56 protein-coding genes, 1 tRNA gene and 1 pseudogene are annotated in these 55077 nt (G+C 70.1%); 40 read left to right on the top strand and 18 right to left on the bottom strand.

Annotated features, from left to right (window positions below):
• Positions 1-116 precede the first annotated feature (116 nt).
• Positions 117-899, bottom strand: coding sequence for an SDR family oxidoreductase (locus ACFYV5_RS28280; RefSeq protein WP_389173006.1), 783 nt, complete (start codon positions 897-899; stop codon positions 117-119).
• 82 nt (positions 900-981) lie between these two features.
• Here ACFYV5_RS28280 and ACFYV5_RS28275 point away from each other — a divergent pair, with 82 nt between their 5' ends.
• Positions 982-1809, top strand: a complete 828-nt coding sequence (locus tag ACFYV5_RS28275) for a hypothetical protein (RefSeq protein WP_389173004.1) — start codon at positions 982-984, stop codon at positions 1807-1809.
• Positions 1810-1890: 81 nt separating this feature from the next.
• On the opposite strand, the gene ACFYV5_RS28270 is transcribed toward ACFYV5_RS28275, so the two are convergent.
• From ACFYV5_RS28270 to ACFYV5_RS28260, 3 genes are all read right to left on the bottom strand, one after another.
• Positions 1891-2091 carry a DUF397 domain-containing protein gene (locus ACFYV5_RS28270; RefSeq protein ID WP_137988782.1) on the bottom strand — a complete coding sequence of 67 codons (201 nt, stop codon included), beginning with the start codon at positions 2089-2091 and terminating at the stop codon, positions 1891-1893.
• Positions 2092-2334: 243 nt separating this feature from the next.
• Positions 2335-3195, bottom strand: coding sequence for a helix-turn-helix domain-containing protein (locus tag ACFYV5_RS28265; protein ID WP_389173002.1), 861 nt, complete (start codon positions 3193-3195; stop codon positions 2335-2337).
• Positions 3196-3392: 197 nt separating this feature from the next.
• Complete coding sequence (locus ACFYV5_RS28260) at positions 3393-4097, bottom strand: GPP34 family phosphoprotein (protein WP_355113632.1); 705 nt, start codon at positions 4095-4097, stop codon at positions 3393-3395.
• A 162-nt stretch (positions 4098-4259) separates the two neighbouring features.
• On the opposite strand from ACFYV5_RS28260, the gene ACFYV5_RS28255 reads away from it, so the two are divergent.
• The 3 genes from ACFYV5_RS28255 (at position 4260) to ACFYV5_RS28245 (ending at position 9395) form a co-directional block, all read left to right on the top strand.
• Positions 4260-6542: a D-alanyl-D-alanine carboxypeptidase family protein gene (locus ACFYV5_RS28255; protein WP_389172999.1), complete on the top strand. Its 2283-nt coding sequence runs from the start codon at positions 4260-4262 to the stop codon at positions 6540-6542.
• A gap of 338 nt (positions 6543-6880) precedes the next feature.
• Positions 6881-8569 carry an MFS transporter gene (locus tag ACFYV5_RS28250; RefSeq protein WP_389172997.1) on the top strand — a complete coding sequence of 563 codons (1689 nt, stop codon included), beginning with the start codon at positions 6881-6883 and terminating at the stop codon, positions 8567-8569.
• A 472-nt stretch (positions 8570-9041) separates the two neighbouring features.
• Entirely contained in the window at positions 9042-9395 is a 354-nt protein-coding gene (locus ACFYV5_RS28245; protein ID WP_389172995.1) for a hypothetical protein, read from the top strand.
• Positions 9396-9411: 16 nt separating this feature from the next.
• On the opposite strand, the gene ACFYV5_RS28240 is transcribed toward ACFYV5_RS28245, so the two are convergent.
• Entirely contained in the window at positions 9412-9891 is a 480-nt protein-coding gene (locus ACFYV5_RS28240; protein WP_389172993.1) for an HIT family protein, read from the bottom strand.
• Positions 9892-10199: 308 nt separating this feature from the next.
• On the opposite strand from ACFYV5_RS28240, the gene ACFYV5_RS28235 reads away from it, so the two are divergent.
• The 3 genes from ACFYV5_RS28235 to ACFYV5_RS28225 are packed head-to-tail and all read left to right on the top strand — an operon-like array spanning position 10200 to position 12635.
• Entirely contained in the window at positions 10200-10451 is a 252-nt protein-coding gene (locus ACFYV5_RS28235; protein WP_355113624.1) for a hypothetical protein, read from the top strand.
• Complete coding sequence (locus tag ACFYV5_RS28230) at positions 10451-11803, top strand: hypothetical protein (protein ID WP_389172991.1); 1353 nt, start codon at positions 10451-10453, stop codon at positions 11801-11803. The genes ACFYV5_RS28235 and ACFYV5_RS28230 overlap by 1 nt, the downstream gene beginning before the upstream one ends.
• Positions 11804-11807: 4 nt before the next feature.
• A complete protein-coding gene (locus ACFYV5_RS28225; protein ID WP_355113620.1) occupies positions 11808-12635 on the top strand; it encodes a hypothetical protein in 828 nt (275 codons plus the stop codon).
• Positions 12636-13220: 585 nt separating this feature from the next.
• On the opposite strand, the gene ACFYV5_RS28220 is transcribed toward ACFYV5_RS28225, so the two are convergent.
• Positions 13221-13469 (bottom strand): hypothetical protein, encoded by a 249-nt coding sequence (locus ACFYV5_RS28220; protein ID WP_389172989.1) that lies wholly within the window; start codon positions 13467-13469, stop codon positions 13221-13223.
• A gap of 96 nt (positions 13470-13565) precedes the next feature.
• Between ACFYV5_RS28220 and ACFYV5_RS28215 the strand changes: the two genes are divergently transcribed.
• On the top strand, positions 13566-13853 hold the full coding sequence (locus ACFYV5_RS28215; protein ID WP_389172987.1) for a hypothetical protein: 288 nt from the start codon (positions 13566-13568) through the stop codon (positions 13851-13853).
• 77 nt (positions 13854-13930) lie between these two features.
• On the opposite strand, the gene ACFYV5_RS28210 is transcribed toward ACFYV5_RS28215, so the two are convergent.
• A complete protein-coding gene (locus ACFYV5_RS28210) occupies positions 13931-14338 on the bottom strand; it encodes a hypothetical protein (RefSeq protein WP_389172985.1) in 408 nt (135 codons plus the stop codon).
• 35 nt (positions 14339-14373) lie between these two features.
• The gene (locus ACFYV5_RS28205) at positions 14374-15129 is read right to left on the bottom strand and encodes a GntR family transcriptional regulator (RefSeq protein WP_389172983.1); all 756 of its coding nucleotides are present in this window, start codon (positions 15127-15129) and stop codon (positions 14374-14376) included.
• Positions 15130-15207: 78 nt separating this feature from the next.
• Here ACFYV5_RS28205 and ACFYV5_RS28200 point away from each other — a divergent pair, with 78 nt between their 5' ends.
• The 5 genes from ACFYV5_RS28200 (at position 15208) to ACFYV5_RS28180 (ending at position 17192) form a co-directional block, all read left to right on the top strand.
• Positions 15208-15486: a hypothetical protein gene (locus ACFYV5_RS28200; protein ID WP_389173182.1), complete on the top strand. Its 279-nt coding sequence runs from the start codon at positions 15208-15210 to the stop codon at positions 15484-15486.
• A 12-nt stretch (positions 15487-15498) separates the two neighbouring features.
• A complete protein-coding gene (locus tag ACFYV5_RS28195; protein WP_389172981.1) occupies positions 15499-15744 on the top strand; it encodes a hypothetical protein in 246 nt (81 codons plus the stop codon).
• Between the two features lie 118 nt (positions 15745-15862).
• Complete coding sequence (locus tag ACFYV5_RS28190) at positions 15863-16144, top strand: hypothetical protein (RefSeq protein ID WP_389172979.1); 282 nt, start codon at positions 15863-15865, stop codon at positions 16142-16144.
• An 8-nt stretch (positions 16145-16152) separates the two neighbouring features.
• Positions 16153-16848, top strand: coding sequence for a GntR family transcriptional regulator (locus ACFYV5_RS28185; protein ID WP_389172977.1), 696 nt, complete (start codon positions 16153-16155; stop codon positions 16846-16848).
• Positions 16845-17192 (top strand): hypothetical protein, encoded by a 348-nt coding sequence (locus tag ACFYV5_RS28180; RefSeq protein ID WP_389172975.1) that lies wholly within the window; start codon positions 16845-16847, stop codon positions 17190-17192. The genes ACFYV5_RS28185 and ACFYV5_RS28180 overlap by 4 nt, the downstream gene beginning before the upstream one ends.
• Positions 17193-17281: 89 nt before the next feature.
• Here the strand turns inward: ACFYV5_RS28180 and ACFYV5_RS28175 are convergent, their stop codons facing one another.
• Positions 17282-17530, bottom strand: a complete 249-nt coding sequence (locus tag ACFYV5_RS28175) for a hypothetical protein (RefSeq protein WP_389172973.1) — start codon at positions 17528-17530, stop codon at positions 17282-17284.
• A 79-nt stretch (positions 17531-17609) separates the two neighbouring features.
• Positions 17610-17897 (bottom strand): hypothetical protein, encoded by a 288-nt coding sequence (locus ACFYV5_RS28170; RefSeq protein ID WP_389172971.1) that lies wholly within the window; start codon positions 17895-17897, stop codon positions 17610-17612.
• 1197 nt (positions 17898-19094) lie between these two features.
• On the opposite strand from ACFYV5_RS28170, the gene ACFYV5_RS28165 reads away from it, so the two are divergent.
• Positions 19095-19895, top strand: a complete 801-nt coding sequence (locus ACFYV5_RS28165; protein ID WP_389172969.1) for a DUF6551 family protein — start codon at positions 19095-19097, stop codon at positions 19893-19895.
• Between the two features lie 354 nt (positions 19896-20249).
• On the opposite strand, the gene ACFYV5_RS28160 is transcribed toward ACFYV5_RS28165, so the two are convergent.
• The 3 genes from ACFYV5_RS28160 to ACFYV5_RS28150 form a co-directional block, all read right to left on the bottom strand.
• Complete coding sequence (locus tag ACFYV5_RS28160; protein ID WP_389172967.1) at positions 20250-21308, bottom strand: HNH endonuclease; 1059 nt, start codon at positions 21306-21308, stop codon at positions 20250-20252.
• Positions 21309-22234: 926 nt separating this feature from the next.
• Positions 22235-22588: a hypothetical protein gene (locus ACFYV5_RS28155; protein WP_389172965.1), complete on the bottom strand. Its 354-nt coding sequence runs from the start codon at positions 22586-22588 to the stop codon at positions 22235-22237.
• Positions 22585-23055 carry an NUDIX hydrolase gene (locus ACFYV5_RS28150; RefSeq protein ID WP_389172964.1) on the bottom strand — a complete coding sequence of 157 codons (471 nt, stop codon included), beginning with the start codon at positions 23053-23055 and terminating at the stop codon, positions 22585-22587. Before ACFYV5_RS28150 ends, ACFYV5_RS28155 begins: the two co-directional genes overlap by 4 nt.
• Positions 23056-23073: 18 nt before the next feature.
• Here ACFYV5_RS28150 and ACFYV5_RS28145 point away from each other — a divergent pair, with 18 nt between their 5' ends.
• From ACFYV5_RS28145 to ACFYV5_RS28100, 10 genes and pseudogenes are all read left to right on the top strand, one after another.
• Positions 23074-23853: a GntR family transcriptional regulator gene (locus ACFYV5_RS28145; RefSeq protein WP_389173180.1), complete on the top strand. Its 780-nt coding sequence runs from the start codon at positions 23074-23076 to the stop codon at positions 23851-23853.
• A 138-nt stretch (positions 23854-23991) separates the two neighbouring features.
• Positions 23992-24348: a hypothetical protein gene (locus ACFYV5_RS28140; RefSeq protein WP_389172962.1), complete on the top strand. Its 357-nt coding sequence runs from the start codon at positions 23992-23994 to the stop codon at positions 24346-24348.
• A 2-nt stretch (positions 24349-24350) separates the two neighbouring features.
• Positions 24351-25697, top strand: coding sequence for an FtsK/SpoIIIE domain-containing protein (locus tag ACFYV5_RS28135; RefSeq protein ID WP_389172960.1), 1347 nt, complete (start codon positions 24351-24353; stop codon positions 25695-25697).
• A gap of 86 nt (positions 25698-25783) precedes the next feature.
• Complete coding sequence (locus ACFYV5_RS28130) at positions 25784-26410, top strand: DUF2637 domain-containing protein (RefSeq protein WP_389172958.1); 627 nt, start codon at positions 25784-25786, stop codon at positions 26408-26410.
• 17 nt (positions 26411-26427) lie between these two features.
• Positions 26428-26622, top strand: coding sequence for a mobile element transfer protein (locus tag ACFYV5_RS28125; protein WP_389172956.1), 195 nt, complete (start codon positions 26428-26430; stop codon positions 26620-26622).
• A gap of 13 nt (positions 26623-26635) precedes the next feature.
• A complete protein-coding gene (locus ACFYV5_RS28120; RefSeq protein ID WP_389172954.1) occupies positions 26636-26794 on the top strand; it encodes a hypothetical protein in 159 nt (52 codons plus the stop codon).
• A gap of 26 nt (positions 26795-26820) precedes the next feature.
• Entirely contained in the window at positions 26821-27126 is a 306-nt protein-coding gene (locus tag ACFYV5_RS28115; RefSeq protein ID WP_389172952.1) for a SpdD-like protein, read from the top strand.
• Positions 27127-27216: 90 nt separating this feature from the next.
• Positions 27217-28603 (top strand): annotated as a pseudogene (repSA, locus tag ACFYV5_RS28110) (replication initiator protein RepSA).
• On the top strand, positions 28600-28788 hold the full coding sequence (locus tag ACFYV5_RS28105) for a helix-turn-helix domain-containing protein (protein ID WP_389172950.1): 189 nt from the start codon (positions 28600-28602) through the stop codon (positions 28786-28788). The pseudogene repSA and the gene ACFYV5_RS28105 overlap by 4 nt, the downstream one beginning before the upstream one ends.
• Positions 28788-29939 carry a tyrosine-type recombinase/integrase gene (locus ACFYV5_RS28100; protein ID WP_389172948.1) on the top strand — a complete coding sequence of 384 codons (1152 nt, stop codon included), beginning with the start codon at positions 28788-28790 and terminating at the stop codon, positions 29937-29939. The genes ACFYV5_RS28105 and ACFYV5_RS28100 overlap by 1 nt, the downstream gene beginning before the upstream one ends.
• Positions 29940-31143: 1204 nt before the next feature.
• On the opposite strand, the gene ACFYV5_RS28095 is transcribed toward ACFYV5_RS28100, so the two are convergent.
• Positions 31144-31216, bottom strand: a tRNA-Arg gene (locus tag ACFYV5_RS28095).
• A gap of 263 nt (positions 31217-31479) precedes the next feature.
• Positions 31480-32373, bottom strand: a complete 894-nt coding sequence (locus tag ACFYV5_RS28090) for a ScbA/BarX family gamma-butyrolactone biosynthesis protein (protein ID WP_389172946.1) — start codon at positions 32371-32373, stop codon at positions 31480-31482.
• Between the two features lie 330 nt (positions 32374-32703).
• Between ACFYV5_RS28090 and ACFYV5_RS28085 the strand changes: the two genes are divergently transcribed.
• The 4 genes from ACFYV5_RS28085 to ACFYV5_RS28070 all read left to right on the top strand — a co-directional run bounded on the left by ACFYV5_RS28085 (position 32704) and on the right by ACFYV5_RS28070 (position 36575).
• The gene (locus ACFYV5_RS28085; RefSeq protein ID WP_355113614.1) at positions 32704-33333 is read left to right on the top strand and encodes a ScbR family autoregulator-binding transcription factor; all 630 of its coding nucleotides are present in this window, start codon (positions 32704-32706) and stop codon (positions 33331-33333) included.
• A 200-nt stretch (positions 33334-33533) separates the two neighbouring features.
• A complete protein-coding gene (locus ACFYV5_RS28080) occupies positions 33534-34259 on the top strand; it encodes an HAD family hydrolase (protein WP_389172944.1) in 726 nt (241 codons plus the stop codon).
• A gap of 46 nt (positions 34260-34305) precedes the next feature.
• Positions 34306-35076, top strand: a complete 771-nt coding sequence (locus ACFYV5_RS28075) for a glucose 1-dehydrogenase (RefSeq protein ID WP_355113610.1) — start codon at positions 34306-34308, stop codon at positions 35074-35076.
• Between the two features lie 296 nt (positions 35077-35372).
• Positions 35373-36575 carry an MFS transporter gene (locus tag ACFYV5_RS28070; RefSeq protein WP_389172941.1) on the top strand — a complete coding sequence of 401 codons (1203 nt, stop codon included), beginning with the start codon at positions 35373-35375 and terminating at the stop codon, positions 36573-36575.
• Between the two features lie 61 nt (positions 36576-36636).
• Here the strand turns inward: ACFYV5_RS28070 and ACFYV5_RS28065 are convergent, their stop codons facing one another.
• The 3 genes from ACFYV5_RS28065 to ACFYV5_RS28055 all read right to left on the bottom strand — a co-directional run bounded on the left by ACFYV5_RS28065 (position 36637) and on the right by ACFYV5_RS28055 (position 39508).
• Positions 36637-38325 carry an AMP-binding protein gene (locus ACFYV5_RS28065; protein WP_389172939.1) on the bottom strand — a complete coding sequence of 563 codons (1689 nt, stop codon included), beginning with the start codon at positions 38323-38325 and terminating at the stop codon, positions 36637-36639.
• 194 nt (positions 38326-38519) lie between these two features.
• Positions 38520-38972: a nitroreductase/quinone reductase family protein gene (locus tag ACFYV5_RS28060; RefSeq protein WP_389172937.1), complete on the bottom strand. Its 453-nt coding sequence runs from the start codon at positions 38970-38972 to the stop codon at positions 38520-38522.
• Entirely contained in the window at positions 38972-39508 is a 537-nt protein-coding gene (locus ACFYV5_RS28055; RefSeq protein ID WP_355113602.1) for a VOC family protein, read from the bottom strand. The genes ACFYV5_RS28060 and ACFYV5_RS28055 overlap by 1 nt, the downstream gene beginning before the upstream one ends.
• Before the next feature lie 294 nt (positions 39509-39802).
• Between ACFYV5_RS28055 and ACFYV5_RS28050 the strand changes: the two genes are divergently transcribed.
• From ACFYV5_RS28050 to ACFYV5_RS27995, 12 genes are all read left to right on the top strand, one after another.
• Positions 39803-41491, top strand: coding sequence for an FAD-binding protein (locus ACFYV5_RS28050; RefSeq protein ID WP_389172935.1), 1689 nt, complete (start codon positions 39803-39805; stop codon positions 41489-41491).
• A gap of 115 nt (positions 41492-41606) precedes the next feature.
• Positions 41607-42557 (top strand): aldo/keto reductase, encoded by a 951-nt coding sequence (locus ACFYV5_RS28045; protein WP_355113598.1) that lies wholly within the window; start codon positions 41607-41609, stop codon positions 42555-42557.
• A 149-nt stretch (positions 42558-42706) separates the two neighbouring features.
• Positions 42707-43975, top strand: coding sequence for a sedoheptulose 7-phosphate cyclase (locus ACFYV5_RS28040; protein ID WP_355113596.1), 1269 nt, complete (start codon positions 42707-42709; stop codon positions 43973-43975).
• On the top strand, positions 43972-46143 hold the full coding sequence (locus ACFYV5_RS28035) for an ROK family protein (protein WP_389172932.1): 2172 nt from the start codon (positions 43972-43974) through the stop codon (positions 46141-46143). Before ACFYV5_RS28040 ends, ACFYV5_RS28035 begins: the two co-directional genes overlap by 4 nt.
• Complete coding sequence (locus ACFYV5_RS28030) at positions 46140-46997, top strand: sugar phosphate isomerase/epimerase family protein (RefSeq protein ID WP_389172930.1); 858 nt, start codon at positions 46140-46142, stop codon at positions 46995-46997. The genes ACFYV5_RS28035 and ACFYV5_RS28030 overlap by 4 nt, the downstream gene beginning before the upstream one ends.
• On the top strand, positions 46982-47671 hold the full coding sequence (locus ACFYV5_RS28025; protein WP_389172928.1) for an HAD-IA family hydrolase: 690 nt from the start codon (positions 46982-46984) through the stop codon (positions 47669-47671). The genes ACFYV5_RS28030 and ACFYV5_RS28025 overlap by 16 nt, the downstream gene beginning before the upstream one ends.
• Positions 47672-47849: 178 nt before the next feature.
• Complete coding sequence (locus tag ACFYV5_RS28020) at positions 47850-49052, top strand: serine hydrolase domain-containing protein (protein ID WP_355113588.1); 1203 nt, start codon at positions 47850-47852, stop codon at positions 49050-49052.
• The gene (gene pdhA, locus ACFYV5_RS28015) at positions 49049-50128 is read left to right on the top strand and encodes a pyruvate dehydrogenase (acetyl-transferring) E1 component subunit alpha (RefSeq protein ID WP_389172925.1); all 1080 of its coding nucleotides are present in this window, start codon (positions 49049-49051) and stop codon (positions 50126-50128) included. The genes ACFYV5_RS28020 and pdhA overlap by 4 nt, the downstream gene beginning before the upstream one ends.
• Positions 50129-50195: 67 nt before the next feature.
• Positions 50196-51164 carry an alpha-ketoacid dehydrogenase subunit beta gene (locus tag ACFYV5_RS28010; protein ID WP_389173178.1) on the top strand — a complete coding sequence of 323 codons (969 nt, stop codon included), beginning with the start codon at positions 50196-50198 and terminating at the stop codon, positions 51162-51164.
• Positions 51165-51171: 7 nt separating this feature from the next.
• On the top strand, positions 51172-52503 hold the full coding sequence (locus tag ACFYV5_RS28005) for a dihydrolipoamide acetyltransferase family protein (RefSeq protein ID WP_389173176.1): 1332 nt from the start codon (positions 51172-51174) through the stop codon (positions 52501-52503).
• 48 nt (positions 52504-52551) lie between these two features.
• Positions 52552-53586, top strand: a complete 1035-nt coding sequence (locus ACFYV5_RS28000) for a transaldolase family protein (protein WP_389172923.1) — start codon at positions 52552-52554, stop codon at positions 53584-53586.
• Positions 53583-54956: an MFS transporter gene (locus tag ACFYV5_RS27995; RefSeq protein ID WP_389172921.1), complete on the top strand. Its 1374-nt coding sequence runs from the start codon at positions 53583-53585 to the stop codon at positions 54954-54956. Before ACFYV5_RS28000 ends, ACFYV5_RS27995 begins: the two co-directional genes overlap by 4 nt.
• Positions 54957-55077 lie beyond the last annotated feature (121 nt).

Here is a 55077-nt window from a genome sequence, read left to right as displayed (position 1 = left end):
TTCTTCTTGTTGACCTGCATTCACATTTATGAATCCGAATGGGGCGAAAAAGGGCCGTACAGCGCGCCCACGCGCACCGTACGGCCCGTGATCGGGACGCGGCCCTTCCTCCCGGGCTACCGCATCAGCTCGCCCGCGTTGACGAGCAGCGACTGCCCGGTGATCGCCCGCGCCCGGTCCGAGACGAGGAAGGCCGCCGCCTCCGCCACGTCCCCGTCCGTCGCGAGCTCGGGCAGCGCCATCCGCTCCGTGAGCCGCGCGAGCACCTCGTCCTCCGCGACCCCGTCCGTGTGCGCCGTGAACCGTACGTACGCCTGCACCGGCGGGCCCCACATCCAGCCCGGCAGCACGGTGTTGACCCGGATCCGGTGCGGTCCGAACTCCCGCGCCATCGAGTACATCGCCGAGGTCAGCGCGCCCTTCGAGGCCGCGTACGCCGCCTGCCGCACCTGCGAGGGCGCGGCCACGGCCGACTGCGTCCCGATGAGGACCACCGAACCGCCCCGCTCCTTGAGCGCCGGCAGGCAGGCCCGGGTCATCCGCAGCGTGCCGAGCAGGTTGACGTCCAGGACGCCCTGCCAGGTGGCGAAGTCGGCGTCCTCGATCCCGCCGAAGTAGCTGTCCCAGGCGGCGACGTGGACCACCGCGTCGATCGCGCCGAACCGTTCCAGCGCGAGCGCGGCCAGGGCCTCGCACTGCGCCTCGTCGGTGATGTCGGTGGCCCGGTGGGCGGTGCGCCGTCCGTCGGGGTCGATCTCGGCCGCCGACGTGGCCAGGTTGGCCTCGGTGCGCGCGCCGAGGACCGCGTTGCCGCCGTCCCGTACGACCGTCTCGGCGATCCGGTGGCCGAGCCCGGCGCCGACACCCGACACGACCACGGTCTTTCCCTGGAGCAGCATCCGGGTGCCTCCCGACTCTGGCGATCGATCTGACGACCCGTCAGAGTAGGAGCCTCCGGAGGACAAGGGAAGGGGTACGGGCATGAGCGGCGAGACGTACGCGGAACTGGCGTCGACCGGGCCGTACGGGGTGCACCCCGGCCACGCGCTGATCACGATGGTCGAACCGCACCCGGGCCACGAGTACGCCTACAACCGCTGGTACGAGGACGACCACTACTACGCGGGCGCCATGGCGATGCCCTGGATGTTCGCGGGCCGCCGCTGGGTCGCCACCCATGACCTCCAGGAGCTGCGCACCCCGGAGAAGTCCGCCGTCGCCCAGCCCGTCACGGCCGGCTGCTACCTCTCCACCTACTGGGTCACCGACGGCCGCTACGACGAGCACATGAAGTGGACCGTCGCCATCAACAAGCGGCTCAACCGCGACGCCCGCGTCTACCGCGACCGTACGCACGTCTTCACGGCCTTCCAGGACCACGAGGCGACCGTGTACCGGGACGGGGCTGCCGGCCCCCGGGACTTCCACGCCCTCGACCACCCCTACCAGGGGCTGATCCTCCAGGTGATCGACACCGACGGGCCGGAGCGCCGGGCCGAGCTGCTGGAACGGCTGCGCGCGAGCGAACTGCCCAGACGCCTGACCGGGTCGGCGGCCGCGATGGTCACCGTCTTCCGGCCGACGCCGCTGCCGGGGGACCGCATGACGTACGTGAAGCAGGTCGAGGGGGTCGACACCCGGCTGACCCTGCTGTGGTTCCTGGAGCGGGACCCGCGCACCTGCTGGGCGGAGCACTTCGCGGACCTGGACGCGGTCGGCGGCGAGTGGGGGCGGGTCGAACTGGTCGCACCGTTCATTCCGACGGTGCCGGGCACGGACCGGTACGTGGATCAGCTGCGTCGAGGGTAAAGCCGAGCCCCCTCGGCCAGGACGGCGGACCGGTCGAGAGGGCTCTTTCCGTAGGTTCCCTGACGCTCTGCACAATCGGGATCAGAGCGCCCCGTTGCTCACTTCACCGACGAAGGCGTTCCACGACGCCGAGCCGAAAGCGATGGACGGACCCTCGGGGGCCTTGGAGTCCCGGACCGCGATCGCGGCCACGACGGGGGACTTGACTTCGACGCAGGCCCCGTTTCCGCCGGAATACGAGGACTTCGTCCAGGTGTCCGTAGCGCCCTGAATAATCGCCATGTTCTTCACTCCGGTTCTGCCGAGTAGCGTGTCGCGCCAACCTTCATGCTGGCGTGATCGACGCTACTCGCCGGTCCGGCCGCGTGGGGGCGGCGTTCACCCGACCGGATGGCATATTCCAAGTGAGCTTCCGCTGGAGCGAGTCCGGGGTGTACCGTACCGGCCTCTTCCTCGGCGGCTGCGGCCGAACGGTTGCTTTCACGCCCGAATCGGAGAATTCGGAAGGGCCGGATCTTTCCGCTCTCACCCGGCGGCGTAGGACTTCGCGATGTCCGAGATGAACTCCCGGGTCTGCTCCACATTCAGGGCCTGCGCCCGCAGGTGCTCGTACATGACGCTGTACTTGGCGACGTCCTGGGCCTTCTCCAGATAGAGGTCGCTCGTCACGCCCTCGATGTAGACGACACTGGAGTCGGACGTGTCCGGGAATTCCAGGATCGCGTAATGCCCGCTGATACCCGGATGGGCGCCCATCTCGAAGGGCAGCACCTGGACCGTGACATGCGGCAGGTGCGACTGCTCGACGAGATGCTCCAACTGCTGGATCATCAGCTGCTTGTTGCCGACCACCCGGCGCAGCGCGCCCTCGTCGATGACCGCCCACAGCCGCAGCGGCCGTTCCTCGTCCTTGATCCGGTCCTGGCGCCGGGTGCGGACGGAGACCCGCTTGTCGATGTCGGTGGGGCTCGACTCCGGCAGCGCGCCGCTGATCACGGCCTCCGCGTAGCCATGGGTCTGCAGCAGGCCGGGGATGATCTGCGGCTCGTACACCCGCAGGCTCTCCGCGTCCGTCTCCAGGCCGATGTAGACGCTGTACGGGATGTCGCCGAAGGCGTGCCACCAGCCCTGCTGGCGGGAGTCCTTGGCCATCTGCATCAACGATTCGACGACCCGCTCGTCCTCGACCTCGTACACCCCGCAGAGGTCGCGGACATCGCGCTGGCTGATCGAGCGACGGCCGTTCTCGAGACGGCTGATCTTGGACTGCGACACCAGAAGACGCTCGGCCACCTGCTCGGCCGTCATGTTCTTCTGCTCCCGGAGCCGGCGCAACTCCTGGCCCAATCGGCGTCGCCTGACGGTGGGGTTGACGTTGGACGCCACGGAAACTGCACCTCCGGCTGTCGGCTGCGTAGCTGTGAGTATCTACTGCTTGGCAGACTGCCACCAAAGGTGCGGTGTGCGCTGGGAAATGACGACAACGTGTGCGGGGCGGCCGTCAAGGCCGCCCCGCACACGTCGTCTGTGCGGCTCCCGGAATGGATCCGGTGGAACAGCTCGAACTGGTGGAACGGTTTGTCTCAGTGCACGGCGGCGCGCGCCATGCTGCCGCGGCGCGGCTGCTGCGGGACACCGCCCGCGGCACTGCGGCGCGGCTGGGCGGCCACACCGTTCTGGACGTCCATCACGGCGTGCGCCACGAGGCCGCCCATGGGGTCGTGCCGGATCAGGTCGCGCAGCCGGGACCGCGACGACCGTCCTTCGTTCCCCGGGTACAGATGCTTGCCGAGTCCGACCGCGTGGGCCAGCGCGGCAAGCGCCGCGGTCCGCGGGTCCGGCGGTACGCCGGTGCGGATCGCACTGTCCAGCCGGGTCCTGATGTCCCGGCTGATCGCCGTCTCCGTCGCCTGGTAGCGAGTCGTCGGCAGCACCCCGCACATCTGGCCCTCCACGGCATGCACCATGCCGCAGCGCTCCAGGTGAGCGAGGTAGATCTGGCGCAGCCCCAGTCGGGGCCCGCCGATCCAGTGGACCGCCCGTACCGGACTGCCACGCCTGCGCAGCAGCTCCAGTGCGGAGTCCAGAGTCGGATCTCCGGTCGGCCGTGGCATCACCACGGCGATACGATCCCCGTCAGGGGCTATCCGTCCTGCCAGAGCCAGCTCCACTAGCTGTGCTCCGGCCAGGCCGAGGTCGAGCGACTGCGGCTGCGCTGTGGTACCCGTGGCCGGGTCCAGAGCGAGCAGCAGAAGCTCCTCCGGAATTGTTCTGCGGCTCCTGCCCATCCATGCCTCCCCGCGTGGATGAGTCACAGGGTGACCCCTCTCACATTCATCTGTCGAGAGCGCCTGGGTGCTTCGTACGGGAACCAGTAGGTATGTCGTTCTCGTCTAGCACGGGGGCCAAGGGGTTCACACAGGACACTGGTACACGGTTCGGACGTACGCATGACGCATGAAGGAGGCACGGTGGCGGGCGAGTCCCCCGACAAGGCGGAGCAGCAGGAGTCCTCGCAGGAGGCTCCTTCGGGTGGTGGCGGCCGGGATCCGCGGCTTTCCGTGCTCCGCGAGTCCACGTCCTCGGCGACGTCTTCGGCGACCTCCTCGGCGACCTCCTCGGCGACGGCGGGAGCCGCGTCGGCGTCGCCGGTCCAGGTGGACCAGCCGACGGCCGTCTTCAAGACCCTCGCCCCGCGTACTCCCGAGGACGACGCACCGTCCGAGGGGGCCACGTCGGAGGAGGTGGTGTCCGAGGACGCCGTGACCGAGGACGCCGTGTCCCAGGACGACGCACCGGCCGAGGAAGCCGTGACCGAGGAGGCCGGTTCCGAGAAGCCCGCTTCCGAGGCTCCCGCGGAGGGTGACCGCCTGCGGGCGGCGGTGGCGGCGTGGGTCGCCTCCGGCGACGAGGAGCCGACGACGGCGGACGCGGCGGACACCGCCGACCCCGTGGACGAGGACGCTGCCGCCGAGGCCGCCAATGCCGATGCCGAGGCGGGCCCTGAGGCCGAGAAGGCCGGGAACGCCGAGGATTCCTGGTTCGCCGCGCGCAAGCCGGCCGCCGAGCCCAAGGCGGAGGAGCCCGCCGAGCCCGCTGAGGCGGCGGCTGAGGCCGTCGACGAGCCCAAGGCGGCCGAACCCGCCGTCGATCAGCCCACCACCGTGTTCAAGGCCGTACAGCCGCCCGTGGTCGACCAGCCGACGACCGCGCTGAAGATCCCGATGCCCCCGCCGGCGACTCCGGCGACTCCGACGCCCGCGACTCCGGAGCCGCCGAAGGCGCCGAGGCCCGCCGCCGAGCGCCCGAGCACGTTCGTGCCGCTCCGTGCCGCGGCCCCCGAAGCGAAGGCGCCCGCGCCGAAGGCCCCTGAAGCGACCCCCGTAACCCCCGGGAATCCGCCGTCGCTCACCGAGGCCGAGCGGACCAGGCAGCAGCCCATGCCGCCGCTGCCCCCGCTCGATCTGCTCGCGGAGCTGACGAACACCCCGCCCCCGCCTCCGACCCCCCTGCGCACGACCATGCGGCGGGTGCGGATCTGGACCCCGCTGGTCGTCCTGCTTCTGATCATCTTTGCGGTCGTACAGTTTGTTCGACCGCTTCCGGCCCCTGTCCTCACCCTCACCGCCGCCCCCACCTTCACCTTCGAGGGCGGCGAGCTGAAGATGCCGTGGCCCACCGAGGGACAGGGCGCGGTCGAGGTCGAGGGCGTCGGCTCGCTCGGGACGTACGGGGCGCAGAAGCCCGCCCCGCTCGCGAGCGTCGCCAAGACGATGACGGCGTACGTGATCCTCCGCGACCACCCCATCAAGGGGAAGGAGTCCGGCCCCGAGATCACGATCGACAAGAAGGCCGCCGACGAGGCGTCGTCGGAGGACGAGTCGAGGGCCGCCGTCAGGGAGGGCCAGCAGTTCTCGGAGAAGGAGCTGCTCCAGCTCCTCATGATCCCGTCGGCGAACAACGTGGCCCGCCAGCTCGCCCGTTGGGACGCCGGCTCGGAGGCCGCGTTCGTCGAGAAGATGAACGCCGCCGCCAAGGACCTCGGCATGACGGAGTCGAAGTACACCGACCCGTCCGGCCTGCTGTCGACCACCGTCTCCACGCCGCAGGACCAGTTGAAGCTGGCGAAGGCGGTCATGCAGTACGACGTGTTCCGGGAGATCGTGAACATGCCGAACCTGACCGTCGAGGGCATCCCGGGCCGGATCGAGAACAACAACAACATCCTGCTGGAGCCCGGCGTCTCCGGCATCAAGACCGGCTCCTCCACCCCGGCCGGCGGCAACCTCCTCTGGTCCGCGAACACCGTGGTCGACGGCAAGAGCCGCCGGATCCTCGGTGTCGTCATGGGTGCGAAGGACGCCCGCCTGCTGAACGAGAAGCTCCAGCTGTCGATCGACTACAGCCTCGAGCTCATCCAGCAGGCGCAGAAGGACGTGACCTCCGCGTCGGTCGTCCGCAAGGGCCAGGTCGTCGGCTACGTCGACGACGGTCTCGGCGGGCAGACCCCGGTCATCGCCACCAAGGAGCTCAAGGCGGTCGGGTGGCCGGGCCTGAAGGTCGACCTGGCGATCGGCGACGGCGGGAAGGCCGTGCCGCACACCGGCAAGGCGGGCGACATCGTCGGGCAGGTGTCCATCGGCACCGGCGCCGGCAAGGTCAGCGCGCCGCTCGCCCTCCAGAGGGACCTGGTGGAGCCGGGCTTCGACAAGAAGCTGACCCGTCTGGGATGACGCGACAGGGCGTCCCGGTCCTCCGGGGCGCCCTGCTGTTAGCGTTCCGGAGGATCGAGACCGGGACCGCAGGACCGGGACCGCAGGACCGAGACCGGGACCGCAGGATCGAGACCGGGATCGAGATCGAGACCGAGACCGAGACCGACACCGCGAGGACGCGCGAGAGGCAGCACGGGAGAGGGCCGCGAGTGACCACCGCCGAGCCGACACGCGCAGCCGAGGGCGCGCCACCGCGGGCCTCCGTGCCGCCGCGAATAAGCCTCCCGGCTCCCCGCCCGCACGTCGAGACCGCACCTGCGCACCGCCCCCGGCGGCGCAGGCGCCGCTACCCCGTCATGATCGCGACGGGTCTGGCGGCGCTGACCCACGTCCTCTGGTTCTTCCTGTTCGCGAACAGCGGCGGCGACCTCGCGGCGCAGGACGCGTGGGCGGAGTTCGTGGGCCGTCACCCGGACTCGGCGTACAACCTCGCCTGGTACGGGGGGATGCACCCGGTCTCGTACAGCGTGGTCTCGCCGTACGTGATGTCGGTGCTCGGAGTCCGTACGACGATGATGATCGCCGGTACGGTCTCGGCCGGTCTGACGGCGCTGATCCTCGTGCGGGTGCGCGCGGTCCGCAATCCGCTGGCGTGCTCGCTGGCCGGGGTCTTCGCGTTCCTGTGCAACGCGCTGTCGGGGCGGGTGACGTTCGGGCTCGGCATGATGTTCGCGCTCGGCGCGGTCGCGGCGGTGTTCTGCTGGCCGTACCGCTGGCGCCGCCGACGCTGGGCGAAGGCGGCGGTCGCCGCCCCGCTCGCCGGTCTCGCGACCGCGTGCAGTCCGGTGGCCGGCCTCTTCCTCGGGGTCGCGGCGGCGGCGCTCTTCCTGAACAAGCGGCGCCCGGGCGCGTACGCCCTCGGCCTCGCCCCGGTGGTGGTCGTCGCGGTCTCCTCGTGGCTGTTCCCCTTCTCCGGTACGCAGCCGATGTCCCTGGCGTCGACGGCGCTGCCGTTCCTCTTCGGGGTGCTGTGCTTCCTGCTCGTACCGCGCGAGTGGCGCACGGTCCGCACCGGCGCGGCCGTGTACTCCGCCGGCACGTTGCTGACCTGGCTGATCGACTCGCAGATCGGGTCGAACGTCTCGCGGCTCGTGATGGTCTTCGCGGGCGTCGTCCTGCTGGCGGCCCTGCCGTACGCGGTCCCGCGTTCGCGTCGCTGGTACGCGGTCGTGCTCGCCTTCGCGGGGCTGAACCTCTGGATCGGTTTCAAGAGCGTCGACGACGTCATCCGTACCGCCCCGGACGCGTCCTGGGCGCGCGAGGTGGCGCCGCTGATCAACCAGCTGCAGGTGCGCGGGGCGGAGAAGGCGCGGGTGGAGGTCGTGCCGGCCTCCAGCCACCGCGAGTCCTCCGCCCTCACCCCGTACATCAACCTGGCGCGGGGCTGGAACCGGCAGGCGGACATGGAGCGCAACCCGCTCTTCTACGACGACACGCTCAATGCCACGAACTACCAGGACTGGCTGGACCGCTGGGCGGTGCACTACGTCGTCCTGCCGACCGGGGCGCCGGATTCGGGTGCGGAGCGGGAGGCGGAGCTGGTCGGGGACGGGCTGCCGTATCTGAAGCAGGTCTGGTCCGACGCGAACTGGCGGCTGTACGCGGTCGACGACCCGACCCCGCTGGCCGACCCGCCGGCCGAGGTGCGGCGGGCGCGCGCGAACGAGGTCGTGATCGAGGTCGACGCCCCGGGCCGGGTCCTGATCCGTGTCCCGTACTCGCCCTGGCTGGCCCTCCTCGATGAGAACGGCGGCAAGATCGAGCCGCCGGAGGAGACGGAGGCGTCGAAGGCGGCGCGCGAGGCGTCGCCGACGGAGCTGCCGAAGGTCTTCCTGAACGAGTACGGCTGCCTGCTGAAGACGGAGGCGGACGCGGAGGGCGACGAGTGGACGGAGCTGGTGGCGCCGAAGGCGGGCGTGTACCGGCTGGCGGCGCCGTACAAGATCTTTCCGCGGGGCACCGCATGCCCGGAGGAACTGCGCTGAGCCGGTCGTAGGGTGTGCCGCTATGGCATGCGAAGAGTGCGGCGGCCTGGGCCGGGGGATGGCCTGCCGGCACTGCCCGGGCGCCGCCACCCGGCCGCCGGGGCGGGGCGGTGCGGGGGCGCTCGTGGCGGTGGGGTGCCTCGTGGTGGTGGTGCTTGTGGGGGCGCTGTCCCTGCGCGGGGCGGAGGACCTGCCTCCGGCGGCGGAGGCCGACCCGCCGGTACGGACGGTGCCGACGAGGAACGGCCCGACGGCTTTCCCGGGGGGCCGGGATCGGGCCCAGGACCGGCACGGACGCCGACGCCGACACCGGCACCGACGCCGGTGCCGACACCGACGCCGGCACCGGCACCGACGACTGCTGCGGCGAAGACCCCCTCACCTTCTCCCCCTTCCACTCGAGGGCTGGTACACGGTCCGGACGGGCGGCTACGGGGGCGGGGGCTGCGACGGCCGCTTCTCCGCGCTCCCGATGTCGGGCAGCCCGACGGAGGACCACGACAACGCGGCCGTGTGGACCTGGCGGGTGGACCCCGCGTACCGCACCTGCGGCCTGACGGTCCACGTCCCCCGCCCGCCCCGCCCCCAGGACGCGGCCGGCGCCCCCTCGGTCTACCAACTCCTGGCGGACGGCACCCCGTACGCGACCTTCACCCTCGACCAGCACGCCCACCCTGGCGCCCTCCTCCCGGCCGGCACCCACCGCCTCCGTACCCCGACCTTCACGGTCCGCCTCCTCGACCGCGGCCAGGACTGGGGCATCCCGGCCCGAGAGGGCGCCCACCACGCGGCGGCCCAGATGCGCCTGACGTGCCGACGGCCGTAGGCCGCGTCACCCCGACTCATCCCGCCGGACGCAGACGGTCCAACTCGTCACCGATCGCCTCGCGCAACGGGTCGTGCCGGGGCCCGAGCGCGAACCGCTCGTCGCTCCACCGATCGCGGGGGTAGAGCCACACGGGCATGCCCACCAGGTCGTTCGGCTCCCACGCGTACCGAGGCCAGACGTGCGCGTGCAGGAAGCCGTCGGTGTTCCCCAGGATCTCCAGATTGACCCGCCGGAACCCGGAGTCGCCCCGCCGACAGGCCCGCTCGACCGCCTCCCCGAGCCGGTCCATGTCGGAAAGAAACGCCAGCCGCTTGCTCCGGGGAAGATCGGACAGCCGCTCCACGCCCGGGTCGTCCGCCAACAACACCGAATAGCCGGGCAGGAACTGCACATCCCCGATCACGGCGAACCCCGCGTCCAAGCGCCGCAGCACACATGGGTTCTCACCGCGCAGGGCACTACCGATCCGGTCCGTCCGCCAGTCGTCAACCATGATCGGAACCTACCTGCGCGGTCCCGGAAAAACAGTCCTCCACGTGACGTACCGACAGATGTACGGTGGTGGCGCCTGGTTGACCGAGTGCACGTGCAAACACAGGGGGATGCATGTCGTTCGAAGAGGAGTGGGGTCGGCTCAAGGCCGACGCGGTCCACACGCGCGAAGCGGGAATGGACCTTGCTTCGGCAGACAGCGGGGGTGGTTCCCGAGCTCCCGGGCCAGGGGCTCCCGGGCCTCTTCAGGGGGCGGATCTTGGCCTGACGGACGCGCCGTTACGTTCCAGGGCATCCACCCTGCACACCGTGCGGGGCGAGGCGCGCGACAAGTCGAAGCTCGACGACGCGGAGGCCGTGGGCAAGAGCCACTCCGGCTGGGACGCCGGTATTGCGAGCAACGACTGTGTGACCGCCTGGCAGAAACGTCTCCACACGCTCGGGGATCTCGTCGAGGACGCCGCACAGGCGTTGACGAAAGGGATGGACACGCAGATCAGCCAGGACGGCTCCATCGCGGCGGAGCTGAGAAAGTCCGCCGACTGGCTGGAGGACGCCTGATGGTCTCCGTCAACGAGCTGGACACGGCGAAGCCCCAGCAGTGGCGGGACGCGGCCGACGACGTGCTCCAGGCGGCCAAGCAGTGCGACGGTCTCGCCTCCTACGCACGCGACGAGATCGCCGCCACCCTGCGGCAGTGCTGGGTGGGTGACGCCGGCCGGGCCGCCCGCGACACGTTCGTCAAGCACGCGGACGACTACGAAGCCGCCGCACTCGCGCTGCGCGCCATGACGCGGGCCTACGACGACCTCGCCGCCGCCATGGAGGGCGCGCAGCGCGATCTGCAGAGCGGCCTCGACTACGCCCGCCGACACGGGCTCAAGGTCGACGACAGCGGCCGCGTCGACTTCGCCCACGCCACCGTGCTCGGCCCGGACAGCCCGGAACGCGAGCAGCTCCAGCATGCGCAGACCGTCATATCGGGCGCGCTGACCAAGGCGGACCAGGCCGACAGGGAGGCGGCGCGAGCGCTGCGAACCGTCGAGGGCCTGACGCACATCACCGACCCGAAGCTGGTCAGGGCAGCGCTCGACGGCAACAGCCCGCTGAGCATCGCGCTGCGCCTGGACGGCGGCCTGGACGGCGTTCACCCCATCAACGTCCCGCCGAACGTCCTCGACGCCGTGAGACTCGCCTCCGCGGAGACCGGTATCAGCCGCAAACTGCTGCTGGCGATTCTGTGGCAGGAGCAGCAGTGGTACCAGAACCACAACCCCGGACTGCGCGGGCCGCTCACCGAGTTCGGCCGCTTCTTCAACTGGGGACTCACCCTCTACCCCAAGCCGGACAAGTCGCTGGGCATCACGCACATGAAGCTGCCCACGGCCCGGTCGGTCATCGAGGAGTACCCGGACCGGTTCCGGCTGACGGACGGACGGTCCCTGGGCGACCTGAGCGACGCGGAACTCGCCGCCGAGATAGAGGCCGACCCCGAACTCGACGTACGGCTGTCCGCCCACTACCTGGCGCAGCTGCGGGAGAACCCGTACGGAGCGGACACCGACAAGCAGCTCTTCACGCTGTACGCGGCCGACACTCCGGATGTGCGGGAGAAGAACGAGCAGTACGGAGACGAGTCGGACCCGCGTGGGGGCGACATCAAGGCCCGGGGCAGGAACTGGGACGAGATCGAGGCGCACGTGGAGGACGCGATGGCGTGGGAGGACCTGACCGACGAGGAGCGCGCCGAGGCCATCAGGCAGCTGGAGTCGCAGACACCCGCGGGGCACCACGTCTCCATCGAGCCGATCTACAGTGCCGGCAGCCAGACCACCGGAACGGGTTCGGGGGAGCCGGAGCCGGGCACTCCGTCGCCGAGCCCCGGCCCGCCTCCCACACCTTCCGGAGACTGACGCGATGAGAAAGGCCGCGGCCACCGGCGCCGCCTGCGTGATGATCCTGGCACTGACCGCGTGCGACGCGTTCACGCGCAGCAGCGCGTCGCCCAAGGCAGCCCTGCCCCCCAGCGTGCCGGCGGAGCCACGCTTCGCCACCGCCGACGAGGTCGTGGCCGCGCTCGGGCGGGCCGGGGTGGACTGCGAGGTGCTGCGCCGGAGGCAGGGCCAGGCGGGCTCCGGCAGCAGTCTCGACTGCGTCTTCGAGGACCGGGGTGCGACGGTGGAGACCGAGATCTCGGTGTTCGACACGGACGTCGTGGACGAGGGCGAGATCGGCAGAGCGGTCCACAGCCGCCGCACGCCGCCGAACGGCCAGGTGCTCGTGGCGGCGGGCAACTGGTACCTCCGCGTCATCCCCGACGACACCCCGTCCCACGCCCAGAAGGTCGCCCGCGCCCTGGACGCCGTCGTGCTGCCGCCGCTCCACCCCCTGCCCGCCATCCCGGACGAGCCGCGCTACGAGCGAGTGGACGCGCTCGCCGACGCACTGGACGAGGCGGTCACCTGCACGCGGCGAAAGCAGACCGCGGACGGCCTGCTGTGCGCGACGAAGGCACCGACCGCCGAACAGTGCAGCGACCTCACGGAAGGCCGCGACGCCGCCCTCCGCCTCCACCCCACAACGACGGCCCGCGACGACTACCTGCGGCTGCTCCTCACCGATGAGAGAAGGCCGAGAAACATCGTGACCGCCGGCAACTGGTCGATCCAACTCTGCGACGCCACCACGGCGCGCACGGCGGCCGAACAGCTCCACGCCACCATCGTCACCCCCGACCGGCCTTGACCGCACGTGCCACCAACGGGCACCCCGTCCGGCACCCACGTCTGGCACACAAGGACGCGGAGCTACCCCTCGGCGGGATCCCCTTCGTCCGCGTGACTCCGCTCGAGGCTGCGCCCCACTGAGATCACCACCACAGACATGATGACGACGCAGAGGAGACCGGCCCACGGCTGCGAAACCTGGACCTGAACCACCCCGGCGAGGACCGCAAGCGCCCCAAGCCAGGCGCCAAGCAAGGGACGTCGCGCGACATGACGCAGGTTGCCGGCGAACGTGCGGGCCTGCTGGGGACGGTCACCACACGCCGGGTTCATGACGCGACCGTACCGCCGGCCGGGCCGATCGGCCTGGGAAAAGGAAGCGCGGACGGCCACCTCAGGTCATCGAGGCCCTGCTTCGGAATGACACCGAGACGACGGCCGAAGGGCCAGGATCAGGAGAACGCTCCCCTGATCCTGACCCTTCGCTCTGTGCCCCCGGCAGGATTCGAACCTGCGACACCCGCTTTAGGAGTTCGGTCGGGCGGGTGCTGCCGGGGTCGGACTGCTGGTCGTGGACGCCGTGAAGAGCCGTGGAGGAGTGCTGTCATCCACCGTCGTTGATGTCAGTCGTGGATGTCGGCTGTCGCCGGTCCGCGAACGGTCGCCGATAGTCCGAGGCGTCCCCGACCGGGGGATAGTCCCTGCCGAACATGACGTAGACGGGGTTCTCGGTGTCTCCGGCTTCCAGCGCCAGGAAGATGTCCACGTTGTGGTTCGCGACCCGGTGCAGGTACTGGACGAACAGCTCCAGCTCCTCATCGGACAGCCGCTCGTCGTGCCGCTCGTTGTGCATGCCGCCCACCCCCGCTAACGACTATCGACCGGGACGGACGATACCCGGGCCGAAACACACAGGTGGCTTCTGGGCGTCCACCGCTACCGTGCGGGCATGGGGAGCGGACGAAAGCACTGGCGGGACAGCCTAGGGACACCGAAGGCATTCGTCCTGTACCGCACGCCCGACGTGTGGCGCTGTGCCATGTACTTCTCCGGCGGCATCGTCGACGGCCGCCTTGCTCAGCCCAGCGCCAACAGCGAACCGGACGAAGCTCAGACAGCTGCACACGCCAAGGCCGAGGAACTGGCCGGCCGACCGCTCGCGATCTCCTGGGAGGCGAACGACCAACCGGGCTGGTGGACGGGGACCATCACCGCTGATCCAGTGCAGCCGGCTTAACTCTGCCGCCGACCTCGTCTAGCCAGTTCGCAACGCCAGCTCCGGCGCGAGGCCTGCCCCTCGTGCGACCGCTGTTGTCACCAGTCGCGCCAATCGTCAGTGATCTCGGCACGATTGATACCCCTTCTGGCCGCCAGCGCGGCTACATCCACACCATGCTCGCTCAGGGTGAGGTCGATGTACTCGCACAGCTGCTCCCGCTCCTCAGTGCAGTAGCAGGCGCCACCATGGCTGTCGTCTCCATCGACGGTGTTGAGTGCGACTACGACTCTCTCGATTGTCGCGAAAACCTCTTCGTCGGACGGCTCCCTGAGGGCTCGTACGTCCCCCTCGAACGTCTCCAGCGCTGCGTCCGTCGCCTGCAACAGGGACTCGGGATACATCTCTGCCGCGCTGGCACACTCCGGCTCCAACTCTCCGGTTGCCACCGCGCGAGCTATCTCCGCCATCCAGGCACGCCAGTTCTCAGGGGGTCTCTTCGCCATGGCCAGACGGTACGCCCGAGCACTGACAGCCCTGCCTAGCGGTTGACGGGGATCTCGTAGACGATCTCGCACAGCGCGGCCGGGACGACGATGTCCGCGGTCTCCACTGGGCGCCCCTCGTCGCTGTAGTACGTCCGCCGGATGTGGGTGACGAGAGAGGCCTTCTGAATCCCGAGGAGCGACGCCTCCTCGGCGGTCGCCTGCCGCGGCTCGGGCTGCTCGACGGCATGGCTGACCGTGACGCCGATCTCGGCCATGCGGTTAACGACGCCGGCCCCGGCATGCGGCCCGCCCTCGGGAAGGACGACGAGACTCCCGCCGGTGAGGTCGTACGGCTCCCAGCTCGTGGACAACTGCACGGGCCGTCCGTCGGCGAGGAACTCGTACACGGTCCGGACGCACAGCTCGCCCTCACCGATCCCAAGCCGCGCAGCGATCTCCACCGGCGCGGGCACCTTGGCATCGGTTCGACTCTCCCAGCCCCCCTGCCGCCCCACAGCCTTCATATCGGCCCGGAACGGCGACCCATCAGGCTGCTCGCGCGCCGCGGACCGAACCATCCGCACCCGCCGCCGGGGCTCGGCCACGTAGGTCCCGGACCCGGCCCGCCCCTCCAGCACGCCTTGGGAGATCAGCAGCTCCTGGGCGCGGCGAACGACGTTCTCACCCACCCCGCACTCCTGGCCGATCTGGGCCCGAGAGGGCAGCCGGTCTCCAGGGGTCCACTCGTGCTCCGCGATCCGCCGCCGCAGTTCGTCGGCGATGCGGAGATAGGGCGGCTGCTCAGGCATATGGAAAATCTAGTCCACTAGCTCTAATCTAGTTAACTAGCTTCACTGAAAGTGATCGCCGGTGACGGAGGCTGTCCTGTGCCTGCTCCAGAAGTAAGCGCGGAGGTCCTCGCTGCCCGGCTATCTGCCCTTGGGCTCACCACACGCGTGGAGGAGCACGCCAGACACACATCGATCGAAGCGGAGGTACTGGAATCCCTCCCCGCCGAGACATGGCGGGAGGTCCTGGAAGTCGTGTCGAAGGCGGACCGGTTCGGTCTCCTCGCCACCAGCCTGGGCGGCCGAACCCTTTGGGCCGCCGTGAACAAAGAGGTCCCCGCGACAGGCGACGTCCGGGGACCTGGCCATCAGCGATAGGAGCTGATCAGCATGTTCAACCGTATCCGCCGCGCCATCGCGCGCACCAGAGAGCGGTACGCCCGAAAGGCCCGCCAACGCGCCCAGTTAACGCCCGCCAGCCCCGTCGTCGCCGAGTGGCCGACGCTCTCACTGAGGCAGCCCTGGGACCGCACGGACTTCCTTCCGGGTGAGGAGACCGCCCTCGTCCGCCCGTACGTACTGGCAGTCGAGGAACTCCTCGCCTGCACCTGCTTCAAGCCGGCGGAGGCCCACTGATGCCGCAGACGAAGGCTGTGCCCTACCGATCGACCTCGTGCCGGATCGGCACGCACCACGAGTGCGCGCACTCGTCCCCGGTGACAGCGCCGGTCGGTGTTCCCGTGGTCTATGAGACATGCGCCTGCTCGTGCCACGCGCCGGCCGCCGCGGTCACTTCAACGAGGTCGGCCTCATGAAGTCCTGGACTCCGAGCGGTGCGATGGCCGCGCCTGTCGAGATCACCTCGATCAACGTGCAGCGCGGCGACGTCATCCAGATCGGCGGCCAACCCTGCCGAGTGGCCGACCTCTTCCAACTGCCGCGCGGCGCCAAACGCCTCCTCTTCGAGTCGGGCGAACTGCTGACCATCCACCCCCGAACCCGACTCGTCGCCGTCCGAGTGCTCAGAAGGTGGTGATCCAACCCGTGCCGTCCCTCCACCACACCATCGCCGACGACCTCCGGACTCAGATCACCGCGGGCCTCCTCAAGCCCGGCGAACGCCTCCCCTCGGAGCCCCAGCTCGCCACGCGCTACAAGGTCAGCACGGCGACGCTGCGCAACGCCCTCGCGCTCCTCCAGGCCGAGGGCCTGATCGAGAAGGTCCACGGCAAGGGCAACTTCGTCCGCCGCCTCCGCCGAAGACTCACGTACGAGGGAGGCGCCCTCACCCCCATCGTTCCGACTCTCCACGTCACGGTCCGCACTACCCGGCTCCGGGCCCAAGGGACGCTGAGCACCCTGCTGAAGGTGCCACCACAAGCCCTGCTGACCGAGTACTACTGCGTCAGCCACGTAGGGGAGTCGCCCCACAGCCTGGCTCGCATCTACGTCCCCCGAGACCTGGCGCCGTCCGAATCGTCCTGCCGCTGGCCCAAGCCAGCAGAACTCGGCCCCCGGCTTGCGGAGACCCGCGAGAAGGTCAGCGCCCGTCTCCCCACCCCGGAGGAAGCCTCCACCCTCCGGATCAGCTCGGCGCTCGCTGTCCTCGCGATCACCCGCGTATCTGCCGACACCTCAGACCGGGTGGTCGAGGCGGCTCTCCTAGTCCTTCCCGGGGACCGTGCCGAGGCACGCTTCACCACCCATCACATGACCGAAGACAGAAGGGCCGAGGAATGACGCCCCACAACGAGCTGCGCCTCCTCCCGTGGTCGGGCCCCGACGGCAAGCCCTGCTACCTGAGCACCGACAACAGCGACAGCCACCTGTCCCGCCTGGCCGACAACACCGAAGAGATCCAACTCGGCCTGGCAGCTGACCTCGTGACACACACGCTGGAAGTCCTCAGCGGCGAGGGGCCTCAAACGGAGGAACTTCGACGCCTCTCGGCGGATCTCGCGGAGGCACTCAAGGACGTGCTCCGCGTAGCAGCAAGCCGCGGCCACCGCCTGACAGCGCGGGACCTCAGCACTCGTGAAGAAGATGACGAGGGTCCTCGACTACCGGCGGCGGCCTTCGGCTAGCAGCGATGCACATCCAACGACAGAGCAGCCCCGGACCACGTCCGGGGCTGCTCTGCTTCATCCGTTTCGCGACCTTGCGAGATCCGCGACTACTCGTACACAGTCGCCGCTCGGAGCGCTCGGGCGAAGAAGCGCCAGTCACCGTTGGCTGGCAGCTCGCGGCCGGTGTTGCGGTACCAACCGTCAGCGTCGTCAATCCATGCCGCCAACGCCTCCAGGAACCCAGCAAGGTCCGCGTTCTCCCACGAGTCCCTGCCGTCGGCATGGCTGCGGTGCAGGGAACGGATGAAGGATGCCAGGTCTTCTCTGCTGTCGACGTGATCGGGAGAAGTGGTCATGCGCGGCACCCTACTTGGCACGCCCTATCCCGCAGCGCGACAACCTGAGCACGCCCCCTCGGTCTGCGTACCGGCGGTGCTACTCCTCGTCGCTCCGCTCCAGCACCAAGCCGACGGAGCCGTCCTCCAGACCGTTGCTGTCTTCGAGGTGGAGGTGCACTCCGTCGGAGACGCCGTCGCCGGCCAGCACGAGCAGGTGCCCAGCCAGCGTCCTGAGGCCTGCGGCATTCGCCTCGATGACAACCTCGCCCCCAAGGTTCCGCACCTCGATCCGCGAGTTCGCGTCCCACGTGAAAATGAGTGCGGCACCATCCGTCACCGTGACGTGGGTGCTCTCGATGGGGCCATGGACGGGTCCGGAAGTCATGGTGACCATGATGCCGCTCACAACACACGGCTCCGGAGGGGCCGTGATCTTCCCGCGTATGTACTGGTGAGAGCTCCGCAGCGCGGCGGCATGTGAATTCCCGTCCACAGATAGGCCGCGGTCTCCTAGCGCCCTGATTCCCATAGCCCGTGCACTGTCTCACTGAGACAGTGCACGGGCGCTCGACTACGGCCGATCACGCTAGGCGCAGGTCACCCGTTCCTGAGAACAGGTGCGCTTCCTCCCTTTCTCCACTTCCCGAGGTAACCGCTCGCCGCCAGAGCCGCCACGAGTGTCAGCACATCAGTAAGTGCACCAGTCGCTTTACCGAGGGACGGCCATACCAAGATCAGGATCACGGTCACCGTCACTGCCGAGATTGGTGGGGCCCAGGGGGGCGTACTGGGGTGAGCTTGCGTCACACTCATGTCGATGCCTCCGCGGCGTCTGGCGTCCGCCCGTGTCACCTGTGGCTTGCCGGCTCGGTGACACAGGCGAACGCTTTGGAACAGTTGCCGCCCATGATGGCTTCGCTTTCGGGCCCTGGCGAGCACTGCGCATATAGGGCAAAAGCTCCTGCCGCAGATGGATTCTTCGCGCCTGACAGCCCGTGACCTGCGGCTATGAGTAACTCGGGGGTGCGTGCACCGGGGACCGGTTTTCGGTCCCCGGTGAGGGTCTACGAATTACGCATAGTTCACCTTTCGAGGTCGAAAGTGTGAGGTAGCTCACACCCCGCTTGGCTGCCCTTCTGGCCTGAGGTCTGGCTGGTATCAACCTTTGAGCGAGAAATACCCCATCTTGCCCTGACCGCTACCCCATGGCGGAAACCAGTAGGCGGGCGACTCCCTGACCTGCGCATTCCTGAGCGACCCTGGTAGCGGACCCGTCACTGTTGGTCGCCAACGGTCACCCCTGAGCCCCCTCGCACGGCCCACAGACGGCCCAGCCGTCGTCGCCCTGCAAGCCGCGCAGACGTTTTCACTCCTCGCTGTTGCGCTCCTGGACCGAGCCCACGAACCCGCCGGCTTCCGCCAACGACCAGCGCCTCCCTGTCGCAGCCTCGAACAGCTTCGTCCCTCGACGCCGAAGAGGAGGCACTGCCCGGGAGCTCGCGCGAAGATACTGGGAGGGCGAGAATATTGAAGAAGCGAAAAATCTGGACGCGCGAGAATATCTTCGCGTAGCCTGGAAGGTGTGGTGGATAAGTCGAAGATCAAGAAGTCGTACCAGGCACTCCCGGTCGGTGAGCTGCGAGTCGATCCCAAGTTGGATGCGCAGCGGATCTTCCAGCCGACCTGGGCCAACAAGCTCGCAAGGATCTGGGACCCGGAAGTGCTACTCGTAGCCACGGTTTCCAAGCGTGAGGACGGGCACTACTACCTGATCGATGGGCAACACAGCACCGCTGTGGCAGTCGAGAAGGAGGGCCCGGAGTTCTTGCGTGACTGCATGGTCTACGAGAACCTCGACTCCGAGATGGAGGCCAAGCTCTTCCTGTCCGCGAACCGCGACCGCAAGCCGGTGAAGCCGTTCGACAATTTTCGCGTTGCGATTACGGCGAATGACCCGCTGGCCACCCGGGTGCAGCAGGAGGTTCAGCGCTGCGGCCTGGAGGTCTCCAGCGGGACGTCGGCAAACCGAGTGGGCGCCGTGCAGGCACTGATGGCCATCGGTGCCCGGCGTGAGGGCTTGGTGACGAAGGTACTCCAGACGGCGGAGCAGGCGTGGGGACGGGACGCCACGAGCTGGGACAACATCATGCTGCGCGCGCTGGGAGTAGTCATTCACCAGAACTGGGACAAGGTCGACTATGCACGGCTCGCCAAGACGCTCATGAAGTCCCCCGTGGGCCTCTGGAAGAGCAAGGCTCTGCACGCCCTCCCCAGCGGTGGAGGTTCCTCCTCACGTTCGACCCCCCTGGCCGGACACATCATCACCGCCTACAACGGCCGGCTCGGTCCGGACAAGATGCTCACCACCGGGATGGCCGCGTAGTCGCCCTTCACGAAGCGTCGGCCTTCTCTCCGGCTCTCTGGCGAAGGCCGACGCTTTTCGTATGAGCTTGAAGGGGTTCCAAACCTGGCGACGCTTGCAGCCGCGTCCTCGCAGGTCAGCATGCGGGCGGCAGTACTGAGCGTGTCGGTGACCTCCTGCACGACCCGCGGCTCCGCGTGGCCGTGGTGACCGCTCGATCACGCGATTCTGACACGCGGGCGGTCTCCGATCCCTGCCTTACAAGTTCGCCCTGGGGCGGGTGAGCGCCATTGCGGGCCCGGTGCCGGCTGCCGTCCATGCCCCTCCGGGACCGCCGCTGTGCGCCGCCGACGTTTATGTGAGCAGGGGATGTCATCACGGGTTCGGCATCTGCTCGTCAGTCGCCCTGCGCGGTCGTGCAATGGCTTCCGCGGCACGCCTGTCAGCTTCATGCTTTCGCTCGATGGAGGCCCGCAACTCCCCAGGGGTCGGCCATGGCGCACGCCGGTGGATCATGCGGTGACAGTTGGCACATATGAGGGCGAGGTCGCTGAGCTTGGTCCGCCCCTCGCCCGCTTCGTGCAGCGGTACAACATGGTGGCACTCGATGTACCCGGCACCGCGGTCGCCGTAGACCTGCTCGAAGTCGAACCCGCACGCTTCGCACTCCAGCCGCCCGCCGCGCTGGAGCACGGAAGCGATCTTCTTCTTGCGCAGGCTCTTGTTCCGCTCCCGGGCCTGGTGACGGCGCAGAAGGAGCCGGCCCTCGGGAGCGCTGTAGTCATCCTCCTCCTCGACCTCTGGGGGCAGGTCCTGGAATTCGCCGGTGGTGAGGCCGCGTCGGATGCGCTGGGCTACCGCCGCCATCTCAGCTGGCCGGGCAAGGAAGTCCTTCATGACTTCGAAATCGAGCGCGTTGCCATTTGTCGGCTTCCCTGGGTAGTCCGGGTGCCGGCATGTGATGTCGACGGTCTTGCGAGCTACGCCATTGGGGTTCCGGAACAGCTCGTTTCGTTGCTCTACAGGATGGATCGGCATGGCCTGCAGCAGCGCGGACAGCTCAATCACGCGTGGGTCGTCGAACTCCAGTCGCTTCCAACCGTTGGCCATCGCCAGATCGCAGGCCAAGATGATTTCGTCACGCGTCCAGTCTGGGCTCCGCGTGGCACGGATCAGGAACCCCTGTTGGGCGAGCCACCTCGCAGCGTGCGATCTTCCGCCACTCAACTCATCGGGCCTCAGGGCCCGGCCTTGACCGAACTTGTGGGCCACGCCAGCGATGGCCTTCGAGTCGTATGTCCGGTCCTCGTGGATGAGGAGATACCCGGTTGCCGGCTTGTACCCGTACTTGGACAGGAACCGGTCACGGCCTAACTCGTCGTACTCCGCTATGGCTTTGAGGACATCCTGTGGGCTGATCGCACCTTTGCGCATGGCGGAAGAGTAAGGGTCGTCACTGACAACCTGTTAGATGCCCACCCTCCTCAACCATCCTCCCCAGCTCCCATCCCGTCTGCCGTCGACCCACACACCGTGGAGCGGGCGCGGGTCCTGGCGTCCAGGTGGAGCGCGCCACTGTACGAACGACCTGGACGCCAGGGCCCGTGTCTGCTCGGCTCTGCCTGGGTCGACGGCAGGCGGGATGGGAGCCCCCCACGCCCCCCACGACCGGCCCGCAGCCGCTCGCGGCCCCTTCTCCATCCCGGAGCCTGAGCGCCCCCGCCGGAGGCATCTCTCTGACCCGCGGTTTTCCCCCGCGTTGCGTTCCCGAGGTCAGCCGAGGCTTTCCAGGCCCAGCTTGGCCAGGCGGGACCGGATGGCGCTGGGCTTGCGACCGAACTGCTTCCCGAGGGCTTCGAGGTCCGCTCTCCTTGCTGGTAGCGGGTGAGGAGTTGCGCGTCATCGTCCTGGGTCCAGGAGTGGCCCATCTTGGGGTATCGGGCGCGGAGTTCTTCCGGCGATTCCCGCTGCCTGCCCGGGACGGCCTCGGGGTGTACCGACTCGATGATGTCGAGCGGGAAGTGACCGACTTCGGTTCCGGTGAGCCAGAGCATGAGGTGATCGCTGTCGAAGGTGAGCCGGTCGGCATGGATCGTCACGGCTCGGCGGAGTACATCGGTGTCGTTGGGGTCCCGATAGTAGTCGCTGAACGTAACGCGGAAGGCTGTACGTGCTGCGGAGGTCTCCATGGGGTAAGCCTGACCGTGCCTTCGCCTGGGTGGGAGATCGTTTCTAGCCTGCCCGCTGCACGTAGCGCGCCGCCGGGCGGGGCCGCCGCTGGCGAAGACAGGGCGGCGGCCCCGCCGACAAGGCGGCGCGCTACCGCGCCGTGCGCGGGTCTTGATTAAGTAGGGAAACTCTTACCGCGCTTGCGGGCTTCGCTCGGCCTTGAACTCGTCCAGTAGCTCGAAGAACAGGTCGATGCCAGCTCTGTCGGCTGCCTGCGCAGCCTTCGTGATCTCGATGGCCCAGCCCAAGGGGCTGCTGTGCGTCCGGCCGAGTCGTGGCCACAGCCACTCCGTGAAGGGACCTTCGTGCTCGAAGTCCAGAACCGCTTGAGGACCGTAGATCGCGGAGGCGACGCGGAAGCCGTACAGCATGGACTGGAGCTCCAGGAGGGAGCCACCGCGGACGAACATGCCTGGCCGCAGGCGGACCTGGTCCAGGAGGTCGTAGACGTCACGGCACTCGTCGACGTGCTTCGCCTCGGTCACGCGGACTTCTCCAGGAGGTGTCGCCCGTCGTGGCTGCGGACGTGGGGGCCCTTGTCGTCCAGGGCGTCGAGGAGACGGATCGCGTACACCTCGGTCATGCGGGCGGTGATCTCCTCCGGAGTGAGCCACTCGACCGCGGTCGACTCCGTGGAGGTTCGTTCCTCGCCGCCGGACGGCTTGCAGCGGAAGACCAGGGCCACGATGCCGCGGGTGGTGTTCTTGTAGACGCCGGTCAGTTCTTCGACCTCTACTCGGATGCCCGTTTCTTCCCAGACCTCGCGGGCCACGCCCTCTTCGGGGGCCTCCGTGAGTTCGAGGACGCCGCCCGGGAGTTCCCAGGTGCCATTGTCCGCTCGGCGGATCGCCAGGAGGCGGCCGTCTTCGCGTACGACTGCGCCCGCGACGGACACGGAGTGCAGTGGCGTTGACGTCGTCTCTCGGGCGCTGTTACTCATGTACAGGAGCATAGGAGAGTGGGAAAGACTGTGGGAACTCCAGTAGGAGGTGGTCGGTCCGTACCTCGGTACGTCCAGATCGCCGAGGAGATTGTTCAGCAGATCCAGGCTGGGGTTCTCAAGCCTGGCGACCTGGTGCCGAGCGAGTCCGAGCTTGTCGAGCGGTACGGCGTCGCCGGCGGGACCATCCGTAAGGCGATGGTCGAGGTTCGTGCGAGTGGGCTTGTGGAGACGCGGCACGGCAAAGGGTCGATCGTGAAGGACCGGCCGCCCGTGCGGCTGCGGTCGTCTGATCGGTTTCGGGCCTCGCATCGGCGTGGGGGGAAGGCCGCATACCTTGCTGAGTCCGCTCAGTCCGGCGCCACAGCCAAGGTGAGCGTCCTCTACATCGGGCCGATGGAAGCGCCGCAGGATATTGCCGAGCGCCTGGGCGTCGACGCCGGTACGCAGGTGCTCGCGCGGCGGCGGCTGTACTTCCGTAACGGCGTTCCCGTCGAGACCGCCTCCTCCTACCTCCCGTGGGACGTGGTCAAGGACATCCCTCAGCTCTTCTCTGAGAACCCCGGGCCCGGTGGGATCTACGCCCGGCTGGAGGATGACGGGCACGTCTTCACCGAGTTCGTCGAGACGTTGCAGGCTCGGCCGGCTGCCAAGGCTGAAGCCTCCGAACTCGCCCTGAGCCCTGGGGCCCCAGTCGTTCACCTGCTGCGGAACGCCGTCACCAAGACCGGTCGCGTGGTCGAGGTCTGCGACACCCTCATGGCCGCTGACCAGTTCGTCTTCGAGTATCGGATCCCTGCCGCCGACTGACGCTCGGTCAACTCTCCTCAACCCGCTTGGACTTCTTCGTCCGGGCGGGTTGACTCATGTATAGGAGTGATGCACTCTTCTTCATGTCACTCATGTATATGAGTGACGGAGTCCAGCACTTCTAGAGGAGTGATCTCTGTGCGTCAGATCCCCGTCGACACCTCCGCGGCCTCTGTGATGGTCGCCCAGCCCCCGCAGCCCAAGGTGAAGGACCGCCGTACCGGCGAGCGCGCCATGGATGCCGAGACCGGTGCCGCACTGTCGACCGTGGACGTGATGTTCGCGGCGAACGGCGAGGTGGAGATCTTGACCGTGACCGTCCCGGAGACCGGCGTCTCCGCGGAACTGGTCATGGGCACCCCGGTCGCGGTCACGGGCCTGGTCGCCCGCCCCTGGGAGAACGAGTTCAACGGCCAGCGTCGGCACGGCATCGCCTTTCGGGCTGTCGCGGTGACCTCGCTGGTCGGCAGTGCGTCGAACTCGAAGGCTGCCTGATCATGCGGTGGTTGGTCGTTTCCGGTGTGGTGGTCGTCGCCCTCGCAGTTCTTCTGCGGTGGCGGCGGCCCGCCTGGTACTGGGTGACCTTCGGCGTCACGCTCGCCACCGTTCGGGTCCTGGTCCGGTACAGGTCGGTCATGGATGCCTGCGGGCTGACCGTCCCTCCGCCTCGCTGGCGTCTGGCCATCGCCCGGATGGCCAACCGGCCTGCGCCTGAGCCGCGCGCCCCTCGCATTTTGAGGTTCCGGCCCACCCGGACCGGCCTTGTCTTACGACTGGGGCTCCGCCCCGGACAGGACGCCTTCGACGTCGCGGCCTCGTGCGACCGGCTCCGGCACTCATTCGCCATGTACGGAGTCACCTCGCGGGAGATCCGCTCCGGCGTGGTCGAACTGCGGATGACCGGTTACGACGTGCTCAAGCTGGTCCGTTTGCCGGCCAACGCGAAGCGCACGCCCATGCGGATTCCGGTCGCACTACGCGAGGACGGAGCCGTCCACTACCGCGACTACCGCACCTCCCCGCACGCCCTCACTATCGGAGCGACCAAATCCGGGAAGTCCGTCTACCAGCGCAACCTCGTCGCTGAACTCGCCTCCCAGCAAGTGGCCTTGGTGGGGATCGACTGCAAGCAAGGAGTCGAGCTGTTCCCCCTGGCCCGCCGCTTCTCCGCCCTCGCCGACAATCCCGACACCGCCGCCGACCTCCTCGACGCGTTGATCGCGCACATGGAAGGGGTGTACCAGCTCATACGGACCGAGCAGCGCATCACCGCCGATACCCCGGATGCCGAGATCGCCGCCGACATCTGGGACCTGCCCGACCACCTGCGGCCGGTGCCCATCGTGGTCCTGGTGGACGAGGTCGCCGAACTCGCCCTGTTCACAACGAAGGACGAGGAGAAGCGTCGGGACCGGATCATTACCGCCCTCGCCCGGCTCGCCCAGCTCGGCCGCGCCGCCGGCATCTACCTCGAAGTCTGCGGCCAGCGCTTCGGCTCCGAACTCGGCAAGGGCATCACGATGCTCCGCGCTCAGCTCAGTGTCCGTACCGCCCACCGCGTCAACGACGAGACCAGCGCCAACATGGCCTTCGGGGACATCGCTCCGGACGCCGTCCTCGCCACTGTCCAGATCCCCGTCGAGTCTCCCGGCCTCGCGATCACCGGCGACGCCTCCGGCGGATGGTCCCGCATCCGTACTCCGCACATCTCGCTTCGCACGGCCGTCAACGCCTGCAACAAGCACGCGGACCTGACCCCGGACCTGCCCGGCCTCGCCGCCTTCCGGCCCAACGTCGAACCGTCGGCGTCCCTCGGCAAGATTCCGGCCCCGGCAACAGCCTGATCCCTCCCAACCTCCGGTCGGTGAGACCGCTTCGCGCCACGTCCCTACCCCCGCCACGCCCAAAACGCCTGCAAGGAGGTGATCGCATGACCAGCAAGCTCCGCGTCGACGCCGTGCTGGTCCAAGCCCTGATCGCCGGTGCGCTGTCCTTCGCCCACCTGCACGACCTGGCCGCCGCTGCCGGACAGACGGGGTGGAAGGCGTGGGCCTACCCCGTCTCCGTCGACCTGCTCCTGGTCGCCGCCTGGCGCCGGCTCCGCTCGGACGGCTCGTCGCGGCTCGCCTGGTGCTGGTTCCTGGTCTCCCTGTTCGCCTCGCTCGGCGCGAACGTCGCCACCGCCGGATTCCTCGACCTCGCCGATCCGCCCGCCTGGCTCCGCTTCGGCGTCGCCGGATGGCCCGCGGTCGCGTTCCTCGGTGGCACGCTCCTCGCCCACTCCCCGACACCGACCGTCGAGTCGGACACGGAGCCGGCCGAATCGGAGTACGTCTCCAAGTGCAACGCCGTTGCCGAGCCCGAACCCGACCCCGCCCAGTCGGTGCGCGAGATCGCATCCGACATCACCGTCCCGGCCGCCCTGGTCGAGCACGCCCGCAAGGTCGCCGCCGACCACCACTCCCGTACGGGCCAGCCCATCGACACCGACACCCTGCGCGCCCGTCTCGGCGTCCCCGCGCCCATGGCTCACGCCATCGCTGCCCAACTCGCCTGATGAGAACGGAGAACGCCATGTCCCCTCGCGAACACTTCCACTCCGTGATGCGTATCGGCCCCGTGCAGATCGGGACCCACCGCGACCGCCACGGCCGCACCAAGTACGCCGCCGTCTGCACCGCCGACCGCTGCGGCTGGTCTTCCGACTACTCCAGCTCCTCCGCCGCGCAGCTCGCGGCCCGCACCCACCGCTGCCGCATCTCCGACTGAACGGATTCCGCTCGTGGACGTTCCGCTCTGGCTCGCCCTGATCGTCGTCGGCGTTCTCGGCATCAAGCTGATCCGTCCGCCCTGGTGGCTCGTCGCCGTGATCCTCCTGGGCGGCTTCCTCCTCGCCGACAGCCTGCTGGCCCCTGTCATCGACACCGCCGTCTCGAAATGACCTGACCTGGAAGGGAGAACCACCTCATGCTCCGACCGAAGATCCCGACCATGCCGATGCCGACCGGCATCACCACGCCGCCCGCCGCCGTCCAGCCGACCACGATCCAGACCGTGCAGCAGTCTCCGGCCCCGGTCGCTCCGGCCCGACCGGTGGTCCAGATCACCCCCAGTACCGCCCTCGCTGTCGTTGGCGCCGGTACCGCCGTGGTCCTGGTCGTGGGCACGGTCCTGGTCTCGATGCTCCTTGCGACCGCCGTCACCGCCGCATCGGTCGCCGTCTGCGCCCTTGTCGTCCGCTCGCTGATGGCGTCCTCGGCCCAGCGCCGCTGACCGGCCCCCGGGCGGCCTCGATACCGCCAAGCATCCGCCGCCCGGGAGCCGTACCCCTCGCCGATCTCTCAACCGGAAGGAACTCCCATCATGGATCAGCGCACCGTCGCCACTGCGGCGGGCCTGGACCCGGCCACCTTGAACGACGTCCTCCGGGTGGCCGCTGCCCCCGACTTCGACCGCTGGAAGGATCAGGTACACCGCACCGGTGGTTGCTCCGATCCTGTCCACCTGACCGGTTGGTCACTCGCCAAGGACCGCACGTCCGGTGAGACCCTGCGCCGCTACTCCACCGACGCCGAGCCCGGCGGACGGCTCCGCGTCGCCTGCGGAAACCGCCGTGCCTCCCGCTGTCCCTCCTGCGCGTACACGTACGCCGGGGACACCTACCACCTGATCCGCGCGGGCCTGGCCGGCGACGAATCCAAGGACATCCCCGCGACCGTCCGCGATCACCCCCGGGTGTTCGCCACGCTCACCGCCCCGTCCTTCGGGCCCGTGCACAACCGGCCCGACCGTGGCGGCTGCCGCTGCGGCACCCACCACCAGGAAGGTGATCCCCTCCTCGGCACCGCGCTCGACCCCGAGTCGTACGACTACGCGGGGGCCGTCCTGTTCAACAACCACGCCGGGCAGCTCTGGCAGCGCTTCACCAACCGCCTGCGCCGTGAGCTCGCCGCCCGTGCCGGGCTCACTCAGCGTGCGATGAAGGCCGTGCTGCGAGTCTCGTACGGGAAGGTCTCCGAGTTCCAGAAGCGCGGCGCGATCCACTTTCACGCCGTGATCCGCCTCGACGGACCGGACGGCCCCGGCAGCACCCCGCCCTCCTGGGCCACCGTGCGGTTACTCGACGACGCGATCCGCGCCTCCGCCGTCCACGCTTACACGACCATCACCATCCCCGCCGCCGGGGATCAGCCGCGCCGGCGGTTCCAGTGGGGTCGACAGCTCGACATCCGCCCGGTCAAGGCGTTCGGTGACGGTTCCGACATCACTGAGCAGGCGGTAGCTGCCTACGTCGCCAAGTACGCCACGAAGGCAGCCGAGACCACCGGGAGCCTCGACCGCCGCATCGGCAACCGCGAAGTGACTCGACCTTTTGGACGTGCCCGACCACCCCCGCCGCCTCATCGAAGTCTGCCTCGACCTCGCCCCGCTCTACCCGGACCGCAAGCTCGCTGCCTGGGCGCACATGCTCGGCTTCCGCGGCCACTTCTCCACCAAGTCTCGCCACTACTCGACCACCCTCGGCGCCCTCCGCCAGATCCGTGCCGACTACCGCGCTGCGCATGAAGACGACGGCGCCGCCGACCCGGACACCGTGCTCGTTCTCGCTTCCTGGGAGTACGCCGGCCACGGACACACGCCCGGTGAAGCCGCGTTGGCCGCGTCCATCGCCCGTGACATCCAGATCAACCGCGACACCGCCCGCGAAGCCCTACGCGACCAACTCGCCCTGGAAGGAGCCGCAGCATGACCACCGCCACCGCCGAACTGCTCACCGTGCCCGAGGTCATGGCGCGGCTCAAGCTCGGGCGCTCGACCGTCTACGACCTCATCCGCTCGCGCCGCCTCACCTCGATCACCATCGGCCGCGCCCGCCGTGTTCCGGCCGACGCCGTACGGGACTTCATCGTCCGCGAGATCGGGGAGGCCGCCTGATGGCCACCCAACGCAAGCGCAACCCCAACGGCGCCGGAACCATCACCCAGCGGAAGGACGGCCGCTTCCAGGCCGCTGTCTACGTCCTCCAACCGGACGGCACCCGCGCCAGGAAGTTCGCGTACGGCCAGACCTGGGCCGAGTGCGACGCCAAGCGCCGCACGCTCCTCGACAAGGCTGCCAACGGCATCCCCGTTCCCACCCGGTCCGCGAAGCTCTCCGAGTGGCTGCCTTACTGGCTCGACAACGTCGTCAAGCCGCGTCGCAAGCTCAGCACGTACGACAAGTACGAGGCGCACGTCCGTCTGTACCTCGTCCCGATGGTCGGCTCCAAGCGACTTGAGTCTCTCGGCGTCGCCGACGTCCGGCGCTTCCTCGTGCAGCTGGAGAAGAAGACCACCGCCGCGACGGCCAAGGAGTCCCACCGGGTCCTGCGTACTGCCCTCACCGCCGCCTGCCGCGAGGAACTCATCACGCGCAACGTGGCCACCCTCGTCGAGCCGCCCCGGGCGAAGGCGCGAGAGCTGAGTCCCTGGTCCCTGGACGAGACGCTCGACTTCCTCGCCGCCGCCCGCCGGGACCCGCTGTACGCAGCTTTCGTCCTCGCCATTGCCATGGGACTGCGACGGGGCGAGCTGGTCGGGCTCCGCTGGACGGACATCGACCTCGACAAGCGCGTCCTCTATGTACGGCAGCAGACCCAGCGCCGCCGGGGCGTCCTGTACGACGACGATCCCAAGGGGCGCCGTCGGCGGGCAGTACCGCTCCCCGCGATGTGCATCGCACCCCTGCGCTGGCACCGAATGCGGCAGAGCGATCAGCGGGCCAAGGCGGGGGAGAAGTGGCAGGACGGCGGCTACGTCTTCACCACGAGCACGGGCCGCCCGGTCGAGCCCCGCAACGTCTATCGCTCCTTCACTCGCGTCGCCGCCTCCGCCGGCCTCCGCGTCATCCGGCTCCACGACGCCCGACACGGCTGCGCCACCCTGCTCACCGCCGCCGGCGTCGCGCCCCGCGTCGTGATGGAGATCCTTGGGCACAGCCAGATCAGCATCACCATGGACGTCTACACGCACGTCGTCCAGGACACGCAGCGCGAAGCGATCAGCCACATGGACCGGCTGCTGAAGAGGCGGCCTGGTCGCGGGTAAATGCTGTCCTGTCTATCGACATCGCATAGACGGGACCCCTGCAGACTGCTGCCTCCGCCCGCTGTCCGGGGCGGAGGTACGGTCTTGTCCGAGCCCTCCAGTGCCACTTCAAAAGAGCTAAGGGATTTCAGGAAAGCAACACCTTGATTCCCTGCAAGCCCATAGGGGCTGGGAGCGGACCAGGAAGCGATTCTTTCGACGGGACAGCCATCGGTGTGCAACGAGCGCGGTGTGCGCTGCGAGGGCTGACCCCAGACGTAAATCGCGTAGTCCTTGGCGACGAGCACCGCGATGCCATCCTTGGACTGCTCCGGGGGCGGCGCCACTAGCGGAAGCTGTCGCGCGCGGGAGCTACGGCCGGCGCCGAGAGGCACCGGCAGATACACATGCGATTCCTTCGCAGCGAAGCTGACCCGAGCTTGATAGCCGAATAGCCCCGCCCGGACGGTTGTCCGTCAAGGCGGGGCTATCGATTACTCGAACAGGTAGTGCTTCAAAATGTCGGCGGCGATGTCATCGAAGCCGAGAAAAGAAAGAGTCAAGGAAACAAAACTGATAACGTAGTAAGAAATCTGGAGCTTCTGCAACCATCTCTTAGCGTTGCTGGGCTCCTCATTACGAGGTGACTGTGTATGGCCGGATTCCTCCGGCCTCATATGTCCCAGCTCGTTGCGAACGTTAGGGCTACAAGCCTCGCTAGTAGCGTCGTCACGTTCCGGCTGAAACTCGTTACCGTTGCCGTTACCCGATGTGTTCACTTGACCCTCCAGGATCTATATCGGCCGCCCATGGGTGGACGACGTAGACCTCGGAGGGGGATCTGGCGCTTGTGCGCTTTTGTGACGCACCTCATAGTGGCAGGGCGTTTGATGTCGCGTCAACTGCCTACTAGCTCCCGCAGGTTCGAGCCCTCTTGCTCGTTGAGCGCTGGTTGGTGTCAGAGGCGGCCTCCCCCGTTGGTCCGCTGCAGGGGGCTTGACTTCAACAGGAAAGGAGGTGCGGCTCAGGGGCGCACGTGAACCCGTTCCAGGCCGCGAGGGCAACCTTGCGCACCCCAGGTCATGCAAGGTGCCCATCAGCAGCCGGTAACCCGGGGGCGAGATGCCACTGGTCAAGATCCGAACCGTGGCAGGCTGTCGGCGTTGATGTCAGCCGTGGATGTCAAAGGGCACCTACCAAGATCGGTAGGTGCCCTTTTCCCTTGTGCCCCCGGCAGGATTCGAACCTGCGACACCCGCTTTAGGAGAGCGGTGCTCTATCCCCTGAGCTACGAAGGCATGAAGGCCCGGGCTTGGAGGAGACCTTGTAGCCAAGCCCGCTGGTCAGACGCGGTGTGGATCCTGCTGGGTGGTACTGGTACCCGACAGGAGCCATGCCGACGGCCGACCAGAGAACAGGGTAGCGGATGACCATCCGCCAGGGGGCCACGTTCCGGGGCGGGCGCGTGGAGTGGCGCTGACCAGCGGGTTTGGTGCGGTGTGGGGGTGGGTGGCGGCGTGATCACCGCCGTGGCGGCGGCGGTGGTCTTTGGGGGTGGGGGTCAGGCGGGGCGTATCGGTTGGGTGGTCACTTCGGCGGCGAAGATGGGGCTGCCGTTCTGTTCCATCGCGACCAGGGTGACCTGTGTTCCTTCCGGCGTCCCCGGGCCTGCCGTGACCGGTGTGGCGTTGATCAGGCAGGGGCTGTCGAACTCGGCGTAGCGGGTGAAGACCGTCTTCATGCCCGCCACGGTGGCCGGTCTCGGAGATCGGGTCAGGGCCGCCTGGCGGGCCGCCTCCAGGAGGAGCATCCCCGGGGCGTGATCGACGGGGTGGTCGAAGAGCACCGGGTGGCCGAGGTCCGATCGCAGGTGCCAGTTGCCGGGGGTGCCGGCGGAGGAGAGGACGACGTCTTCGGCGTGGTCGCGCCCGACGAGGTGGGGAGAGATCGGGCGGTCCGGCGGCAGGGCACGGGCGTGGGTCGCGGTGATGTCCGCGTACGGGCCGCGCAGGCGCTGGTAGACCACCGGAGACTGGTTCGAGAACCGGGTCCGTACGTGGGCGGCGGTGACGCCGCCCAGAGATGCCCGAACGGTCATGGTCATCCCCGCCAGTCGCGTGCCGCGGCGTACGACGTCGGTGCAGGTGACGTCCAGGTCGGTCGCGGGCGGGGCGTCGGTGGCGCTGAGAGCCGACGGGTCGAACTGGAAGTGCAGGTCTTCCCAGGCCTGCCGGAAACCGAACGGCACGTCGTAGGCGGCGTGGCAGAGCATCGGGATCGCCTGGCGTACGCACTCGATCAGCAGCAGCGGGTCGCGGGAACCGTGCGCCCCGCCGTAGAAGCGGTGGCTTGTCGGCCACTGCGCGGAGACGTTGAACCGGTCGGCGCCGACGGGGCGCCAGCTGGTGAGGAGCAGTTCGTTGACGTCCGTCTTGTGCACCTCGGCCGCTGACACGGGCCGGCTCTGAGGATGCGATTCGCGTGTTCTCGGCAGTGTGCTCGTGAGCATGCTGTCCCCCCGGGACGTCGGAAACGAAGTCGATCCGGACAGGGGTGAGCCGATGGATCCGGAGCCCCCCGCCCGTTCCGCGATCAACATAAAGAGTGCTCGTTTTTTTTTAAAGTCAAGACTTCGTAAAGTGTCAGGTTCGCAGGGTTGCACATCCGAAGTCTCTGCTGGTGGGAGCAGGTGTGGTGGATCGGAGGCATCTTCTGGGGGTTGCCAGCACGCCACTCCGGCTCGGTAACATAAGAGTCGTTCCGTTTTTTTGGAGGGTGAGACGTCGTGGCTGGTCCCAAACAGGAGCGGGCGGTTCAGACGCGTGAAGCGATCCTTCTCGCGGCTGCCGAGACCTTCGACGAGCTCGGCTACGCCGGTGCCAGCGTCAACCTGATCCTGAAGCGGGCAGGGCTCACCACAGGCGCCCTGTACTTCCACTTCGACTCGAAAGAGGGCCTGGCGCGCGCGGTGATGAACGCGCAACCCCAGACGATCGTCCCCAGGCTGCAGTCCGAGGGACTCCAACGGCTGGTGGACATCACCCTGTCCTGGTCGCACCTGCTCCAGGTCGACCCGCTCCTGCGGGCCGGAGTCCGGTTGACGGGGGAGCAGGCCACCTTCGGTGCCTCCGACGCGACGCCCTACCAGTCCTGGGCGGGCATCATGGCCGACTGCCTGCGCGACGCGCAGGCCAGGGGCGAGTTGCAGGCAGGTGTCTCACCCGAGGAGTTGGGCGAGTTCGTCACCGAGGCGTGTACGGGCATGCAGATGTTCTCCAACGTGGTCAGTGGCAGGAAGGACCTGAGCGACCGCACCATCCGGATGTGGCGCCTGCTGCTGCCCGGGATCGCCGTGCCGGCGATCGTCTCCCGCACCGAGGTCAGCCACGAACGGCTGAAGAGCCTCGTCGGCTGACGCCTCCGGGGAACGCCGCCCGTGGGTTTTTCGGGGCGGGTGTTCTCGGCTCGTGCCTTGCTTCCCACCCGCCGTACCGCCGGACCGCTGATTCGTGCTGTCCGTTCGATGCGGTCACGGCGGCCCATCACCCGTGCTCCACCGCGCCCGTACGTCCTTACGTCCTTATGTCCGTACGTCCGTTCGTCCATGGAGGACCAATGCGCCACAGCCTCGGCCGACTTCGGCTGGCCGCTCTCAACATCGACGGTGTCCTGCTCAACGACACCTTCAGCCCCGTGATCCACGCCTTCGTCGTCGGCCGAGGCGGGGCCTACACCGCCGAGACCGAGCGTGCGGTGTTCTCGCAGCCCCAGCACATAGCCGGCCGCAACATGGCCGCCGCCGTACCGCAGCCGCTCAGCGGGGAGGAGGCCCTCGCCGCCTACTTCGAGGAGCGCGACGTCCACCTCGCCGAACACCCGGTCACCGTCATGGACGGCGCCATCGACCTCGTACGGCGGCTGAGAGCGCTCGGACTGCGGACGGTCTGTTACGGAGGGCTTCCCGCCCCGCACTTCGACCGGTTCCTCGGGGAGTGGGCGGAACTGTTCGACGGCCCGCGCTATGTGTGCACCAACGACTTCCGTCCCGGGATCCAGGAGATCACCGACATCTTCGGGCTGGAGCACGGAGAAGCGCTCTTCGTCGACGACGTGGCCCGGGTGGCCGAGACCGCCAGGGACCTCGGCGTTCCCTTCATCGGCCACCCGAGCACGTTCGTGCACAGCTTCCAACGGCAGTTGATGCGCGAGGCCGGTGTGCGGCACATCGTGGACTCCCTGGACGCGATCGACGAGCAGCTGATCCGCGGCATCGACGCCGAGGCACTGCGCGGCACGGTGTGGAACAACGTCCCGGACCGTGCCGTCCCCGCCGGTGCCTGACCGCGACCCGTACCCGACCGATACGAGCGAGCCTGCGAGGAACGACATGAGCAACCAGCGTTCGATGTCCGGCCGAGTGGCCATGATCACCGGAGCGTCCAGCGGCATCGGTGAGGCAGCCGCCCACGCGTTCGCCGACGAGGGCGCGGCCGTCGTCCTCGTCGCGCGGCGCGGCGAGCGGCTGCGCGCGCTTGCCCGGAAGATCAACGACTCCGGCGGACGCGCCCTCGCGGTCGAGGGCGACGTCGCCGATTCCGGCCGGATGCGCGAAGCCGTCGAAGCCGCCGTGGAGACGTACGGGCGGCTCGACCACGCCTTCAACAACGCCGGTTACGCCACGGCGGGCGCGCCGCTGCACGAGATCGACGACGACGTCTTCCGCCGGACCATGGACGTGAACGTGGTGGGCGTGTGGAACTGCATGCGCCACCAGATACCCGTGATGCTGAGCCAGAGCTCCGGTGGTTCCATCGTCAACACGGCCAGTGTCGCCGCCACGCGTGCCACGGGGGCCAGCGCCGCGTACGTGGCCGCCAAGCACGCCGTCCTCGGAATGACCCGGGCCGCGGCGGCCGACTACGGCGCCGCGGGCATTCGGGTCAACGCCCTGGTCGTGGGCGCCACGCGCACCGAGATGATGGAGGAGGTGCTGGGGCACCACCCCGAGCTCGAGCAACGGTTCGCGGACGACTCCGTACAGAAGCGCATGGCCGCGCCCTCCGAAGTGGCCGAGGCGGCGCTGTGGTTGTGCAGCGAACGCGCCTCGTTCGTGACCGGCGCCGCGATGCCGGTCGACGGGGGCGCGACCGCGATCTGAGCGGTCCTCCGCCCTCTTCCGCCGTCTTCCGCCGTCCTTCTCCTCCGTGTCCGGGGGCGGTTCCGCGTGCCGCGCGTACGTGGAGTGCCCCCGGATGCCGCCAAACCCGGGGCGACTTGTGGCAGTCGGCGACGACAGCCGGTCACAGCGCTGGTGTGCTGACCGGCAGAGACGCCGAGACGCCGAGACGCCGTGACGGACGGTCGGCGCGGGAACCCGGAGGAATCACGATGCACGGAACCGCAACCGAAGCAGGTCCCGAAGCAGGAATCAGAACCAGAACCGGAACATCGGTCGTGCCGTCGCAGGGGCCCCGGGCCCGGCGGAGTACGCGCGCCCTCGCCGTCCTCGGGCTGAGCGCGTTCGTCGTGGGGACCGCCGAGTTCGCCGTGATCGGCGTCCTCGACCGGATGGCCGAGAGCCTGCACGTCAGCGCCGCCACGGCCGGCCTGCTGGTCACCGCGTACGCGATCGGTGTGTGCCTGGGCGGGCCGCTCCTGACCGCGCTGACGCTCCGGCTGCCCCGCAGACTTCTGCTGGCCGCCGCGCTCGGCGTCTATGCCGTGGCCAACGCCGTCGCGGCGCTCTGGGCGGACTTCACCGTCGTCGTCGTGGTGCGCGTGCTGGCGGGCGCCGTCCACGGACTGTTCGTCGGTGCCGCCTCCGCGGCGGCTGCCGCACTGGTCCCGGCGGAACGCAGGGGCCGGGCCGTCGCCGTGGTGTTCGGTGGGATAGCCGCGGCCAACCTCCTGGGTGTGCCGCTGGCGACCTTCGCGGGCCAGGTCCTGCCGTGGCAGTACGCCTTCGCCGGAATCGCCGCTCTCGCGTGCGTGGCTCTGCTGCTGACATGGGCGGCGGTGCCACCGTCCGCCACCGGTGGACAGCAGGCGTTGCGCGCACAGTTCCGGCACGTCGCGAAGGCGCCGGTGATGGCACTCCTCGCGATCGCCGTCCTGATCTTCTGCGGCCAGTTCACCGCCTTCACCCAGCTGAGCGGGTACCTCCAGGATGTCGTCGGCGTCCAGGGCGGTGCCGTCGGCCTGTACCTGCTCGTGTTCGGAGCCGCTGGTTCCGCCGGTACCGCACTCGGGGGCTACCTCGCCGACCGGGCCGCCGGCACCACCGTCATCGCGGCGACCGTGGTGCTCGCACTGGTTCTCACGACGCTCTTCCTGCTCGGCGAGCGGCCCGTGGCCGTGGCCGTGTGCGTCGCGGTCTGGGGCCTCGCCGGTTTCGGCCTCGCCCCCGCCCTCCAGCTCCGGACGATCCGCCGTGCCGGACCCGGCGGCGACCTCGCGGCGACGCTCGGCGCCTCGGCGGGGAACGCCGGCATCGCCGTCGGAGCGGCCGTCGCGGGCGGGATCACGGGAGCGTACGGGTTCGCCGTGCTGCCGCTCGCCGCGGCGGCGATCTGCGTGGTGACGCTGCCCCTGACCTGGATCTGCCGGTCGGGACAGACCGGCGGGACCGACGGGGCCTCTGCGCCGGCCGCCCCCTAGACGCCGGTGCGGGGTCGGGCCCATGCCGTACGACATGGGCCCGACCCCGCACCGGCGTACGTCAGACGCAGTCCTCCTCGCGGTACTCGGCGGCGCCGTCACCCCGCTCCGCCGCCGCGCGCAGCTCCACCCGCCGGATCTTCCCCGAGATCGTCTTGGGCAGCTCGGCGAACTCGATGCGCCGCACCCTCTTGTACGGGGGAAGCTCCGCCCGCGAGTGGGCGAAGAGCAGCTTCGCCGTGTCCCTCGTCGGCTCCCAGCCCTCCGCCAGCACGACGTACGCCTTGGGCACCGACAGACGCAGGGCGTCCGGCGCGGGCACCACGCCGGCCTCCGCCACGGCCTCGTGCGACAGCAGGGCGCTCTCCAGCTCGAACGGGGAGATCTTGTAGTCGGACGACTTGAACACGTCGTCCCTCCGGCCGATGTAGGTGAGCCGGCCGTCGGGGCCGCGCACCGCGAGGTCGCCCGTGCGGTAGTAGCCGTCCGCCATCGCCTCGGCGGTGCGGGCCCGGTCTCCCTCGTAGCCCGACATCACCCCGACGGGGGCGGCGGACAGATCCACGCTGATCTCACCCTCGTCGGCCGGGCGGCCCGTGGCGGGGTCGAGCAGGGCGATGGTGAAGCCGGGGCTCGGCCGGCCCATCGAGCCGGGAGTGACCGCCGCGCCAGGGGTGTTGGCGACCTGGACCGTCGTCTCCGTCTGCCCGAAGCCGTCCCGTACGGTCACCCCCCACGACCGCCGTACCGCGTCGACGACCTCGGGATTGAGGGGCTCGCCGGCCGCCACGGCCTCCCGCGGCGGCGTGCGCAGCTGCCCGAGATCGGCCTGGATCAGCATCCGCCACACGGTGGGCGGCGCGCAGAACGTGGTCACGCCGGCCCGGTCCATCTCCGTCATCAGACGGCCCGCGTCGAAGCGCGTGTAGTTGTGCACGAAGACGGTGGCCTCCGCGTTCCACGGGGCGAAGAGGTTGGACCAGGCGTGCTTGGCCCAGCCGGGCGACGAGATGTTCAGGTGGACGTCGCCGGGGCGGAGCCCGATCCAGTACATGGTGGACAGGTGTCCCACCGGGTACGAGACGTGTGTGTGCTGGACCAGCTTCGGCCGGGACGTCGTGCCGGAGGTGAAGTAGAGCAGGAGCGGGTCGTCGGCGAGGGTCGGGCCGTCGGGCACGTACTCCGCCCGCGCCGTAGCCGAGTCCTCGTAGTCCAGCCAGCCGGGGAGTACGGTCCCTGCCGGCCGGCCGACCGCGATACGGGTGAAGTCGCCGGGGACGGCGGCGAACCGGGCGTGGTCCTCCGCCCGGGCGACGACGTGGCGGACCGCGCCGCGGTCGACGCGGTCCGCCAGCTCGACCGCGTTCAGGAGCGGGGTCGCCGGGACGACCACGGCGCGCAGCTTCATCGCGGCCAGGGCGGTCTCCCACAGCTCCTTCTGGTTGCCGAGCATGACCAGGACGCGGTCACCGGCGCGGACGCCCCGCGCGCGGAGCCAGTTCGCGACCTGGTCCGAGCGGTGGGCGAGCTCCGCGAAGGAGTACCGGCTGTGGGAGCCGTCCTCCTCCGCGATCCGCAGCGCGGTGCGGTCGTTGTCGCGGGCGATCGCGTCGAACCAGTCCAGGGCCCAGTTGAACCGCTCCGGACGGGGCCAGCGAAAGCCCGCGTACGCCGTGTCGTAGTCCTCCCGGTGGGCGAGCAGGAAGTCCCGTGCGGCCCGGAACTCCTCGGTGGGGTCGGTGGGGGTCATGCGTTGCTCCTTCGTGGTCGGCGCCCGGTGCGGGGCGGCCCGGGCCCGGGCCCGGCGGCGGCACCTGGCCGGGGCCCGGTGGAGGCACCTGGCCGGGGCCCGGTGGAGGCACCTGGCCCGTGCCCGGTGGCGGCACCTGGCCAGGAGCCGGTGGCGCCCGGCCGGCGCCTCGGTGGCGCCTGCTCCGGGCCGGGTCAGGCGGCGTCGCCGACGGGGACCAGGGCGACGACGGGGATGGTCCGGTCCGTCTTGGACCGGAAGGTGGCGAAGTTCGGGTCCTGCGCCGTCTGCAGGCGCCACAGCTCCTCGTGCTCCGACTCCGGTACCGGCTCGGGCCTCACGGCCAGGCGCCGCGAGCCGACCTCCACCACGCCCTCGCCGGCCGCCATGAGATTGCGGTACCAGCCGGGTGCCACGCGGGCTCCGCCGTTCGCGGCGAAGACGATGTAGCGGCCGTCCCGGGCCAGGTGGACGAGAGGAGTCGTACGCGTCAGGCCGCTGACCCGGCCCGTGGTGCTGAGCAGCAGAAGGGGGATGGAGCCGAAGTCCTTCACCCGGCCGCCGTTGGCCCGGAATTCCTCGATGACGCCTCGGTTGAAGGCATTGCTGTTGACGGTCTCGTCGACCGTCCCATTCGTCTCCTGCATCAGTTCCATTCACCTTCGGGGAGGAAAAGACGGGTGTCGGTGGTCTGCTCGAACGGCATGCCGGCCGGCATGTTGATGAGCTCCATGGAAAGGCCCCACGGAGTCGTGAAGTACACCCAGCGATCTCCGGCGATCGGCCCGTCCTCGATGGTCTCCGGCTCCCCGAGGATGGTCACGCCGGGCTGCTCGCGCAGATACGCGGTGGCCTTGTCGACGTCGTCCACGTAGAGGGCGAAGTGGTGCCCGCCCCAGTCGCTGTTGCGCGGCCGGGTGCGGTCCTGGTCGGGCGAGGTGTACTCGAAGAGTTCGAGGTTGGTCACCGGGCCGAGGCGCAGCATGGCGATCTTCGCCGAGGCGCGGGGGTGCACGGCCAGCTTCTCGGTCATCCAGGTGCCGTCCGGGTCCTCCACCGGACCGAGCCGGTAGGCCAGTTCGGCGCCGATGACCTCGGTGAAGAACTCCACGGCCTGGTCGAGGTCGGGCACGGTGTAGGCGATGTGGTGCACCGCGCGCGCTCCGGGGATCTTGCTCAACATCACTCCGTCCGCCGGGGGTTCCGCCTCCGGCGGGGCCCCGTGCCGTCGCCCGGACGGACGCCCGGGCAGGCCCGACGATGCGGTCCGGCGGCCCCCTGATCAAGGTGTAGTTCCCAAAGTCGGCGGACCTGCCGAAGTTGACTTCGGGAGTTGGCGCCGGAGCGCTCGTTCCTGCTGAGATGACATTCATCGCGGCGAAATCGGCCGAGCAGAACCGCCTTCGATGCGCCCCCGTTTCTGCATTCATGGGCTGGACTTCCTTCCAATGAACTCGAAGACCAGGAAACGACGAAGATGACGAATGAAATAAAGCGCCGCCGGTTCGTGGGTGCGGGGTCGGGAATCGCTCTCGCCACCGCCGTCGGCGGACTGGTGCAGGCCCCCGGCGCACGTGCCGCCGAGGCCGGCGCCGGCCAGGTCGCCGAGGCGGCGGACGCGATCGGCGCGCAGACGACCGGGGTCACGGTGGCCCCGGCGGACCCCCGGTACCCCGATCTCACCTCGGGCATGAACCAGCGCTGGCAGGCCCGCCCGGACAAGATCGTGCTGCCGAGGACGACGGCCGAGGTCGTCGCGGCGGTCCGCGAGGCCGTCTCCACCGGCAAGCGGCTGTCGGTGTGCAGCGGCGGGCACTGCTTCGAAGACTTCGTCTTCAACGCCGACGTCAAGATCAACATCAAGTTGTCGCTGATGAACCAGGTCACCTTCGACACGTCGATGAACGCCTTCTGCGTCGGCGGCGGCGCCACCCTCCTCGACGTCTACGAGGCGCTCTACGAGGGCTGGGGCGTGACCATACCCGGCGGCATCTGCCACAGCGTCGGCGTCGGCGGCCACATCACCGGCGGCGGATTCGGCAACCTCTCCCGCCAGTACGGTCTGACCGTCGACCACCTGCACGCCGTGGAGGTCGTGGTCGTCGCCGCGGACGGTTCGGTACGCAGCGTGGTCGCCGCACGGGACTCCGCCGACGCCCGCCTGCGCGACCTGTTCTGGGCGCACACCGGCGGTGGCGGCGGCAGCTTCGGCATCGTCACCAGGTTCTGGTTCCGTACCCCCGGCGCCACCGGGGGCCCGGAGACGCTGCTGCCCAAGGCGCCGTCGCAGATCTTCCTCACCCTGGCCAACTGGCCCTGGGCGAAGGTCACCCAGGACGGCTTCGGCCGGCTGGTCACCTACTGGGGCCAGTGGCTGGAGCGGAACAACACCGCGGGCACCACGGGCGGTTCGCTCTACTCGTGGCTGCTGCTCAACCACCGCGACAGCGGTTCCCTGGGCGCCGTCGTCCAGCTGGACGCCTCGCTCCCCGACGCCGCGACCGTACTGTCGGACTTCCTCGCCGGCATGGACCTCGCGCTGGGCCTCAGCTCCGCGACGACGCGCGGCTCGTCGGGCGTGGTCGACTCGGCGTACACGACGACGAGGCGGCTGCCGTGGCTGCGCGGCACGCGCTACATCGGCGCCATCTCCCCCACGCAGCTGGACCCGACCACCCGCAGCATCCACAAGTCGTCCCACCTGCGCACGGCGACGCCCCAGAAGCAGATCGACGCCATGTACCGGAACCTCACGAGCACCGACGGGCCGAGCGCCCTCACCGGGATCGTGCTCTCCGCGTCGGGCGGCCGGATCGCGTCCGTCTCGCCGACCGCCACCGCGGTCGCCCAGCGCGACGCGATCATGAAGACCAACTTCGAGAGCCTCTGGTACGACACCAGGGACGACGCCAAGAACATCGCCTGGGTGCGCAACGCCTTCCGCGACGTCTACGCCGACACCGGCGGCGTCCCGGTGCCCAACGGCATCACCGACGGCTGCTACATCAACTACCCCGACGGCGACCTCTCCGACCCGGCCTTCAACACCTCCGCGGTGCCGTGGCACGACCTGTACTGGAAGGGCAACTACGCCCGGCTCCAGCGGATCAAGCGCGACTGGGACCCGAGGAACGTCTTCCAGCACCGGCAGTCGGTCCGTCCCTGACCTCCTGTCCCCCCTTGTCGGCCACCGAGCCGCCATCCCCCCACACCTGCCGGCCCGGCCGGCATCCCTGACCTTTTCTCATCCCCCTGTAACCCGCTTCAAGGAGAGAACCCTCATGCGAACCACCACCCTCGGCAACGGCGGACCCGTAGTAGGCCGCATCGGTCTCGGCACCATGGGCATGTCCTTCGGCTACGACCCGCACGGCTGGGACGACGACGCCTCCGTCGCGGTGATCCACCGCGCCCTCGACCTCGGCGTCAACCTGATCGACACGGCCGACGTCTACGGCCCGTTCACCAACGAGGACCTCGTCGGCCGGGCCATCAAGGGCCGGCGCGACGACGTGGTGCTGTCCACCAAGGGCGGCCTCGTCGTCGACGAGAACGGCCTCGGTCTCAACGGCCGCCCCGAGCACCTCACCGCCGCGGTCGAGGCCAGCCTGGGCCGCCTGGGCACCGACCACATCGACCTCTACTTCCTGCACCGCGTGGACCCGCAGGTGCCGCTGGAGGAGAGCTGGGGCGCCCTCGCCGAGCTCGTACGCCAGGGCAAGATCCGGGCGCTCGGCCTCTCCGCGGTGACCCTGGAGCAGGTACGCGCCGCGCAGAGCGTGCACGCGGTCGCCGCCGTCGAGTCGGAGGCCTCGCTGTTCACCCGGGACGCCTTTGCCGACGTCCTCCCGTACACCGTGGAGAACGGCATCGCCTTCCTGCCCTTCTCGCCGCTGGGCCGCGGTCTGCTCACCGGCGCCTTCACGAACCCGGCCGACCTGCCGAAGGACGACTGGCGCAGCACGCAGCCGCGCTTCACCGAGGAGGCGTTCGCGCACAACAAGTCGATCGTCGACGCGGTGCGCGCCGTCGCCGACCGGCACGAGGCCACGCCGGCGCAGGTGGCGCTGGCCTGGCTGCTGGGCAAGGGCGAGCACGTCGTCCCGATCCCCGGCACCAAGACCGAGCGCTACCTCGTCCAGAACGCCGGCGCGGCGGCGCTGGACCTCACGGACCAGGACGTCTCCGAACTGGACGCCCTGCCCGCACCCATGGGCGCCCCCGAGGCGTGATCGCGCCCCCTCCTCCGGCCGGGTGACCCCCGCCGGAATCCGTTCCGCCCCCGCCGGCCCGGGAGAACCCCGGGCCGGCGGGGACGGGCCCCTTCACCGGCCCTTTCCCCGCCTTCTCGTCCCGACCTTCAGACGGAGTTCTTCCTGCGATGTCCGAGATCACCACGGCCCGTCCGAGCAGCAGCCTCACGTCCGCCTTCGACATCCCCCGCCCGCCGGGCCTGACGTGGTACGTCCAGTCCCAGATGCCGGTGGGTTACGAGGTCTCCCTCACCCGAGGGCTCCTCAACCCCGCCAACCCCGTCCTCGCCCGCTCGGTCGGCGCCGACGGCCGCGAGACCGTCCGCGCGCTCATCGTCGTGGACCGGGCCGTCGACGAGCTCTACGGCCCCGGCCTGCGCGGCTACTTCGAGGCCTGGCAGGTCGACGCGGTCTGGAAGGTCATGCCCGGCGACGAGGAGACCAAGAACCTCGACCAGGTCGTCGAGGTGACCAGGGCCATGACCGAGATGGGCATCCTGCGCCGTACCGAACGCGTGGTCGTGGTCGGCGGCGGTGTCCTGATGGACGTCGTCGGCATGGCCGCGAGCCTCTACCGCAGGGGCGCCCCCTACGTGCGGGTCCCCACGACCCTCGTCGGACAGGTCGACGCGGGCGTCGGCGTGAAGACCGGGGTCAACCACGGCACCCACAAGAACCGTCTGGGCACCTACTTCGCCCCCGAGGTCACCCTCATCGACCCCGAGTTCCTGCGGACGGTGGAGCCCCGGCACATCGCCAACGGACTCGCCGAGATCATCAAGATGGCGCTCATCAAGGACGGCGCGCTCTTCGAACTCCTCGAGGAGAACGTCACCCGGATCACCAACCACTCGCTCGCCGACTGCGGGGCGGCGATGAGCGAGGTCGTCTCCCGGGCGATCGCCGGCATGCTGGACGAGCTGGAGCCGAACCTCTGGGAAGGCGTCCTGGAGCGTTCGGTCGACTACGGCCACACCTTCAGCCCGTCCCTGGAGCTGCGTGCCGACCCGCCGCTGCTGCACGGCGAGGCCGTCGGGGTCGACATGGCCGTCTGCCTCGCGCTGGCCGTCGGACGGCGGTACCTGTCCGAGAGCGACGCCCACCGCGCGCTGGCCCTCATCGCCGGCTGCGGGCTCCCGCTGACCCACCCGGTGTTCACCCCCGAACTGCTGGAGGTCGGCCTCGCCGACGCGGTCAAGCACCGCGACGGCCGGCAGCGTCTGCCGCTGACCGACGGGATCGGCTCCTGCGTCTTCGTCAACGACATCACGGCCGACGAACTGGCCCGCGCCCTGGAGTTCGTCCGGGCGTACGCGGACGGGGCCGCCCCCGCGGACGAGGCGCGCGCGAACGGCGCCCACGCGGACGGTGTGTACGCGGACGGTCCGGCCCGGTGAGCGCGCCGGGCCCGATCACCGTCCTCGACGTGGGCGGCACCCATGTGCGCAGTGCCGCCTGGTCGCCCGGCGACGGACTCGGCGACACCCTGGACCAGCCGTCGCCGAGCCGGCTCAGGCACCCCGACACCCCTGTGGACGAGCTGAAGGAACGTCTCCTCGCCACCCTGTGCGAGGCCGTCCCCCGCACCCCCGGCGGCGCGGTGGCCGGTGTCTCCTTCGGCGCGGCCCTCGACCACCGCAGCGGCACCGTCTACGGCTCCGCGCCGCTGTTCGGTGACGAGACCACGCCGCTGGACCTGCGGGGCGAGCTCCGTACCCGGCGCCCCGACGTCCGGTGGCACATCGTCAACGACGTCACCGCCGCGCTGCTGCACTTCGTCTCCGCCCCGCACCGCCGTACCCACCGCAAGGTGCTCCTGATGACCGTCAGCTCCGGCATCGCCTGCCGCACCGTGGACATGCGCAACGGCGCGATCGCCACGGACGGCTGCGGGCTGCAGGGCGAGGTCGGCCATCTGCCCGCATCGGCCGTGCTGGCCGGCGAACCCGTCGAGCTGCTCTGCGACTGCGGCCGACCGGGTCACGTCTCCTCGTACGCCTCCGGCCCGGGCCTTCGCCGGATGGCCGACGTCCTGCGGGAGCGCGCCCCCGACCGCTGGGAGAGCTCGCGCCTGGGGCGCGCGATGGCGGACGGCACCGCCTTCGAGCCGGCGCTCCGGGCGGCCCTGGACGCGGCCGACGACCTCGCGTCCGAACTGCTCGACGCGTCCACCGCGCCCGTCGCCGACGTGCTGCGCAGTGCGCTCTGCCTCGATCCGGAACTGGACGAACTCGCCCTCAGCGGCGGTGTGGCCAGCGGTCTCGGCGCGCACTACAAGGCGTCGGTCCTCGGCCACCTCCGCCGCGAGGGGCTCTATCTCACCGGGGAACGCGCACCGGACTGGGTGACGGACCGCATCACGGTGTGCGCCCCGGGCGAGGCGAACGGCCTCATCGGGGCGGGCATCGCGGCCCTGGACGGCGAGCTGCCGCCCCCCACGGACGCCACGCACCCCGCGGTCGTACGGGAGGGGAACGCGACGCGCCTGCGCCGGCGGCCCACCGCCGCGCCCGGCCCCGGGGAGATCAGCGTCGCGCCCCTCGTCGCCGGTGTGTGCGGCACCGACCTGCAGATCCTGCGGGGCCTGCGCGACGACGGCGCCCCGGTGCTGGGCCACGAAGGGGTGGCCCGGATCGTCGAGGTGGGCCCGGGCGTACGCAATCCACGGCTTGTGCCCGGCGCCCATGTCGTGGTCAACCCCACACATCCGTCCGATCCGTCGTTCCTCCTCGGGCACAACGTGGACGGGATGCTCCAGGCCCGCATGCTCGTCCCCGAGAGCGCCGTCCGCGACGGCCTCGTCGTCCCCCTGGACCAGGTCCCCGAGGGGAACCTGCCCGCGCTGATCGAGCCGTTGGCGGTCGTACGGTACGCCTTGCTCGCCCTGCGCCCGCACGACCCCGACACCCTGCTCGTCGTCGGGGACGGCACCGTCGGCCACCTCGCCGTGCGCGTCGCCCGGCGGTGGCTCGGCCACCCCGTGCGGACCGTCCATGTGCACCACACGCCGGCGGGCCTGGACTGGAGCGCGGGAGCGGCGCGCCGGGCCGATCACCGCGTCCACCGGGACGACCTGGAGGCCGGGACGCTCACCGGGACGCTGGACCGGGGACGGGTGGCGGTCCTGATCGCCACACCGGCGCCGGCGACCCTCCCGAGCCTCGAACTGGTCCTGCGGGCGACGGAAGGCGCCGAGGTCGCCGTCGACCTCGTCGGCGGGCTGCCCCGGCCCGCGTTCAGCGACCGGATTCCGGGCGTCGACCTGGCCGAGGTACGGGCCGCCAACTGCGGCGGCATGCCCGTCCCGCCCGTCGTCGAACGGCTCACCACGGCGGACGGCCGCACGGTGTCGGTGCTGGGCCACCGCGGCGTGGCCAACGAGCACCTGGAGTACGCGGCGGCCGAACTGTGCCGGGACCCCGAGCGCTACCGGGACCTGGTGACGCACGAGACGGACCTCGCCGGTGCGGCCGGGATCCTGACCGCGCTCGGCCGTGACGAGGGCCGGATCGTCGCCGGGCGACGGCTGGTGAAGCTCGCCGTGCGGACGGAGGCGTCGTCATGAGCCTCCCGCTGACCGGCCTCGTCGACTGGCGGCTTCCCGTACGCGGTGAGGCGGCCGTGGACCTGGCGTTCCAATACCGTGTCGACGGGCTGCAGTTCGACCTCGGAGGACCCGGACGCGGCCCCTGGCTGGACAAGCCGGGAACGGTCGGGGGATCGGTCGTGCGGCTGCGCCGCACCGCCGCGTCCGCCGGCGTGACCCCGCTCGGCGTGGCGGCCAACGTGCTCAACGACCTCGGCCTCACCGCCGAGGCCGGCACCCTGGCCGCCGCCCGGGTGCGGTCGGTGCTCCGCCGGCTCCTCGACGTGGGGTGGGAGCTCGGTGCCCCGCTGGTGTTCGTACCGAGTTTCCGGCGCAGCGCCATCGACAGCGAGTGGGCACTGGTGCGCACCGCCGAGGTGCTGCGCTGGGCGGCGTCGCAGGCGCAGGCCCGCGGCCTTCTCCTGGCGAACGAGAACGTGCTGCCCGCACACCGCGCCCTGCGGCTGGTCGAGGAGGTCGGCTCGCCGGCGTTCCGGCTGCTGCTCGACAGCTACAACCCGGTCGGTGCCGGCCTCGACGTACCCGACCTGGTGGAGGCGACGGGGCCCTTCCTCGCCGACCAGATCCACCTCAAGGACGGCCGCGCCGGCACCGCTTTCACCCCGCTCCTCGGCGACGGCGACGGCCGTGTCGACGAGACCGTCGACGCCGTGGCACGCCATCTGCCGGGCGTGCGCGCCGTCGTCCTGGAGAACGACCACCGCGCCGGGGACGGGTCCCGGCTCCGCGCGGACCTCGAACGGGCCCGGGCGCTCGCCCGCAGGCTGGACCGACGACGAATGGAGGCGGCACAGCCATGCCCCTCGTACTGACCGCTCAGGCTCTGCTGTTCGACATGGACGGCACGCTCGTGGACTCCACCGCGGCCGTGGAACGCACCTGGCACCGGTTCGCCGCACGGCACGGTCTCGACGCGGCCGAGATCCTGGCCTCCGCGCACGGACAGCGGACGATGGAGACCGTCGCCGCGTACGCCCCTCCGGGCACCGACGTGGCGGCGGAGACGGCCTGGCTCGTCGCCCAGGACATGGCCGACACCAGCGGTACGGTCGCCGTGCCGGGAGCCGCCGAGCTGCTTGCGGCGCTGCCGCCGCACCGCTGGGCGCTCGTCACGTCCGCGGGCCGGGAACTGGCCGTGCGGCGCATGGCGGCCGCCGGACTTCCGCTGCCGGAGGTCCTGGTCAGCGCGGACGACGTACGGCAGGGCAAGCCCTCGCCGGAGGGCTTCGTGGCCGCGGCCGGCCGGCTCGGCGTCAGCCCCTCGGCCGCCGTCGTCTTCGAGGACGCCGAACTGGGCCTGCTGGCCGCCCGGGCCGCCGGATGCTTCCCGGTGGTCGTGGGCGCCCACGACGGCGACGCGGCGGAGGGCCGTCCCCGTATCGCCGACTTCACCGGCGTCACCTGCACCGCCTCCGACGAGGACGGCCTGCGCCTGGTGCTGCCGGCGTCCGTGCCCGTCCGCGCGCGTGTGCCCGCACTGAGCTGACCCGCGCCCGCGCTGAGCTGACCCGCGCCCGCGCGTGTGCCCGCGCTGAGCTGACCCGACAGGTGCGTGCGTGTGCCCGCGCCGGCCCGACCAGCGGCGTGCGCGTGCCCGTGAGCGTGCGCGTGTCCGCCCCACCCCTTCTCTTCTTCCTCTCCCTTCCGATCGGAGTGCCTTCGTCATGCCCATCGACCAGGAAACGCTCATTCACGGCCATGTGGCCCCCGGATTCGAGGCCGTCCGTGAGGAGTTCGCCCGCAACTTCACCGAGCGGGACGAACAGGGAGCGGCCGTCGCCGTGACCCTCGACGGCGAACTCGTCGTCGATCTCTGGGGCGGCACCGCCGACCCCACCCGCGGCACCCCGTGGAGCGGCGACACCCGCCAGCTGATCTTCTCCGGCAGCAAGGGCATCCTCGCCACCGCACTGCTCCTCCTCGTCGACCGCGGTGTCGTCGACCTGGATCTGCCGGTCGCCCACTACTGGCCCGAGTTCGCCGCCAAGGGCAAGGAGCACGTGACCCTGCGCGAGGTGGTGACGTTCACGGCACGGATGCCGGCCGTCGCCGCGCCGCTGGCCCAGGACGACCTGGCGTACCCCGAGGCGATGGCGAAGCTGCTGGCCGACCAGCCGCAGGAGAGCGACCCGCGCGCGGAGGGCATCCTGTACGGCCCGTACGCGACCGGCTGGATCGTCGCCGAGGTGATCCGCCGGGTCGACGGGCGACGCCTCGACCAGTTCTTCGCCGAGGAGATCGCCGGTCCGCACGGGCTCGACATCTCCTTCGGGATTCCGCAGGAGCTGGAGCACACGGTGGCGCGCACCGAGTACGGGACCGGCTTCCGCGAGCAGTTCAGCGGCTACTTCACCAGCGAGGACCCGCTCACCCAGCGGATCTGGCAGAACCCGATCCCGTTCCCGGAGGACGAGGAGATCTGGAACCGGCCGGACCGCCGCTTCTCCCTGATCCCCGCCGCCAACGTCATCGGCTCCGCGCGCGCCTTCGCGACCCTCTACGGCATCCTCGCCGCCGACGCGGCCCGCCCCTACGACGAGGAGCCGGTCCTGCTCTCCCGCCGGCTGCTCGACTGGGCACGGGCCCCGCGCGTCAGCAAGGTCGACCAGCTCATCGGCGTCCCCATGGTGTACGGCGGAGGCGGCTACCGGCTGCGGACCAACCCGCGACCCGGCGTCGACGGTGACTCCTTCGGTCACGACGGAGCGGGCGGATCGGCCAACCAGGCCTGGCCGCGGGCCCGCGCGGGTGTCTCGTACGTGATGAACCGGCTGATCGCCCTCGGCCCCGACGACAAGCGGGCGTCCTCGATGGTGAAGGCCGTGGCGGAGTCGATGGCCGGTCTCGGCATCGGGAGCGGGTCGTGACCGGCGACGGGATACGCGACGGGATACGGCTCCTCGCGCCGGACGGCACCCGTGTGTCGGACCCGGAGCACTCGATCGACCTCTCCCCGGAGGAACTGCGGTCGCTCTACCGCGACATGGCGCTGGCGCGTCGGTTCGACGCGGAGGGGGTGACCCTCCAGCGCCAGGGCGAGCTGGGCCTGTGGCCGTCGCTGCTCGGCCAGGAGGCCGCCCAGGTCGGTTCGGTACGGGCCCTCAGGGACGACGACCACGTCTTCCCCAGCTACCGGGAGCACGCCGTCGCGCTGGGCCGCGGCATGGACCCGCTCGGGCTGCTGCGGCTCTTCCGCGGCGTCGACCACGGCGACTGGGACCCCGAGGAGCACCGCTTCCACCTGTACACGCTGGTCATCGGCTCGCAGACGCTGCACGCGACCGGATACGCCTGCGGGCTGGCCAAGGACGGTTCCGAGTCCGCCGTCGTCGCCTACTTCGGCGACGGCGCCACCGCGCAGGGCGATGTGTCCGAGGCGTTCAACTTCGCCGCCGTGTACGGCGCTCCGGTGGTCTTCTTCTGCCAGAACAACCAGTGGGCGATCTCGGAGTCCAACGAGAAGCAGACCCGGGTGCCGTTGTACCAGCGCGCGCAGGGCTTCGGTTTCCCCGGTGTCCGGGTCGACGGCAACGACGTCCTCGCGTGCCTCGCCGTGACGCGGTGGGCGCTGGAGCGGGCCCGTCGCGGCGAGGGGCCGACGCTGATCGAGGCGTTCACCTATCGCATGGGCGCGCACACGACCTCCGACGACCCGTCCCGCTACCGGGACGCGGCCGAGGTGGAGAGCTGGCGGGCGAAGGACCCGTTGCTCCGGCTCGAACGGCTGCTGAGGGCCGAGGGCGCCGCGGACGACGCCTTCTTCGCCGAGACGGAGGCGGCCGGCGAGGCGCTGGCGGCCCGGGTCCGCGCGGGCGTCCGGTCCATGACCACGCCCGACGTCGGCCACCTTTTCGATCACGTCTACGCCGAACCGCACGCCCTGGTGGACGAGGAACGCGACGCGTTCGACGTCTACCGGGCGGCCTTCGTCCAGGAGGGCTGACATGGCTGACATGACGACCGCGACGACGACCGCGACCACGGTGACCGCGACGGCGGCCGGCGAGCGGATGACCCTGGTGGCGGCGCTCAACGCCTCCTTGCGCACCGCTCTCGTCGAGGACCCGAAGACGCTCCTCATGGGAGAGGACATCGGCCGGCTCGGCGGGGTGTTCCGGGTGACCGACGGGCTGCAGAAGGACTTCGGTGAGCATCGGGTGATGGACACCCCGCTGGCCGAGTCGGGCATCGTCGGCACCGCGATCGGGCTGGCGCTGAGCGGCTACCGGCCGATCGTGGAGATCCAGTTCGACGGGTTCGTCTTCCCGGCGTACGACCAGATCGTCACCCAGCTGGCCAAGATGCACGCCCGCTCGCGGGGCAAGGTGCGGCTGCCGGTCGTGATCCGCATCCCGTACGGCGGCGGGATCGGCGCCGTGGAGCACCACTCGGAGTCGCCGGAGGCGCTGTTCGCCCATGTCGCCGGGTTGCGCGTCATGTCACCGGCCACCCCGTCCGACGCCTACTGGATGCTCCAGGAGGCCGTGCGCAGCGACGACCCGGTGGTCTTCCTCGAACCGAAACGGCGCTACTACGAGAAGGGCGAGGTCGACACCCGGCCCGCCGCCCGGCCGGGGCCTCCCGGCGCGCGCGTGGTGCGCGAGGGGGCGGATCTGACCCTGGTCGCGTACGGGCCGATGGTCGCGACCTGCCTGGACGCGGCGGCGGTGGCGGCCGAGGAGGGCCACGAGCTGGAGGTGGTCGATCTCCGTTCGATCTCCCCGATCGACTTCGAGACCGTCAGCCGCTCGGTCCGCCGGACGGGCCGGCTGGTCGTGGCGCACGAGGCGCCGGTCTTCTTCGGAGCCGGAGCGGAGATCGCCGCCCGGATCACCGAGCGCTGCTTCTACCACCTGGAGGCCCCCGTCCTGCGGGTCGGCGGCTTCCACACTCCCTATCCACCGTCCCGGCTGGAGGACGAGTACCTCCCCGGGCTCGACCGCGTACTGGACGCGGTCGACCGAGCACTCGCCGCGTGAAGGGGCTCTGTTGACGATGACGGACACCATGGTCCGGTACCAGGAGTTCCGCCTGCCCGACGTGGGTGAAGGGCTGCAGGACGCCGAGATCGTCCGCTGGCTAGTCGGCGTGGGGGACACGGTGACGGACGGTCAGGTGATCTGCGAGATCGAGACGGCCAAGGCCATGGTCGAGCTGCCTGTTCCGTTCGGGGGTGTGGTGCGCGAACTCCGGTTCCCGGAGGGAGCGACGGTGGATGTGGGCGAGGTGATCATCACCGTCGCGCCACCGGGTGCCACCGAGGCCCCGGACGTTCCGGTGGAGCCTGCCCGTCGGCCGGTCCTGGTCGGGTACGGAGCTGCCGCCTCCCCGACCGCCCGCCGCCCCCGCCGCCCGGCGTCGGTATCGGCTCGGACTCCGGCCTCGACTCCGGTGACGGCTGCGGCCGGACGCGGCGCCGATCGGCCGCGGGCCAAGCCTCCCGTACGGAAACTCGCTCGGGACCTGGGAGTGGACCTCGACCGGGTGCGCCCCAGCGGGCCACACGGGGACATCACCCGTGAGGACGTGCACACGGCGGCCGCCGCGGACCCGAGCCCGGCGGATCCGACCCCGGCGGACCCGAGCCCGGCGGAGACGTACGGCCGTGTCGACGCGGCACACGAGACGCGGATCCCCGCCTCCGCCGTCCGCAAGGCGACCGCACGGGCCATGACCGCCAGCGCCTTCGGAGCTCCGCACGTGACGGAGTTCGTCACGGTCGACGTCACCCGCACCATGAAACTCGTCGAACGGCTCAGGGAGGATCCCGAGTTCGCCGGCGTCCGGGTGAGTCCGCTTCTTCTCGCCGTACGCGCCCTGCTCTTCGCCGTCCGACGCCATCCGGAGATCAACGCCTCGTGGGACGAGGAGCGGCAGGAGATCGTCCTCAAGCACCGGGTCAACGTCGGCATCGCCGCGGCGACACCGCGCGGACTGCTCGTGCCCAACATCAAGGACGCGCAGTCCCTTCCCCTGCCCCGGCTCGCCGCGGCCCTGGACGGGCTGGTGACCACCGCTCGTGAGGGCCGCACCACGCCGGCCGACCTCGGCGGCGGGACGCTCACCGTCACCAACATCGGTGTCTTCGGCATCGACACGGGAACCCCGATCCTCAACCCCGGCGAGGCGGCGATCCTCGCCCTCGGCGCGATCGGCCCCCGCCCATGGGTCCACCGGGGCAAGGTCGTGCCCCGTCAGGTCACCACGCTCGCCCTGTCGTTCGACCACCGGCTCGTCGACGGGGAGCTCGGTTCGCGGGTCCTCGCGGACGTCGCCGCCGTGCTCCACGACCCGCGGCGTCTGGTCACCCATGGCTGAGGGCGTTCCGCACCATCCATACGACACCCCCTGGGAGGGACCGTGAACATGAGCAGCGTACGGGGGCGATCCGCCGCCGGGACCGTGGCGCTCTGGCTCGATCTGCAGGACACCGTGGTGGAGCGCAGACGGCTGAGACAGCTCTCGGCCATGAGCGCCACGGGCAGGATCGCCGGCGCCAGACTCGGACCGCGAACCGCCGTGGCCACGGCGCGGCAGGTGTGTGACGCGCTCCGTCCCCTCCACGACCGGACCGGCGGCCGTCAGGGAACCGTGGTGCTCACCCTTCCGTCGTCGCCCGTCCTCGCGTCCCCGGCGCCGGACGCCGCCGAGCTGGTCTGCGGGGCGGCGTCCCTCGCCGATCGTGTGGACCGCCCCAACCAGGTCGTCGCCCTGCCGGCGAACGGCGCCGGCGTCTCCGCCATGGAGGTCCTGCTCGGCCGGGGCCTCCCCGTCCATCTGGCCACCTGCTTCTCCGCCCGGCGGTACGAACAGGCGGCGGCCGCCTATCTGGCGTCCCTGACCCGGGCCCATGCCGACGGCCGCGATCTGGCCCCGCTCGCCTCGACGGTGGCGTTCGGGCTGCGCCCCCTCGACGTCCGGATCGACGCGCTCCTGGACCAGGCCGGCGGCGAGGAGGCGAAGGCGCTGCGGGGGACAGCGGCACTGCTCGCAGCCCGGCTGGCTCAGCGGGCGAGCGCCCGGCTGTTCGACCCCCGCACCTCACCGTCCTGGGAGGCCCTCGCCGCAGCGGGAGCGCGTCCCCTGCGCCTGGTGTGGACCGAACTCGGTGATCTCGCGCCCGTCGGTGGTGCTCAGGCCGGTTACGCCGCCGAACTCGGTGCCGCGGACACCACCCTCGCCGTTCCGGCGGAGGCCCTCGACGCCGCCGAGGGCCTGCGGCCCGGGCCGGCGCGTTCGGACCAGGGAGTGGGCGCACAGGCCGACCACTTCGAGGCGTGCCTCAGATGGTTCGGCATCCGTACGGAGGAGGTCGTGCGGGAACTGGAGGGGGAACCGGTGGATGTCGCGTTCGCCGTGAGCTCGCGGAACAGGTCGCTGGTCGCCGGGGGCGTCTCATGAGCCTGCAGGACTACTCCCGCCGGCTCGGCCCGTCACTCGCGCCCCGCTCACCGACCCCCGTGACGCGGACCCCGTCGCACCCCTCTCACCAGCGACAGGGACCGCGGCCGGAGCCGCCGAGGCGCCTGGGCGCGGCCACCGCGGTCGTCGCTCTCGGCGGGCTGCTCTTCGGCTTCGACACGGGTGTGATCTCCGGCGCGCTGCTCTTCCTGAAGGAGGACTTCGCCCTCACCTCCTTCCAGGAGGGGACGGTCATCTCGGCCCTGTTGCTCGGCGCGGCCGCCGGAGCCCTGGGCAGTGGGCGGCCCACCGACCGGTTCGGGCGCAAGCGTGTCCTCATCGCGGTGGCGGCGACCTTCACGCTCGGGCTGGCCGCCGCCGTCATGGCCCGCGACTTCGCGACCATGGTCGCGGCCCGGACGATCCTCGGCCTGGCCGTGGGCAGCGCCTCCACCGTCGTCCCGCTGTACCTCGCCGAGATCGCCCCACCCCGCCTGCGCGGGCGCCTGGTGACGGCCAATCAGGTGCTGCTCACGGTGGGCATCCTGGTGTCGTACCTGGTGAATCTGGCCTTCGCCGGCAGTGCCGACTGGCGTGCGATGTTCGCCGTGGGGCTGATCCCCTCCGTGGCCATGCTGGTGGGCACCCTGTTCATCCCCGAGAGCCCGGAGTGGCTCCGCCGCCGCGCGGGGGAGACGTCCGGTGCCTGCCCGAGGAGGACGGCAGGAACGATCGCGTCGGCCCACCCCGCGGTGCGCCGCGCGCTTCTGATCGGCGTCACGCTGGCGGCCGTTCAGCAGTTCGGCGGGATCAACAGCATCATCTACTACGCGCCGAGCATCATGGCCCGGGCCGGCCTCCCGGCGACCCACTCCATCCAGTACGCGGTCTTCATCGGTGCGGTCAACGTCGCCATGACCGTGGCCGCCATCCCGCTCATCGACCGCGCCGGCCGCCGGCCCCTGCTGCTGTTCTCGCTCGCGGGCATGGCCGTGTCGCTCGTCACCCTGGGCGCCGCGATGAGCGTCCCGCCCGGCCCGGTGACCAACATGATCGCCCTGATCTGCATGATCACGTACGTCGGCGGCTTCGCGATCGGCCTCGGACCGGTCTTCTGGATCCTGGCGGCCGAGTTGTTCCCGCCCGACGCGCGGGCTCGTGGCGGGGCCCTGTGCGCGCTGGTCAACTGGGCCGCCAACTTCGTCGTGGGCCAGCTCTTCCTGCCGGTCGCCGACGCCGTGGGCGTCTCCTGGGTCTTCTGGTTCTTCGCCGTGGTGGCGACGGGGGCGCTCGTCTTCGTCGTACGGCAGGTGCCGGAGACGAAGAACCGTTCACTCGCCGACATCCAGGGGGATCTGATCCTCCGCTGACGAACGGCGGCACGGGACACGGACGGTCGGCGGGGCGGGGGGGGCGCCCCCCCCCCCCCCCCCCCCCCGCGGGGGGGGGGGCCCCCGCGGCCCCCCCCCCCCCCCCGCCCCCCAGCAGACC

It is taken from the genome of Streptomyces sp. NPDC003035, from assembly GCF_042888285.1.
In the GTDB taxonomy this organism is placed as follows: domain Bacteria; phylum Actinomycetota; class Actinomycetes; order Streptomycetales; family Streptomycetaceae; genus Streptomyces.
Note: the sequence above shows the minus strand (reverse complement) of the source record. Positions and strands in the feature narration are given on the sequence as shown.

Bases quoted from the DNA above. Each gene is read 5' to 3' on its own strand.
- ACFYV5_RS28280 (WP_389173006.1), bottom strand. From the start codon at position 899: ATGCTGCTCCAGGGAAAGACCGTGGTCGTGTCGGGTGTCGGCGCCGGG.
- ACFYV5_RS28275 (WP_389173004.1), top strand. From the start codon at position 982: ATGAGCGGCGAGACGTACGCGGAACTGGCGTCGACCGGGCCGTACGGG.
- ACFYV5_RS28270 (WP_137988782.1), bottom strand. From the start codon at position 2,091: ATGGCGATTATTCAGGGCGCTACGGACACCTGGACGAAGTCCTCGTAT.
- ACFYV5_RS28260 (WP_355113632.1), bottom strand. From the start codon at position 4,097: ATGGGCAGGAGCCGCAGAACAATTCCGGAGGAGCTTCTGCTGCTCGCT.
- ACFYV5_RS28255 (WP_389172999.1), top strand. From the start codon at position 4,260: ATGACGCATGAAGGAGGCACGGTGGCGGGCGAGTCCCCCGACAAGGCG.
- ACFYV5_RS28250 (WP_389172997.1), top strand. From the start codon at position 6,881: ATGATCGCGACGGGTCTGGCGGCGCTGACCCACGTCCTCTGGTTCTTC.
- ACFYV5_RS28245 (WP_389172995.1), top strand. From the start codon at position 9,042: ATGTCGGGCAGCCCGACGGAGGACCACGACAACGCGGCCGTGTGGACC.
- ACFYV5_RS28240 (WP_389172993.1), bottom strand. From the start codon at position 9,891: ATGGTTGACGACTGGCGGACGGACCGGATCGGTAGTGCCCTGCGCGGT.
- ACFYV5_RS28230 (WP_389172991.1), top strand. From the start codon at position 10,451: ATGGTCTCCGTCAACGAGCTGGACACGGCGAAGCCCCAGCAGTGGCGG.
- ACFYV5_RS28225 (WP_355113620.1), top strand. From the start codon at position 11,808: ATGAGAAAGGCCGCGGCCACCGGCGCCGCCTGCGTGATGATCCTGGCA.
- ACFYV5_RS28220 (WP_389172989.1), bottom strand. From the start codon at position 13,469: ATGCACAACGAGCGGCACGACGAGCGGCTGTCCGATGAGGAGCTGGAG.
- ACFYV5_RS28215 (WP_389172987.1), top strand. From the start codon at position 13,566: ATGGGGAGCGGACGAAAGCACTGGCGGGACAGCCTAGGGACACCGAAG.
- ACFYV5_RS28210 (WP_389172985.1), bottom strand. From the start codon at position 14,338: ATGGCGAAGAGACCCCCTGAGAACTGGCGTGCCTGGATGGCGGAGATA.
- ACFYV5_RS28205 (WP_389172983.1), bottom strand. From the start codon at position 15,129: ATGCCTGAGCAGCCGCCCTATCTCCGCATCGCCGACGAACTGCGGCGG.
- ACFYV5_RS28195 (WP_389172981.1), top strand. From the start codon at position 15,499: ATGTTCAACCGTATCCGCCGCGCCATCGCGCGCACCAGAGAGCGGTAC.
- ACFYV5_RS28190 (WP_389172979.1), top strand. From the start codon at position 15,863: ATGCGCCTGCTCGTGCCACGCGCCGGCCGCCGCGGTCACTTCAACGAG.
- ACFYV5_RS28180 (WP_389172975.1), top strand. From the start codon at position 16,845: ATGACGCCCCACAACGAGCTGCGCCTCCTCCCGTGGTCGGGCCCCGAC.
- ACFYV5_RS28175 (WP_389172973.1), bottom strand. From the start codon at position 17,530: ATGACCACTTCTCCCGATCACGTCGACAGCAGAGAAGACCTGGCATCC.
- ACFYV5_RS28170 (WP_389172971.1), bottom strand. From the start codon at position 17,897: ATGACTTCCGGACCCGTCCATGGCCCCATCGAGAGCACCCACGTCACG.
- ACFYV5_RS28160 (WP_389172967.1), bottom strand. From the start codon at position 21,308: ATGCGCAAAGGTGCGATCAGCCCACAGGATGTCCTCAAAGCCATAGCG.
- ACFYV5_RS28150 (WP_389172964.1), bottom strand. From the start codon at position 23,055: ATGCTCCTGTACATGAGTAACAGCGCCCGAGAGACGACGTCAACGCCA.
- ACFYV5_RS28135 (WP_389172960.1), top strand. From the start codon at position 24,351: ATGCGGTGGTTGGTCGTTTCCGGTGTGGTGGTCGTCGCCCTCGCAGTT.
- ACFYV5_RS28130 (WP_389172958.1), top strand. From the start codon at position 25,784: ATGACCAGCAAGCTCCGCGTCGACGCCGTGCTGGTCCAAGCCCTGATC.
- ACFYV5_RS28125 (WP_389172956.1), top strand. From the start codon at position 26,428: ATGTCCCCTCGCGAACACTTCCACTCCGTGATGCGTATCGGCCCCGTG.
- ACFYV5_RS28115 (WP_389172952.1), top strand. From the start codon at position 26,821: ATGCTCCGACCGAAGATCCCGACCATGCCGATGCCGACCGGCATCACC.
- ACFYV5_RS28105 (WP_389172950.1), top strand. From the start codon at position 28,600: ATGACCACCGCCACCGCCGAACTGCTCACCGTGCCCGAGGTCATGGCG.
- ACFYV5_RS28100 (WP_389172948.1), top strand. From the start codon at position 28,788: ATGGCCACCCAACGCAAGCGCAACCCCAACGGCGCCGGAACCATCACC.
- ACFYV5_RS28080 (WP_389172944.1), top strand. From the start codon at position 33,534: ATGCGCCACAGCCTCGGCCGACTTCGGCTGGCCGCTCTCAACATCGAC.
- ACFYV5_RS28075 (WP_355113610.1), top strand. From the start codon at position 34,306: ATGAGCAACCAGCGTTCGATGTCCGGCCGAGTGGCCATGATCACCGGA.
- ACFYV5_RS28065 (WP_389172939.1), bottom strand. From the start codon at position 38,325: ATGACCCCCACCGACCCCACCGAGGAGTTCCGGGCCGCACGGGACTTC.
- ACFYV5_RS28060 (WP_389172937.1), bottom strand. From the start codon at position 38,972: ATGCAGGAGACGAATGGGACGGTCGACGAGACCGTCAACAGCAATGCC.
- ACFYV5_RS28055 (WP_355113602.1), bottom strand. From the start codon at position 39,508: ATGTTGAGCAAGATCCCCGGAGCGCGCGCGGTGCACCACATCGCCTAC.
- ACFYV5_RS28050 (WP_389172935.1), top strand. From the start codon at position 39,803: ATGACGAATGAAATAAAGCGCCGCCGGTTCGTGGGTGCGGGGTCGGGA.
- ACFYV5_RS28045 (WP_355113598.1), top strand. From the start codon at position 41,607: ATGCGAACCACCACCCTCGGCAACGGCGGACCCGTAGTAGGCCGCATC.
- ACFYV5_RS28040 (WP_355113596.1), top strand. From the start codon at position 42,707: ATGTCCGAGATCACCACGGCCCGTCCGAGCAGCAGCCTCACGTCCGCC.
- ACFYV5_RS28030 (WP_389172930.1), top strand. From the start codon at position 46,140: ATGAGCCTCCCGCTGACCGGCCTCGTCGACTGGCGGCTTCCCGTACGC.
- ACFYV5_RS28025 (WP_389172928.1), top strand. From the start codon at position 46,982: ATGCCCCTCGTACTGACCGCTCAGGCTCTGCTGTTCGACATGGACGGC.
- ACFYV5_RS28020 (WP_355113588.1), top strand. From the start codon at position 47,850: ATGCCCATCGACCAGGAAACGCTCATTCACGGCCATGTGGCCCCCGGA.
- ACFYV5_RS28010 (WP_389173178.1), top strand. From the start codon at position 50,196: ATGACCCTGGTGGCGGCGCTCAACGCCTCCTTGCGCACCGCTCTCGTC.
- ACFYV5_RS28000 (WP_389172923.1), top strand. From the start codon at position 52,552: ATGAGCAGCGTACGGGGGCGATCCGCCGCCGGGACCGTGGCGCTCTGG.
- ACFYV5_RS27995 (WP_389172921.1), top strand. From the start codon at position 53,583: ATGAGCCTGCAGGACTACTCCCGCCGGCTCGGCCCGTCACTCGCGCCC.